General features: G+C 44.0%; 56 protein-coding genes (1 of these 56 running past the window's edge). 30 read left to right on the forward strand and 26 right to left on the reverse strand.

Going from position 1 to position 57,671, the window contains the following annotated elements:
• The 7 genes from NWE95_11910 to NWE95_11940 all read right to left on the reverse strand — a co-directional run.
• On the reverse strand, nucleotides 1-225 hold a 225-nt coding region (locus tag NWE95_11910), incomplete at its 3' end, for a hypothetical protein (protein MCW4004604.1).
• Between the two features lie 79 nt (nucleotides 226-304).
• Nucleotides 305-535 carry a hypothetical protein gene (locus NWE95_11915; protein MCW4004605.1) on the reverse strand — a complete coding sequence of 77 codons (231 nt, stop codon included), beginning with the start codon at nucleotides 533-535 and terminating at the stop codon, nucleotides 305-307.
• Entirely contained in the window at nucleotides 535-1,746 is a 1,212-nt protein-coding gene (locus NWE95_11920) for a hypothetical protein (GenBank protein MCW4004606.1), read from the reverse strand. Before NWE95_11920 ends, NWE95_11915 begins: the two co-directional genes overlap by 1 nt.
• Complete coding sequence (locus NWE95_11925; GenBank protein ID MCW4004607.1) at nucleotides 1,743-1,985, reverse strand: hypothetical protein; 243 nt, start codon at nucleotides 1,983-1,985, stop codon at nucleotides 1,743-1,745. The genes NWE95_11920 and NWE95_11925 overlap by 4 nt, the downstream gene beginning before the upstream one ends.
• A gap of 71 nt (nucleotides 1,986-2,056) precedes the next feature.
• Nucleotides 2,057-3,013, reverse strand: a complete 957-nt coding sequence (locus NWE95_11930; GenBank protein MCW4004608.1) for a phage major capsid protein — start codon at nucleotides 3,011-3,013, stop codon at nucleotides 2,057-2,059.
• Nucleotides 3,014-3,019: 6 nt separating this feature from the next.
• Entirely contained in the window at nucleotides 3,020-3,451 is a 432-nt protein-coding gene (locus NWE95_11935) for a DUF2190 family protein (protein MCW4004609.1), read from the reverse strand.
• A 46-nt stretch (nucleotides 3,452-3,497) separates the two neighbouring features.
• Nucleotides 3,498-4,667, reverse strand: a complete 1,170-nt coding sequence (locus NWE95_11940; protein ID MCW4004610.1) for a DUF2213 domain-containing protein — start codon at nucleotides 4,665-4,667, stop codon at nucleotides 3,498-3,500.
• A 128-nt stretch (nucleotides 4,668-4,795) separates the two neighbouring features.
• Between NWE95_11940 and NWE95_11945 the strand changes: the two genes are divergently transcribed.
• Nucleotides 4,796-4,999 (forward strand): ribbon-helix-helix protein, CopG family, encoded by a 204-nt coding sequence (locus NWE95_11945; GenBank protein MCW4004611.1) that lies wholly within the window; start codon nucleotides 4,796-4,798, stop codon nucleotides 4,997-4,999.
• Between the two features lie 41 nt (nucleotides 5,000-5,040).
• Here the strand turns inward: NWE95_11945 and NWE95_11950 are convergent, their stop codons facing one another.
• On the reverse strand, nucleotides 5,041-5,697 hold the full coding sequence (locus NWE95_11950) for a hypothetical protein (GenBank protein MCW4004612.1): 657 nt from the start codon (nucleotides 5,695-5,697) through the stop codon (nucleotides 5,041-5,043).
• A 324-nt stretch (nucleotides 5,698-6,021) separates the two neighbouring features.
• Here NWE95_11950 and NWE95_11955 point away from each other — a divergent pair, with 324 nt between their 5' ends.
• The 3 genes from NWE95_11955 (at nucleotide 6,022) to NWE95_11965 (ending at nucleotide 9,034) form a co-directional block, all read left to right on the forward strand.
• The gene (locus tag NWE95_11955) at nucleotides 6,022-6,165 is read left to right on the forward strand and encodes a DNA-directed RNA polymerase (protein ID MCW4004613.1); all 144 of its coding nucleotides are present in this window, start codon (nucleotides 6,022-6,024) and stop codon (nucleotides 6,163-6,165) included.
• Between the two features lie 489 nt (nucleotides 6,166-6,654).
• Nucleotides 6,655-8,361 carry a methionine--tRNA ligase gene (metG, locus tag NWE95_11960; GenBank protein ID MCW4004614.1) on the forward strand — a complete coding sequence of 569 codons (1,707 nt, stop codon included), beginning with the start codon at nucleotides 6,655-6,657 and terminating at the stop codon, nucleotides 8,359-8,361.
• Nucleotides 8,362-8,371: 10 nt separating this feature from the next.
• Nucleotides 8,372-9,034 carry a CehA/McbA family metallohydrolase gene (locus NWE95_11965; protein ID MCW4004615.1) on the forward strand — a complete coding sequence of 221 codons (663 nt, stop codon included), beginning with the start codon at nucleotides 8,372-8,374 and terminating at the stop codon, nucleotides 9,032-9,034.
• 20 nt (nucleotides 9,035-9,054) lie between these two features.
• Here NWE95_11965 and NWE95_11970 read toward each other — a convergent pair whose 3' ends face one another.
• Nucleotides 9,055-9,780 (reverse strand): glycosyltransferase family 2 protein, encoded by a 726-nt coding sequence (locus NWE95_11970; protein ID MCW4004616.1) that lies wholly within the window; start codon nucleotides 9,778-9,780, stop codon nucleotides 9,055-9,057.
• Between the two features lie 47 nt (nucleotides 9,781-9,827).
• On the opposite strand from NWE95_11970, the gene NWE95_11975 reads away from it, so the two are divergent.
• On the forward strand, nucleotides 9,828-11,591 hold the full coding sequence (locus tag NWE95_11975) for a glycosyltransferase family 39 protein (protein MCW4004617.1): 1,764 nt from the start codon (nucleotides 9,828-9,830) through the stop codon (nucleotides 11,589-11,591).
• Here the strand turns inward: NWE95_11975 and NWE95_11980 are convergent.
• Nucleotides 11,588-12,031 carry a DNA-binding protein gene (locus NWE95_11980; GenBank protein MCW4004618.1) on the reverse strand — a complete coding sequence of 148 codons (444 nt, stop codon included), beginning with the start codon at nucleotides 12,029-12,031 and terminating at the stop codon, nucleotides 11,588-11,590. The genes NWE95_11975 and NWE95_11980 overlap by 4 nt on opposite strands.
• Nucleotides 12,032-12,297: 266 nt before the next feature.
• Here NWE95_11980 and NWE95_11985 point away from each other — a divergent pair, with 266 nt between their 5' ends.
• Nucleotides 12,298-13,281: a radical SAM protein gene (locus NWE95_11985; GenBank protein ID MCW4004619.1), complete on the forward strand. Its 984-nt coding sequence runs from the start codon at nucleotides 12,298-12,300 to the stop codon at nucleotides 13,279-13,281.
• 242 nt (nucleotides 13,282-13,523) lie between these two features.
• On the opposite strand, the gene NWE95_11990 is transcribed toward NWE95_11985, so the two are convergent.
• From NWE95_11990 to NWE95_12005, 4 genes are all read right to left on the reverse strand, one after another.
• Nucleotides 13,524-14,153: a DUF998 domain-containing protein gene (locus tag NWE95_11990; GenBank protein ID MCW4004620.1), complete on the reverse strand. Its 630-nt coding sequence runs from the start codon at nucleotides 14,151-14,153 to the stop codon at nucleotides 13,524-13,526.
• A 32-nt stretch (nucleotides 14,154-14,185) separates the two neighbouring features.
• A complete protein-coding gene (locus NWE95_11995) occupies nucleotides 14,186-15,319 on the reverse strand; it encodes a DUF763 domain-containing protein (GenBank protein MCW4004621.1) in 1,134 nt (377 codons plus the stop codon).
• Nucleotides 15,320-15,415: 96 nt separating this feature from the next.
• A complete protein-coding gene (locus NWE95_12000; GenBank protein ID MCW4004622.1) occupies nucleotides 15,416-16,111 on the reverse strand; it encodes an acetate--CoA ligase family protein in 696 nt (231 codons plus the stop codon).
• Nucleotides 16,112-16,276: 165 nt separating this feature from the next.
• On the reverse strand, nucleotides 16,277-16,519 hold the full coding sequence (locus NWE95_12005) for a hypothetical protein (protein ID MCW4004623.1): 243 nt from the start codon (nucleotides 16,517-16,519) through the stop codon (nucleotides 16,277-16,279).
• A gap of 7 nt (nucleotides 16,520-16,526) precedes the next feature.
• Between NWE95_12005 and NWE95_12010 the strand changes: the two genes are divergently transcribed.
• The 8 genes from NWE95_12010 to NWE95_12045 all read left to right on the forward strand — a co-directional run bounded on the left by NWE95_12010 (nucleotide 16,527) and on the right by NWE95_12045 (nucleotide 28,258).
• Nucleotides 16,527-18,038, forward strand: coding sequence for a type II/IV secretion system ATPase subunit (locus tag NWE95_12010; protein MCW4004624.1), 1,512 nt, complete (start codon nucleotides 16,527-16,529; stop codon nucleotides 18,036-18,038).
• On the forward strand, nucleotides 18,022-19,746 hold the full coding sequence (locus NWE95_12015) for a type II secretion system F family protein (GenBank protein MCW4004625.1): 1,725 nt from the start codon (nucleotides 18,022-18,024) through the stop codon (nucleotides 19,744-19,746). Before NWE95_12010 ends, NWE95_12015 begins: the two co-directional genes overlap by 17 nt.
• 25 nt (nucleotides 19,747-19,771) lie before the next feature.
• Nucleotides 19,772-20,596: a hypothetical protein gene (locus NWE95_12020; GenBank protein MCW4004626.1), complete on the forward strand. Its 825-nt coding sequence runs from the start codon at nucleotides 19,772-19,774 to the stop codon at nucleotides 20,594-20,596.
• A gap of 3 nt (nucleotides 20,597-20,599) precedes the next feature.
• Nucleotides 20,600-21,106 (forward strand): hypothetical protein, encoded by a 507-nt coding sequence (locus NWE95_12025; protein MCW4004627.1) that lies wholly within the window; start codon nucleotides 20,600-20,602, stop codon nucleotides 21,104-21,106.
• A 2-nt stretch (nucleotides 21,107-21,108) separates the two neighbouring features.
• Nucleotides 21,109-22,317 (forward strand): hypothetical protein, encoded by a 1,209-nt coding sequence (locus tag NWE95_12030; protein ID MCW4004628.1) that lies wholly within the window; start codon nucleotides 21,109-21,111, stop codon nucleotides 22,315-22,317.
• On the forward strand, nucleotides 22,317-23,660 hold the full coding sequence (locus NWE95_12035; GenBank protein MCW4004629.1) for a hypothetical protein: 1,344 nt from the start codon (nucleotides 22,317-22,319) through the stop codon (nucleotides 23,658-23,660). The genes NWE95_12030 and NWE95_12035 overlap by 1 nt, the downstream gene beginning before the upstream one ends.
• Before the next feature lie 2 nt (nucleotides 23,661-23,662).
• Nucleotides 23,663-27,130 (forward strand): hypothetical protein, encoded by a 3,468-nt coding sequence (locus tag NWE95_12040; protein MCW4004630.1) that lies wholly within the window; start codon nucleotides 23,663-23,665, stop codon nucleotides 27,128-27,130.
• 291 nt (nucleotides 27,131-27,421) lie between these two features.
• Nucleotides 27,422-28,258 carry a prepilin peptidase gene (locus tag NWE95_12045; protein MCW4004631.1) on the forward strand — a complete coding sequence of 279 codons (837 nt, stop codon included), beginning with the start codon at nucleotides 27,422-27,424 and terminating at the stop codon, nucleotides 28,256-28,258.
• Here NWE95_12045 and NWE95_12050 read toward each other — a convergent pair.
• Nucleotides 28,223-28,510, reverse strand: coding sequence for a hypothetical protein (locus NWE95_12050; GenBank protein MCW4004632.1), 288 nt, complete (start codon nucleotides 28,508-28,510; stop codon nucleotides 28,223-28,225). The two genes, NWE95_12045 and NWE95_12050, sit on opposite strands and share 36 nt — an antisense overlap.
• A 97-nt stretch (nucleotides 28,511-28,607) precedes the next feature.
• Between NWE95_12050 and NWE95_12055 the strand changes: the two genes are divergently transcribed.
• The 6 genes from NWE95_12055 to NWE95_12080 all read left to right on the forward strand — a co-directional run bounded on the left by NWE95_12055 (nucleotide 28,608) and on the right by NWE95_12080 (nucleotide 34,066).
• Nucleotides 28,608-29,693, forward strand: coding sequence for a carbohydrate kinase family protein (locus NWE95_12055; protein ID MCW4004633.1), 1,086 nt, complete (start codon nucleotides 28,608-28,610; stop codon nucleotides 29,691-29,693).
• A gap of 67 nt (nucleotides 29,694-29,760) precedes the next feature.
• Nucleotides 29,761-31,119 (forward strand): phosphoglucosamine mutase, encoded by a 1,359-nt coding sequence (gene glmM, locus NWE95_12060; protein ID MCW4004634.1) that lies wholly within the window; start codon nucleotides 29,761-29,763, stop codon nucleotides 31,117-31,119.
• A gap of 1 nt (nucleotide 31,120) precedes the next feature.
• Nucleotides 31,121-32,398, forward strand: coding sequence for a sugar phosphate nucleotidyltransferase (locus NWE95_12065; protein ID MCW4004635.1), 1,278 nt, complete (start codon nucleotides 31,121-31,123; stop codon nucleotides 32,396-32,398).
• A 31-nt stretch (nucleotides 32,399-32,429) separates the two neighbouring features.
• A complete protein-coding gene (locus NWE95_12070) occupies nucleotides 32,430-32,567 on the forward strand; it encodes a hypothetical protein (GenBank protein ID MCW4004636.1) in 138 nt (45 codons plus the stop codon).
• 87 nt (nucleotides 32,568-32,654) lie between these two features.
• A complete protein-coding gene (locus NWE95_12075) occupies nucleotides 32,655-33,335 on the forward strand; it encodes a PAS domain-containing protein (GenBank protein ID MCW4004637.1) in 681 nt (226 codons plus the stop codon).
• Nucleotides 33,336-33,643: 308 nt separating this feature from the next.
• Nucleotides 33,644-34,066, forward strand: a complete 423-nt coding sequence (locus NWE95_12080; protein ID MCW4004638.1) for an Lsm family RNA-binding protein — start codon at nucleotides 33,644-33,646, stop codon at nucleotides 34,064-34,066.
• On the opposite strand, the gene NWE95_12085 is transcribed toward NWE95_12080, so the two are convergent.
• Complete coding sequence (locus tag NWE95_12085) at nucleotides 34,063-34,815, reverse strand: PAC2 family protein (protein MCW4004639.1); 753 nt, start codon at nucleotides 34,813-34,815, stop codon at nucleotides 34,063-34,065. The two genes, NWE95_12080 and NWE95_12085, sit on opposite strands and share 4 nt — an antisense overlap.
• A gap of 155 nt (nucleotides 34,816-34,970) precedes the next feature.
• Between NWE95_12085 and NWE95_12090 the strand changes: the two genes are divergently transcribed.
• Together NWE95_12090 and tgtA are read left to right on the forward strand one after the other, a co-directional pair.
• Nucleotides 34,971-36,335, forward strand: coding sequence for a right-handed parallel beta-helix repeat-containing protein (locus NWE95_12090; GenBank protein ID MCW4004640.1), 1,365 nt, complete (start codon nucleotides 34,971-34,973; stop codon nucleotides 36,333-36,335).
• A gap of 47 nt (nucleotides 36,336-36,382) precedes the next feature.
• Nucleotides 36,383-38,002 (forward strand): tRNA guanosine(15) transglycosylase TgtA, encoded by a 1,620-nt coding sequence (tgtA, locus tag NWE95_12095; GenBank protein ID MCW4004641.1) that lies wholly within the window; start codon nucleotides 36,383-36,385, stop codon nucleotides 38,000-38,002.
• Nucleotides 38,003-38,399: 397 nt separating this feature from the next.
• On the opposite strand, the gene NWE95_12100 is transcribed toward tgtA, so the two are convergent.
• The 3 genes from NWE95_12100 to NWE95_12110 form a co-directional block, all read right to left on the reverse strand.
• The gene (locus NWE95_12100) at nucleotides 38,400-38,777 is read right to left on the reverse strand and encodes a PadR family transcriptional regulator (protein ID MCW4004642.1); all 378 of its coding nucleotides are present in this window, start codon (nucleotides 38,775-38,777) and stop codon (nucleotides 38,400-38,402) included.
• Nucleotides 38,778-39,117: 340 nt separating this feature from the next.
• Nucleotides 39,118-39,924: a hypothetical protein gene (locus tag NWE95_12105; GenBank protein ID MCW4004643.1), complete on the reverse strand. Its 807-nt coding sequence runs from the start codon at nucleotides 39,922-39,924 to the stop codon at nucleotides 39,118-39,120.
• Nucleotides 39,925-40,549: 625 nt separating this feature from the next.
• Complete coding sequence (locus NWE95_12110) at nucleotides 40,550-40,705, reverse strand: hypothetical protein (protein ID MCW4004644.1); 156 nt, start codon at nucleotides 40,703-40,705, stop codon at nucleotides 40,550-40,552.
• A gap of 14 nt (nucleotides 40,706-40,719) precedes the next feature.
• Between NWE95_12110 and NWE95_12115 the strand changes: the two genes are divergently transcribed.
• The 6 genes from NWE95_12115 (at nucleotide 40,720) to NWE95_12140 (ending at nucleotide 45,535) form a co-directional block, all read left to right on the forward strand.
• Complete coding sequence (locus NWE95_12115) at nucleotides 40,720-41,364, forward strand: CehA/McbA family metallohydrolase (GenBank protein ID MCW4004645.1); 645 nt, start codon at nucleotides 40,720-40,722, stop codon at nucleotides 41,362-41,364.
• A gap of 46 nt (nucleotides 41,365-41,410) precedes the next feature.
• Nucleotides 41,411-42,667 carry an MBL fold metallo-hydrolase gene (locus tag NWE95_12120; protein MCW4004646.1) on the forward strand — a complete coding sequence of 419 codons (1,257 nt, stop codon included), beginning with the start codon at nucleotides 41,411-41,413 and terminating at the stop codon, nucleotides 42,665-42,667.
• Between the two features lie 9 nt (nucleotides 42,668-42,676).
• Nucleotides 42,677-43,228 (forward strand): archaemetzincin family Zn-dependent metalloprotease, encoded by a 552-nt coding sequence (locus NWE95_12125; GenBank protein MCW4004647.1) that lies wholly within the window; start codon nucleotides 42,677-42,679, stop codon nucleotides 43,226-43,228.
• Nucleotides 43,229-43,233: 5 nt separating this feature from the next.
• The gene (locus tag NWE95_12130; protein MCW4004648.1) at nucleotides 43,234-44,106 is read left to right on the forward strand and encodes a presenilin; all 873 of its coding nucleotides are present in this window, start codon (nucleotides 43,234-43,236) and stop codon (nucleotides 44,104-44,106) included.
• Between the two features lie 48 nt (nucleotides 44,107-44,154).
• Complete coding sequence (locus tag NWE95_12135) at nucleotides 44,155-44,988, forward strand: DUF362 domain-containing protein (protein ID MCW4004649.1); 834 nt, start codon at nucleotides 44,155-44,157, stop codon at nucleotides 44,986-44,988.
• 385 nt (nucleotides 44,989-45,373) lie between these two features.
• The gene (locus NWE95_12140) at nucleotides 45,374-45,535 is read left to right on the forward strand and encodes a 30S ribosomal protein S30e (protein ID MCW4004650.1); all 162 of its coding nucleotides are present in this window, start codon (nucleotides 45,374-45,376) and stop codon (nucleotides 45,533-45,535) included.
• A gap of 104 nt (nucleotides 45,536-45,639) precedes the next feature.
• Here NWE95_12140 and NWE95_12145 read toward each other — a convergent pair whose 3' ends face one another.
• The 6 genes from NWE95_12145 to NWE95_12170 all read right to left on the reverse strand — a co-directional run bounded on the left by NWE95_12145 (nucleotide 45,640) and on the right by NWE95_12170 (nucleotide 52,179).
• The gene (locus NWE95_12145) at nucleotides 45,640-46,170 is read right to left on the reverse strand and encodes a hypothetical protein (GenBank protein MCW4004651.1); all 531 of its coding nucleotides are present in this window, start codon (nucleotides 46,168-46,170) and stop codon (nucleotides 45,640-45,642) included.
• Between the two features lie 178 nt (nucleotides 46,171-46,348).
• Nucleotides 46,349-46,909 carry a hypothetical protein gene (locus tag NWE95_12150; protein MCW4004652.1) on the reverse strand — a complete coding sequence of 187 codons (561 nt, stop codon included), beginning with the start codon at nucleotides 46,907-46,909 and terminating at the stop codon, nucleotides 46,349-46,351.
• 393 nt (nucleotides 46,910-47,302) lie between these two features.
• On the reverse strand, nucleotides 47,303-48,343 hold the full coding sequence (locus NWE95_12155; GenBank protein ID MCW4004653.1) for a site-2 protease family protein: 1,041 nt from the start codon (nucleotides 48,341-48,343) through the stop codon (nucleotides 47,303-47,305).
• A 305-nt stretch (nucleotides 48,344-48,648) separates the two neighbouring features.
• A complete protein-coding gene (gene afpA / locus NWE95_12160; GenBank protein ID MCW4004654.1) occupies nucleotides 48,649-49,233 on the reverse strand; it encodes an archaeoflavoprotein AfpA in 585 nt (194 codons plus the stop codon).
• A 14-nt stretch (nucleotides 49,234-49,247) separates the two neighbouring features.
• The gene (locus tag NWE95_12165; GenBank protein MCW4004655.1) at nucleotides 49,248-49,835 is read right to left on the reverse strand and encodes a flavodoxin family protein; all 588 of its coding nucleotides are present in this window, start codon (nucleotides 49,833-49,835) and stop codon (nucleotides 49,248-49,250) included.
• Nucleotides 49,836-49,962: 127 nt separating this feature from the next.
• Nucleotides 49,963-52,179 carry an elongation factor EF-2 gene (locus tag NWE95_12170; GenBank protein ID MCW4004656.1) on the reverse strand — a complete coding sequence of 739 codons (2,217 nt, stop codon included), beginning with the start codon at nucleotides 52,177-52,179 and terminating at the stop codon, nucleotides 49,963-49,965.
• Nucleotides 52,180-52,777: 598 nt separating this feature from the next.
• Between NWE95_12170 and NWE95_12175 the strand changes: the two genes are divergently transcribed.
• Nucleotides 52,778-55,549, forward strand: a complete 2,772-nt coding sequence (locus NWE95_12175; protein MCW4004657.1) for a cation-transporting P-type ATPase — start codon at nucleotides 52,778-52,780, stop codon at nucleotides 55,547-55,549.
• Between the two features lie 461 nt (nucleotides 55,550-56,010).
• Here NWE95_12175 and NWE95_12180 read toward each other — a convergent pair whose 3' ends face one another.
• A complete protein-coding gene (locus tag NWE95_12180; GenBank protein ID MCW4004658.1) occupies nucleotides 56,011-56,367 on the reverse strand; it encodes a DUF3795 domain-containing protein in 357 nt (118 codons plus the stop codon).
• A gap of 431 nt (nucleotides 56,368-56,798) precedes the next feature.
• Between NWE95_12180 and NWE95_12185 the strand changes: the two genes are divergently transcribed.
• Nucleotides 56,799-57,671: the 5' portion of a radical SAM protein gene (locus NWE95_12185; GenBank protein ID MCW4004659.1), read on the forward strand. The gene runs 15 nt beyond the window's last position; only the first 873 of its 888 coding nucleotides appear in the window; the start codon lies at nucleotides 56,799-56,801; its stop codon lies off the right edge, out of view.

The raw sequence follows: 57,671 nt of genomic DNA on the forward strand, positions 1-57,671 counted from the left end.
AATCCGCTGACCATTAGTGCAGTGAAAAGCGTACTTTGCGTAAACGCCTGCGCCTGCATCAGTATCAAAGATCAGACTGTTTGTGCCATCGTAGACCTCTATGGTCACGTCGTATTCGTGGTAGATGTTGTGGATTACCCATTCCGCGGTACCTGAAGGCTGAATGTCAAGGTAAGCGCCTGCCGCAATACTCTGCAAGCCCTTAGCTACGTCACCAACCGCCATAAGCATCACCTAACTGTTCTGTAAATTTTTTCACCTGTGTTCCTCCGTTTTTTGGTTTCTCGCCAGCCGCACAAGTCAGCTATGTTCGAGCCACCTCGCTTAGTGTACCTTCACCAGTCCAAGTGAACGAGAGCGTAAAGAGTAGGTCTGTGCCGTCATAAGCCTTCAGCGCCATCAGTGTTCCGTCAGGGTTCCATGTGAAGCCGATTTTTGTGATTTTGCGTCCAGGTGGAGGGCAAGTTATGTCCATTAGAGCGCTGTGAATTGCCCTGTAGGCTTCTTCATATCTGCCGTATGGAATTTCAGTCATCAATCATTCCTCTCTGGTTGAGGGTTGGCTTCCCAGAGTTGCCACCCGAATTTGGCAACGTTCTTGCGGAACTCATCTTGGCGGATTAGGCCTTGTTCCGCGGCTTTAAGCAAATCGGCAACTGTGGGTTGCTGGGTTTTGTAGGGACTCCAGTGTAGGCGTACCTTCGCTTTTGTGGGGTTTAGTCCTGCCTGAAGAAGAACCGTGTCGAAGAGTTCGCGTTCTACATGTCGTTTGATGTAGCGTTGAATAGGTTGTATAAGCATGTTTTGCAGTTCCAGTGCTGCGTTGGCTGATGCCTCAGTGAAGCCTGGCGTGCTGAAAAGCCGCGGCAGAGGCGTTTCGCATCCAAGGTAGAACTGGTTGATTAAGTGGTCAACGTAGTACTCAAAACGTGCTCTTGGGTCGATGGTTACGGGTCTTATGTCGCCTTTGCCGTTGTAAAAGAGCCAAGCGCCTTCTTCGCCACGGTTTTTTATGGCTTGCTCAAACTTTTCAATCGTGCCTTCATCTGCATGTTCCAGCAGGGCTAATACGTCTGGTCCAGCGTATTTCTCAAAGATGCTGGGCATAATCTTCTCTATTTTGGCTTTCATGGCAGCATATGCAGGTCTTTTCTCAGATTGGAACGCCAGTGAATGTAACAAAACCTGCAAAACACCCGTGCCATAACCTGAATAGTCAAGGCAGTTTATGCGCCAGTGAATTACTGCTTCTGCGGCAAGGTTTTCTCCGCCGAAAGTTTGGCGTAGTTTGTAGCTTTCGGTTTTATAGGGGATTTTAAGATTTTTTTCTTCAATAAAGCTTTGATGAATGCGCTCTACCGCGTCAACAGGCAACCTGTGAAGTGCTTTCGTGTTTTGCGGTGTTAATTTAAGCCAAAAATCGTTTCCGCACGCAATAAGCATCCTTGCCATGCCGTATAGCATCTCGTCTAAATTCACGTTTTCGTTAAAATTGTCCACTATGCTTTTTGCCTCAGTTGCTTTTTCATAATCGTCGTTTGTGGTAGTGTAGAAGCCAGAGCCAACTGCTGAAGCAGCCAGCAAGTCCACGCTTGCCTTGCATGTGGGGTCGCGCTCATAGAGTTTTATTACATCTGAGAGGGGAATCGTTGGTGTTTCATACACTAATCTTCCTTGAGGAGCGGCGTATCCGCTCTTTGCTTTGTAGGTGAAAGCTTCTAATAAGCGGCGAAGAGTTCTGCTCATTCGATAGCCTCCAAAAGTTTAGCGCCCTTCTCGGTTATCTCGTAGTTGGCTCGGTGTTTCTGCTCGATTTTTCGAACGTAACCATCCTGAACCAAGTAACGGAAGATGCTCTCGAAAGTGGCGTGTGTTCCTGCTTTTCTAACGGTTCGCTGTTCAATTTCAGTTCGGCAAAGCGGTTGCCTACTGAGTTCTCTTAGCACAGTCTTTGCTAGGTTCATTCTTTCAGTTAAACGTCTCATCTACAAACAACCTCCTGTTTTTCTGCAAAAAATATGGGAGATAATGGAGAGCAACCATGCGTTTTCACCATTTAGGTTAGTGTTGTTGCTATGTTGGTCATTTTGGCGATGGCATTGCTGCGAAGGACACCGATGCCAAAGCGGGTTGTTGCTCTGACGCCGTATTTGCCGTTTTTGATGTCTTCCCAGTCTTCTACAACTATGTCTCGGCGTAGAAGCATCACTGAAGCCACACGGGTGTCAATGGCGTATGCGGTGCCGTTGGGTACCAATGTGCTTGCTTGAACTCTCATGCCTAAAACGCTTGTAATCGTTCCGTCTTCAAGGTCGGTTTGTCCTGATGGCAAGTATTGGGCGTGTATGAATTTGTCGTCGCTTAGTAGTTGGTGCAGTTGGACTTCGTTAACAGCTAAAACAGTAGGTTTCCAATTTTCGGCTCGCAGTGCATTATGAAGTTTAACAAGTCCAGCCCAGTTCAAGGCGGCATTTGATTGGTTTATTGGTTGGCCACCTGCTAAATCTGCGTCTGCAACTGAACCGTAGAGTGCGATTATGCGGTTTGTTTCTTCCTCGCCAAGTGCTCGTCCGACTCTGTCAACCATCGTATTCATTACGTTCCATGTTGCGTCTTCGAGAAATTCGCGTGTCCATTCTTCTGATGATTCGGCAAGTATGTTTGTGTAGACGTCTGCTGTGCCGTTTTTGCGTCCGCTTAGGCGTGTCGCTGAGCCTTCTGCATACCTGTAAGCTACTGCCTTTTCATCGAGGGGGAAGCGTTCCATGGGTTCCGTGGTTGGCATCACAGTTATGATGTCGCGTCCAATCATTTCTGGATAAGCTGCCTGCACTAGCGTATCATGTAGGCGTCCAAGTGCAGCGGTGGAATCGCTGAATAGTCCTTCGCGTATGCCGAGTTCGCAGTAGCGTTTTAGGAATGGGTGTGCGTTGATTTTGTGTTTTTGGTTTTCTATGTGTTCTTTGAACTCGTTATTCTGCTGAATTAAAGATTCAAAAAGTCGGGGTTTCATGTTTTTTCACCTTTGCACTTGTATAAAGAGCAAATCTCCTGCTGTGGTCGTAGTCTGCAATGCAGTGCCGAATTTGCGGTTATAATAAATCGTATATGTTCCTGAACCGCTTTCGTTTACGGCTTGGTCGGTTAATTCTAAAACACGTTTTTGTGCGTCTGCTCCGTAAACGGCTTTGCCTCGTGTTATTGCTCCGCCAGCTTTGACTTTGACTCTGCCACGAATCAAAACGGGACATTGCGCCGTGGCTATAGCACTTTTGACGGCGATGCCTATGCAGTCTTGAGCTTCGGTAGCTGGGGAAACCTTGTGGTTTGAGCTCAAGTACACTGGGTCGCCTTTGGTTACTTCGGCTTCGGCTTCGAAGGTTTCGATGATTGCGTTGGGGTCGTCGGTTTCGCCTATGTCCATCCAGCTTTTGTCAGTTAAATCGGTCATTTCAATCATTTCTCCATTTATTCGTTTTCTCCGAGTTCATCCTCAGTTACTTGCGGTCAATTGAGTGACTGTCCTGTATTTTGTGGAGCTTTAGAAGAACACGGTTTAATTCTTGGCACATTCGTTGAGGACCAAGGCTCCAACTGCGCTGTACCAGATAGCTGGGCATTACTTCCTGAATGAGCCGTATGGCTTGGCTTACTGGAATGGTGGGTTCAGAGGTTTTTTTGATTAAACTTTCAGCGAGTTCACTGTTGCTTGGAGTTGCGGAACTTGAGATGGGAGTTAGGTAGTTTGGATGAAGTGAGAGCCAATCTTTGATTTTGGCTTGATCCCACAGCTTCTGATTTGAAAAGAATATAGCTTGGGTTCGCTGGAGCTCAGGCTGGTCTTTGGTTTTCCCCATTATTGCCAAGATGCCGTTTTCTCGGTCAAGCCACATGGTGCTGAAGTGTTGAGGCATAAAAGCCGAAGTTTCTTGGTAGAAGCCTAGCGTGTATTCACCAGTTAGGATGGGCTCGAACTCTTGCTCTTTAAGTTGGAGCTTTTCTAAGATTTTGATGTTGGTTTCCGCTATGCCTGGAACTGCGACCAAGCTCATCTCTGCATTGTTTAATCCGTGGGGTACTTTGCCGCTGACTATGTCAATTGTTTCGTAATCTGCTCCAACACTCACATGCCTGATTAAGCCCTTACGGATTTTTGCCGCTGTTTCCTCATCGTAGATTTCTGCTTCATAGAGAAGGTTTTGGCCGTCCCAATGGGTTTTTGTGACTTTGCCTACTGCATCTTGGGCTGTTATGTGTTCCATGTAAACAGGAGCATTAACAAGTTTGTTGGCAAAAGATGCCAGTTCTTGAGGGGTATAGATGTTAAAGTTTCTGCTCATCCCTATTGTCATGGCTAAACCTTGTATCTTAAGCGGCTTGTCAACGATTCTTTCTGCTACACTGAAAGGCAGAACAGCGCAAACATGTTCTTTGGTTTGGGTTTGGTGTTTACTAGCCCAGTCTTTTGCGCGCTCAAGCGTCCAGCCTTTGTCTTTTGAGAAAAGATAGCTTTGAATTTCCATGGTATGCTTGCCTTTCGGCTTGCCTATTATGGCTTGGATTCCTTCTTTCTCGTTTAGCGTAACGGTTTTTAGGGTTTCTTGCTGAAACTCTGCGGGGTCACGATGCCAACTTCGAATGTATTTTTCTGTTTCTTCCCATGGCATTTTATTTTTCCTCACACAACTGATAACAAGCTAATATACTCTCAAAGTGAAAAGGCGAATTGTACACTCAGTTGGTCTCCGTGGGCGGTAATCCGAGACCATCCTGATGGGTAATTGAGGCGGAAAATATGGTTAGGAAATGTGTGGTTAAGGTTGTGTTAAGCAAAGAACAAAGAGAAATACTAACTGAGTTGTGTAGCCGACTGGGAACAAGTGAAAGTGAAACAATGCGGATGGCTTTGATGGATTATGTTAAGGAGTTAAGTCTGATGAAAGAGACGATTCACCGCCATAAACGTCCATTTATGAGCGGGCAATCTCAAGAGGACTAGCGCCTAAGATGCAGCATGGAGATACTTGGTAAAGTGTGTTATTATCTGATGGGCGGTGTTGCTACATGTTGTTTGATGCCTTCAGATGAGCCGCGAAGCTTGGTGAGAACACCGTTTTTCCCAAGACGGAGCTGTCTTTCGCCTCTAAAAACGCAAACTTGAGCATTCTTCAGTTCAATTTTGTCGCCTACAGCGATGGTGCCGATTTGTCCTTCCCAGAGGCACAATTTGACTTTTCCAGTCTCGTCTTCTACTAAAGCGTTAACGACCGTGACTGTATTGCCAAATTGTGTATGAACTTGAGCGGGCTTAGGAAGGTCTATAACCTTAGCCTTTACATTAATGCGCTTCATGCCTGCGCGCAAATCAGTTATGGGTGTGTAAATTGACTCCGTGTTTTGTTTGGCGATTTTCCTTCGTATTTTGTCGGTGCTCATCCAGCTTTCAAACGGGTTATCCTTCCTTAAAAGAAAACTATCGTCTACGCGGAATTGTGCGACTACATTGTCGTCTTTTGTTATTAGAAAAATTGTTTCCTTTTTAACTTTACCTCGGTATTCAACCGTCAAGTTGCCGCACACTGCTTTTTCATTGTTTTTTGCTGAAATTAAAGCTTGAAAAACTTCCGTGGGGTAAATATTGTATTTTACGGAAAGAAGAGCAATATGTTCCCCTAATGTTGATTTTTTCTGTCGCAAATTCCTTCTCTCAATTTGTTTGGTCAGAGAAAAAGCAATGCCCTTGGTTGCTGTTTGGCCTTTTTCTCAATTATTCTGTGCCGTATCAATATAGCGGTAATCCTATATTAGGTTGACTATGAACGGCTTTTTTCTTGCTTATTTTTTGGTGCCAAGACCTGTTTTGCTTTTCGCTATGGGAAATTCGCTTTAGGAACTGCCTTTATGATTACCTGATGTGTCAGTTGGAGGCATCTACTTTATAAGCATGGAATGCACGTTAAGGTGGTAATGTGTGAAAAAGAGATTTTTTGCACAGCAATTAGTAGGAGTTGAAAATAGAGAATGTCATACGGTAACAGAGAGATGCACAAGGCAACCTGCGCTGACTGCGGAAAAGAATGCGAAGTTCCTTTCAAGCCAGACGGCACAAGGCCAGTTTACTGCCGAGAGTGCTACTCAAAACGCAGACCACCACGAAGATACTAAGCGCGAGCTTGAGCATCTTTCTATAATCTAGATTTTTCTTTTTTTATTTTTTGTTGCTTCTTTTCGAGTATTGTGTTCTACTATTAGAAATGGAATTTAGGTCTTTTTGGGCTATTTACGACGTTTTGGGACTAACATGTGTTTTTTTATCGTCGTTGTTCAATTGGACTTTGTTTTAGCTATGCATAATCGTGTAATTGTGCTCTTGCGGTTTTTTCTATAGCCCCCCTCATTTATACTATGAATAAGCGCAAGTTTGTTGCTCTGCCAGCTACCCCTATCCCCCTATTTAAAGCACTGATTTCAACATGATTTTGGCGCTGGAAAAGCGTCAATGGCACCTACCCCTATAGGTTTGTGCATAGAACTGCTATTTGCATCCAAATACGCTGGATTAAGTTAAAACGGTTGAGAAAGCTTTTTTAAGTTCGCGAATTGCCTCTCTTTGCCCTAGCAATTTTTAATAAGGGAAACACTAAACGATTGTTGATGATTACTTTGCCTGAAAAAGTTCTAGTAACATCCGCTTGGCCCTACATCAACGTCACGCCACACCTTGGCAACCTCGTCGGTTCAGTCTTGTCTGCTGACGTTGCAGCCCGATACTATAGACTAAAGGGTGACGACGTGTTGATGGTGAGCGGTTCAGATGAGCATGGCACGCCAATTGAAGTGGAAGCCATAAAACAAGGTATCACGCCTAAAGAGTTGACTGACCGTAACCACGCCAAAGTTGCTGAACTCTTCCGCCGCTGGGATGCTTCTTTTGACAATTACACAAGTACCGAGAGCCCAGTGCACAAAGAGTTTGTCCAGAAAACTCTCCTTGAGATTCAAAAGAACGGCTACATCTTTGAGCAGGAAACACAGATGCTCTATTGTGAGCATGACCAGCGGTTCTTGCCAGACCGTTTTGTAGAGGGCAAGTGTCCGTACTGTGGTTGTGAGAAAGCCCGTGGCGACCAATGCGACCTATGTGGCAGGCTTTTGGAGCCGACTTCGCTGGTTGATCCTTACTGTGCCATCTGCAAAAACAAGCCCACGATAAAAACGACTCTGCACTGGTATATTGACCTCTCCAAACTCGCCGACCCTCTTACTGAGTACTTGAAGAGTAATCAGCAGTTACCAACTAACGTTAAGAACTTTAGCTTAAACTGGATAAAAGAAGGCTTAAAACCGCGCGCAGTCACCCGTGACATAGAATGGGGTATTCCCGCGCCTTTCAAAGGTGCAGAGGGCAAAACCATCTACGTTTGGGTAGACGCCGTCTTAGGCTACGTTTCTGCAACAATCGAACAGTGCCAACGAATGGGGCAACCTGAGAAGTGGCGCGAGTTCTGGTTTGGCAATCAAGCTAAAACTCTCTATTTTGTCGGTAAAGACAACATACCCTTCCACACGATAATTCTGCCAGCGTTGCTTTTGGCTTCGGGTCAGGGCTATAATCTGCCTTGGCATGTCTCTGCTACTGAGTTTCTGCAGTTTCGCGGTCAAAAAGCCTCTAAGAGCCAGCGCGTAGGCATCTGGATAGATGAAGCTTTAGAAATGTTCCCAGTGGACTATTGGCGTTTTTTCCTCATCACAACGCGCCCCGAAAGCAAAGATACCAACTTCACGTGGGCGGCATTCATCGACAAGATTAACGCTGACCTAAACGATACCTTCGGTAATTTTATCCATCGCACACTCTCATTCATCAACAGCAAATTCAACGCTCAAATCCCAGCGCCGACCAAGCTTGATAGCGATGACGAAGCAGTGCTGCAAGCCGTAAAGGAAAAAGTGCAACAAGCCGCCAAAGAAATCGAGGATTCATGGCTACAATCTGCCGCCAACACGCTAATCAGCATTAGTCGCATCGGCAACCAATACTTGAATACCAAAGAGCCATGGAATCTTATGAAAACTGACAGGGAAAAAGCTGGAACAATTTTTTACGTGGCAGCGCAAGTGGTTAAGGCAATTACAGTAGTTTGTGAGCCCTTCATACCGCAAACGGCTGAACAGCTTTGGCAAATACTTCAGCTTGAGGGAAGCGTACACAAAAGCAACTGGAAAGAAGCCCTAAAGCCTCTTGAGGCTGGACAAAAAATCGCTAAGCCCAAACCACTATTCCACAAAATCGAAGGTGACGAAGAAAAACTCGATGGAATGCTCGCGCAAATAAGAGCCACACAGGGGAGCCAAAAATAGAGGCTATCAAATGCAAATAAAAGCTGACCTGCATGTTCATACCACTTTTTCTAAGGATTCACTGATAACCCCAAAAGACCTCGTCTACTACGCAAAAAAACGCGGGTTGAACGCTGTCGCTGTCACCGACCACGACCAGCTTGAAGGCGCTTATAAAATCGCCAAAGAAACCGACTTTCTAATCATTCCTGGCATGGAAGTTTCAAGCAGTGACGGGCATATCGTTGCCTTAAACGTGCAAGAACTCATCCCTAAAGGTTTTAGTGCTGTAGAGACCGTGGAGCGAATTCATCAAGCAGGCGGAGTCGCAATTGCATGTCATCCTTATGTTTATTTTAAGGGTTGCTTACGAGAGAAGGTTTGTGCAAGTTTTGACGCTATAGAAGTCATAAACGCCAGGGCTTTCCCATTCAAAAATAGTGTGAAAAAAGCGCAGATATCGGCGGAACGATTTGGGCTTTCGCGAGTTGCAGGAACCGATGCACATTATGGTCCACAAATTGGTTATGCTTACACGGAGATTGAGGCGGCTGAACCAAGCGTTGAAGCCATAGTGGCGGCTATAGTTAAAGGTGATTGCCAACCGTTTGGTAGACCCGTGCCAGCTATCGTGGACTTGCAACAACAGGTTCAAAGGTTTAAGCGAATGATCAAAAAACTGGGCAATGCTTGAGCCACTTTTCGGTTTACTGTTTATTTTTCTTTTGAAAACCTGAAGGCTAACATGTCTAAACCAATTTTTTTGGCGTCTTGAACAGGGTTGACTTTTGAGCGCCCATTATGCCTCTCTCTCCAGGTCACGGCTACTTCCGCTACTGGATAACCAAGTTTTTTGCAGCGGATAATCATTTCTGTATCGAAGAAATAGCCGTCTGCCTTGCAACTGCTCAAAACTGCCTCTGCGACATCGCGACTCATTATTTTGAAGCCGCATTGATGATCACGAATCCCATCGAGAAACAGCAACCTAACGAACAGGTTGTATGTTAAGCTAAACACGGTTCTGGAGAGTTTGCGTTCAACACGTGCACCACGTACATGCCTCGACCCTATTGCCATTCCACCATTTTGTTTAACTATGCTTAGAAGTTTGGGTAAACATGCCAAGTCGGTGGCTAAATCCACATCCATGAATGTTACGTATTTGCCTTTGGAATTGGACAGCGCTTTTCTGATTGCTTTCCCTTTTCCCAGCCTATTGGGCGAGTGTAGCAATAGAAGGTTTGGGTTGGACTCTGCCATTTTTGCTACGATAACGTCTGTGCCATCGGTACTTCCGTCCTCCGACACGATTATTTCATAGGATTCTGTGAATGAGCGGACAGCTGCCTCAACATTCTGCACGCATTTTCCAATCTGCGACGCTTCGTTGTATGCTGGAAGCAGGATTGAAATTTCTTTTTGTGGCTGTCTACTCAAGTGTTTCGACCTTGTAGGCTTAAAAGAAAAATGATTCTTAGCCATAAATGACTTTTGTATTCAACCAAAAAATCAGTGCGGTTGAGGACTATCGCAAACTCTTTTTAGAAGCAACCCTAATTCTCATTCTAAAAAAGGGGTCGCTAAACATTAAACCAGCAACCTACAGTAGCGGTCAGCCTTCATACGTGCAAACAAGGTTAGGTGAGCGGCTCAAGAAAAAGCTTGTTGAGCAAAAGTTTAGGCTTGCATTGTTGTTTTTCTTGATTGTGTTTGCTTGTGCTGCCACGTACCAGTTGGATTACATGTCAGTGCAATGGGATGAAATGCCTCACCTCTACGGCGGAGTGCTTCTATCGCGCGGCCAAATTTGGGAGTACATGACAACTTACGCATATTACCCGCCTATCTTTGACCTTGTTACAACAGGGTTTTTCCAGATTTTTGGGGCAAACGAGTTTGCAGGTCGCATGGTAGCGGTCACCTTCTCTTTACTTGCTATTTGGCTCGTATTCGAATTATCCAAGAAAACGTATGGACAAAAACATGCATTTTTGGCAAGTGTTCTGTTGGGTACGATGCCGGGAGTTTTTTGGCTTTCACGAGTAACTATGCTAGAAACCATGCTTATCTTCTTTTTCACACTAGTTATGTTTGCGTTCTACTCGTGGCTGAGCAACTCTAGCAGTTACCGTGCGCTGGTGTTTAGCGGTTTAGCATTAGGCATCGGCGTTTTGGCGAAGTACCAGATTGTTGTTGCAACACTCGCCATGCTACTTTGCATTTTGTTTCTTGCCAGAAAAAAACTGAAGCTTAACTCAGCCAAGTTTGCTCTAATCATCGTGGTCGCAGTACTGGTTGTGGCGCCGTGGTTTGTTGCAATTTATCACTACAACGGCATGACAAAGTTCGAAACCATCCAGTACGTTATGAGCGAGGGGGGGCAGGACCGACCTGCGTATAGCAACCGTTTCCAACCTGTTCCCGTATTTTATCTTGTTGAAATGACTTGGCCTTTCAATGATATTGCTGTGCACCCGATTTCGTTGCCGATTTTCATTTTGGGTTTATGTGGACTTGGCTTGTTTGCGTATCGTCGAAGTAAGCAGGACATTTTCTTTTTGACTTGGTTTGTGGTGGTTTACGTTTTTTTCACGGTGATTCCTAATAGGCAGTGGCGTTATGTGACTCCTCTTTTTCCAATTATCGCCATTGCAGCGGCGTGTTTTATCATGTTTCTCTATGGTAAAGTGCAAGGGTGGAAGCCCCAGCAGGTCGGCATCAAAGCTGAGCGGTTAAAGAAGTTGGCGGCAGCAGCTTTTATCGCAATTATCGCTTGTACAGTGTTTTATAGCGGGTATAACGCATACGAAATGACGGTTCGAGACCAGATTCACATTCCAGTCAAAGAAGCCACAGCCTACCTCGCAAGCCACTTAGACCAGAATCAGTCGGCGGTGCTTGTTTGCGCCTTTAACCTGCTAAATCAAGACATGTTCCGCTTTTACTTGCCCCAAAACATGAAAAGCGAGCAGATATGGCAGTATCCAGCTTTAGCCGTTGACGCTTTTACACCGAACTTTAACATCACAGAGTTTGTTGACCTGTGTGTCGAGCGGAATGTGAAGTACATTATACTTTTTGACTATGGAATCCACGCGCAATTCTTTAACACTACGCTGACTTACACTGATATTGAAACTATGCTATTTAACACTGGAAGGTTCGGCGACCCGCTAGACCAACCATTTTGGGGAGAGTTCTACGGTAATTATGGCTACAGAATTTTTCTTGTGCGCTTCTTAGGCTAACATTCAAGGAACTCAAAGCCTGTTTGTTTGTTTTTGGCGCGTTTCGCTGTACCGCCTGCCAACTCAAGAATCACGACTTCACCTATTTGCCAAACATCTACACCCATGCGCACGCAACCCGTGACGGTGTTGTCGTTTCTGCCAAAACTAGCATGCATGTGCAGTTTAGGTTTTCCCGCCTCATCAGTGAAGATTGTGCCTACTCCGCAGCCTTCGTGTACGCCTTGTAGGAGTGTTATCATGGGCTCTGGAGGCATGGCTTTGCCGTCTTTTGGTCCAACCACGACTTTGCTTTTGTCTTCTGCGCCGCCTAAAAAAAAGCACAGGGCGCTTTTGATTTGTTTTTTGGCTGCAAAGTTTTCAATGACTTCGTGTAGTCGTTCGTTTTGGTGGAGCCTCAAAATGAAGGCTCTTGCGGGTTTTGCTTCCGTGTAGTCCAAGGCTAAATCGTCTCTTTGTTAGAAACGGATGAGGGACTGGTATAAAAGAGTTCAAGAGATAAACGGTGGTTTGTGACGAGTCCCTGCTTGGTTTTACGTCTTTGAGCACGAGAAAGCGTCAATAGCACCTACCCCCTGTAGGTTTCAACATAGAATCACTAATAGGCGGCAAATATGATAAGACGCTGTTGAACCTGAATCAAAAAATGTATGCGTTATCCTATTAAGCTAGGCAATGAATTTCTAAGAACTGAACCACGTTGACTATGCTCTCGCCTAAAGCTGTTTGGAGTGCAAACGATAGAGAACTCTTACGCCTGCTCGAATCAGGCACCCTCAAGTCAAGAAGCAAAACTATCCGCTTCTACGCGCCCAGCTTCACCTACTACAAAATAAAACATTACTGCTCCTCAACCAAAGCCTTCCCAACAATATCCGTCACAGGCAACTCGTGCGCTTTGAATTGCAAGCATTGTGGAGGAAAAGTTCTTCAGACAATGCACTCTGCTGCCTCACCTATTGAACTTTTTGAATTGTGCAAAAAACTCAAAGGCGATGGCGCAAAAGGTTGCCTTGTCAGCGGCGGATGCTTGCCCGATGGCTCAGTGCCTTTGGATGGCTTTTTATCTGCGCTTAAGAGGGTAAAGCGTGAGCTTAGTTTAACAGTTTTTGTGCACACAGGCATTATAACATCTCAGACAGCTCGCGCGCTCAAAGAAGCCGGTGTTGATGCGGCGTTAATCGATGTTATTGGTTCTGCTCAAACGGTGCAAAGAGTCTACAACCTTAAAGTTTCAATTCAGGATTACGCAGATTCGCTCAAATCCCTCAACGAAGCGAAACTCAATCTTGTACCGCATGTTATCGTTGGATTAAACGAGGGCAAACTTGACGGCGAATTAAAAGCGCTTCAGATGATTCGGCAAGTTCACCCCTCTGCGTTGGTGATAATTGCGTTTATGCCTATACCAAACACGGCAATGGCAAAGGTGCCGCCGCCAAAGCCAGTAGACATAGCAAAAGTCACAGCAACTGCAAGGTTGATGTTTCCAGATACACCGTTAATTTTAGGTTGCATGCGCCCCAAAGGTGCGACCCGCCGTGAAACAGATGTTTTAGCGCTGAAGGCAGGTGCAGACGGGATTGCTTTTCCAAGTGAAGAGGCAGTGGAATACGCTAAAAACAAGGGGTACACGACTGCTTTCTCATCGTATTGTTGCGCCCAGATGTATCTGGATTTCGGCTTGTAAACGGTTGAACCAGAGCTTTTTAAATTTTCAAAAAACAAACAGTGCTTGTTGACAAAACTGAGAAAAACAACCACTCTATAGCCGTTTTCATTTGCATGTCAACGTTATTTCTCACGGTTAATGCAGAAACTACCCGTACTCCAAGCGCGAGCCAACAAGTTCAAATTTAATTGGCGAAATAATCGGCGTAGTTGCTATAATCATAATTTTTTCAGTGATAGCCTATGCTGGCTATAAAGTAATTAAGAAATGGAGCTCTCGGTCAGACTAGCTGTTTTTGCTTTTAGCATTTTTTGTGCAAGCACAATCGTCCACACTGAAACTGCCAGCGCCGACACTGCTTCAGGAATGGCAACGTTAGGCACGTAGTTGATTGCGAACTGTAGAATCCATGGTAGTGCTGCGGCAATCCCTATTGCAACAGTGAACACTGCCATCCTATGGTTACGGTTGAGGTAAAAGGCGCATGTTAGAATGAATAATGCTATGGGTACCAAAGTGAAGAACGCTACTGATACCCAGTAATGTGTCGGCGTAAAGCTTTCGTTAAAAAAGCCAATCGCCATCAACGCCAAAGTTGCCGCCGCAAAAGCTCCTGTGCCAATTTTGCCAATTATGCTTTTTCCAAAATAGGTGAACAAGCCAAATATGGCAAAGCCAAATCCGAGCAATCCGCTGGTGTACAGCCCAAAGTTAAAGGTTGTTTCTGTGATGCCTGATACTACGCCTAAGTCGCTTAGGGCGTTGTTTGTCCAACTGAAGGCTGGGTAAAATGCGATAGCTATTAGGATGCTGGTGAATGCAACAATGGGCGAGATTAGACCTGCGGCTGCGCCTATCCGCTGATATATGACGCGTTTTTCTTGGAACATACTTATCGCTTGAATACTTTGTTGTTCTTGCTTTAAGAATTTGCGTTCGCAGGAACAAACTGCCGAAGTCTCTGCAGGGAACGCAGTTTATCTTTCTCTCCAATCTTTGCGGCTTCAACTGATTTTTTGAGAATTTCGATTGATTCATCCATTGCTCTGCGCTCTACTGGAAAAGGCACACCATCTTTGCCGCCGTACGCGAAACTGAATTTAACTGGGTCTTCCCAGCTTGGCTCTTCACCGTAAACGAGCTCTGCAACAAGGGCTAATCCGCGCACGGTTGCTGGCCCGACTCCTTTGATGCTTAGGAGTTCTTCGTAGTTGCTGGGTTGGAAATCGTAGACTCTGCTTAGCGTGTCCCAGCTGATGTTGCGCGGCATATCCAGCGTGTTTAGGGTTTGCTGCCAGGGGTCAGAAGTTTTGGGTAGCCACTTCTGCAGTGATGTCTGATTTTGCGGTTTTGTTGTCGATTGGATTAAGTTCATGAGTTTGCGGGGTGGCTCTTTTGCTAAATCCACTGACGCTTTTCTTGAGCCTTCACTGGCTTTTGCCACCATGTTTAGGGCTTTCTCGCGTTTGGTGTTGCCGACTATTGCGTTGTGTGGTTCAATTACAAAGTTTTTTGTGTTGTCGGAGAGCCAGTGGTAGCGTCGTGCTGTGCGGTCTTCTTCACTCATGCCCTGCTGAATTACAGCCCACTTTTCATCTTTAGTTACTAGAAATGCGTGGTGGTAGAGTTGATACCCAGCTTGAATCGCAGTGTTGTCAACTTTAGCCGCCATCTTACTGGTGTAAGCCAGCGACTTAATCGTTTGCTCAGAGAAACCAAATTTTTCACCAACAGTTGCAATATCGCTTGGTGTTTTGCGTGAGGTTTTGCCTTTTCCGCCGCAAACTGCAACACCGTGCTCTTGAGGTGACAGCGCACTTTTGAGGACTCCTGTGACCACTGTGGTTACGCCGCTACTGTGCCAATCGTAAGCTAAGACGCATCCGAACGCTTGAAACCAGTAAGGGTCAGATAGGCGCGCGATAAATTTGGCGGTGCCGTACTCTTCGATGATTATGCTGGCGATTTCGCGGGCTAGTCCCCGCATGCGCCCAGTTAACCATGAAGGCGCTTTGCCGCCGTGAAGAGGCAAGTTTGCAGTGCCAGTGCGAAACATTTTTTTCTCAATGGGTGATGCGGTTTGTTTGGATATAATGTTTATTGCAATGAAAATGTATTCTTCCAAATTGGAAAAAAATGAAAGCTCTAAAAATCATTCTAGTATTATTCTTGCGTCTACTGTTTTTGCGCCCTTCTCATACGCCATAATTGGGTTTAAGTCTAACTCTTTAATTTCAGGATTTTCCAAAACCAGCCGCGACGTGTTGCACAAAATTTTTGTGAGCGCATCGATGTCTGCGGGCGGCGTGTTGCGGTAACCGCACAGAAGCGGATAAGCTTTAAGCCGTGTTATCATTTCTTTGGCATCCTCATCGGTTAGGGGCGCAACTCGGAAACTTACATCTTTTAGAAGTTCAACAAAAATTCCGCCTAACCCAAACATAACCGTTTGCCCAAACTGCGGGTCCTTGATTGCGCCAACAATTACTTCAGTTGACTGAGGAGCCATCTCCTGAACCAAAACACCCGCAACCTTTGCGTCAGCTTTGTAATTTTTCGCGTTCGCAATAATTTTCGCATAACCGCTAGCGACCTCACTTTTGTTTTTCAAATTAACCAGTACACCACCCGCTTCTGTCTTGTGCACAATGTCTGGTGAAACAATTTTCAAAACCACAGGAAAGCCTATCTGCTCAGCTTGAGCCGCTGCTTCCTGCTCACTGCTTACAAGGCTAAACTTGGTTACTGGGATGCCGTACTCGGTGCAGATAGTTTTGGCTTCGGTTTCAAGAAGTGTTTTTCTGCCTTCGCTTTTTGCTTTGTTGATGATTTTTTTGGTTTGGTTCAAAGATTTTTTTCTCCACTATCGCGTTTGATTATGTGATGGCTTGTTGGGTTTAAAATTGTTTTGTTGGGTCTGTCGTTTTTTGCGTGTTTTGTAGTTCTGTTGAACACAAATAAATATGCTATAGTGAGACATAATATTTAATAACTTTCCTCACGCGGAATTCATTTACAGATCCACAATGCCAGAAGAACGCAAAAGCATCAAACAATCCATCAAAGATGCCTTTTCAAGAGCAAATTCCAAGCTACGCTCAGCTGGAAACTCTATCAAAACACGTTTAGCCGCGATAAAAACACGTGTAAAAAATTCAACTGCATCGTTCTCGGCAAAAGTAAAAAGCATAAAATTACCGCAAATAAAAACAAGCTTTAAGAAAAAGCGTCCTGAACCTCCATTAGTTCGTTCCACAAAACCCTTGCCAAAGGGAGTAAAAGTAGTCGAAAAGTATCCTCTATACGAGCCGTTCTCACAAGTAGTAATTGTTCAGGACCCAAAAACAGGCGAGCACAAATACATTCTAGACGAGTTACAACTCGACCCAATGGAACGCGCAATATACAACCGAATTCTAGAAATTTTGCTCGCAGAAATTGAATCACCTAAAGAGGAAATAGAAGACCCAAGAAAGTTTTTTGCCGAAGAAGCAAAAAAAATTGTCGACAAGTACCGAATTACTTTAGGATGGCTTCCAGACGTTTCTTGGTACAAAATTCTCTACCACGCAGAACGCGACTTAGTCGGCTTTGGCAAAATCGACCCGCTGATGCGTGACCCAAACATCGAAGACATTTCCTGCGACGGAGTCAACAAACCAGTCTACATTTGGCACCGCACATTCGAAAGCATAGAAACCAACTTACAGTTTGAAACTGACGAAGACCTCGACAACTTGGTAGTAAAACTAGTCCACATGGCAGGCAAGCACGTCAGCAGTGCCTTCCCAATTGTCGACGCTTCACTCCCAGGAAAACACAGACTCGCCGTTGCGTACCGACGAGAAATCACACCCTTTGGAACTGCATTCACAATTCGAAAGTTCCGCGAAGACCCCTACTCAATAATCGACCTAATCAACATCGGCACCTTCACTGAGGAAATGGCAGCGTACCTCTGGATATGTCTAGAAAACCGCGCTTCAGTAATGGTTCTCGGCGGAACAGCTGCAGGAAAAACCACAGCACTAAACGCCCTAGCTTGCCTAGTTAAACCCGGTAGCAAAATAATGACAATCGAAGAAACCGCAGAGTTAAACCTCTCACACGAAAACTGGGTTTCACTTATCGCACGACAAAGCTACGGCTTAGGCGGCAGCAGCGTCGGCGAAGTTGCACTCTTCGACCTAGTGAAAACTTGCATGCGGCACCGACCAGACCTGATGATTGTCGGAGAAGTCAGAGGCCAAGAAGCATACGTTCTATTCCAAGCTCTAGCAACAGGCCACGGTGGCATGTGTACAATGCACGCTGAAAATGTTCAGTCAGCCGTCCGCCGTCTAACACAAAAACCAATGGACATTTCACCCGCCTATATCCCGCTGATGAATATCGTTATGTCAGTGCAGCGTGTGCACTTGGTCAAGAATGGTGAAAAGAAAGCCTACCGCCGTGTCCTATCAGTTAACGAAATAGTTGACCATGACAAATTCCAAAACCCCTTCAAGTGGGACCCAGTCAAAGATGAACAGATAATTGATTTAGATTCAAGTTTCCTTCTCACTAACATCGCTGAGCGCCTTGGAAAATCACGCAGACAAATACTTTTAGAAATGAAGCGTAGAAGCGAAGTTTTGCGTTGGATGCGACAACAGAAAATTAGAAGCTACAAAGAAGTTGCAGCCATAATCGCAGAGTACTACGCAAGACCAAAAGAAATCTACAAGAAAGTTCATGCAAGTGAGGAGGTAAAACCAGTTGCCGCTACTAGATAAATTCGAAGCCTGGTCATTTCGCCTCTTCGGACGCGTGGCACCATATTTACTCAAAAAAGTTTTTCCATCAACAAAAACTGCCCTAGAAAAAGGACGCGTCAAGATTTATCCAGAAACGTACATTTCACTAATGCTATTTGTTTCAATATTAACCATACCAATCGCAATTATCGCTGGCTACTTAGCCATATCCCTTGGAATTTTGCCGCTTCTAATCTTGGTATTTCTTCCATTATTCGTGGTTGCAGGTTTCATAGTACTTCCAAGAAACAACGCAAGTGACAGAGCAATTGGCTTAGAGCGCGAGATGCCTTTTGCAGCCGCATACATCAGCGTCATGTCCTCCGGAGGCATAGCACCCTACAGTAGCTTCAAACGATTAAGCGATGTTAACCTGATGCCCGCAATGAAAAAAGAAGCAAAAGACATAGTCAAAGACGTAGAAATCTTTGGCACAGACCCACTTACAGCACTAGAAGTAGCGGCAAAGAAAACACCGCTAGACCTCTTCAAAGATTTCTTAGGAGGCTACGCATCAACCGTCATCATAGGCGGCGACATCGGTCACTTCCTTGAACGCAAAGCAGAAGACATCTTTAAAGCACGAGCACTCCGCGTTAAAGCAGCCGCAGAACGCCTAGGCATGCTCCTTGAAACTTTCATCATAGTAGAAGTCATGATGTCACTGTGCTTCTACATACTATTTGCAGTAAATAACCTTCAAACAACAGGAGGTTCAGCCGCAACTTCTGACCTCTCATCATATTCAGGCATGTTGCTCTACACGTTCATCTTTACTCCGATGCTCTCTATGATGTTTATCTACCTTGCCCATAGCATGCAGACCAAGACACCGCAGACGGAAATGCGTCCCTACAAGGTGTTAGCTGTTTCCTCTGTCATGGCCATAGTTGTCTTCTTGTTACTCACAAACTTTATGGGCGCAACTCAACTGCCATTCTTCACTCAGTTACAAGCTATTGGTGTAGACTTGCCCGTCGCCGTAGCCCTTTCACTGTTCATCTGCGCCGCACCGCCTGCAATTATCCATATGAAATTGTCAGCAACAAGAACCAGCATGGAACAAGGCGTAGCAAGCTTCCTCCGAGACCTAACAGAAGTCCGAAAAACTGGCTTATCGCCTGAAAAATGCATCGAAAGCCTCTCTAAACGTGATTACGGCAAATTTACCAAGGAACTGCGAAAAATAAGCTCAGATATTTCTTGGGGTATCCCAATCAAAAAGGTCATGACTGACTTTCTGCACAGGACCAAGAGCTGGATGGTTCAAATCGTCATGTTCCTGTTGGTCGAAACCATCGATGTGGGCGGAGGCACGATAGCGATGATTGATTCATTGGCGCGGTTTAACAACATGACTCAAGAAGTGGAAAAAGAGAAGAAGATGAGCGTTCGCCCCTATGTTATGATGCCGTATTTGGCTTCAATTTTGCTTGTTGCGACCACGGTGATGATGATGGGTTTAACCACAGGCATCGTTGTACCTGGCACAGAAGCACCGCCACCTGACACGTTAATGCAGACCATATTTATCACATCAGTAATTTTCCACAGTTTCCTAATCGGTATTGTTGCAGGAAAAATCAGTGACGATTCTATCGCTTCAGGACTCAAGCACGCAGCTGTCCTTGTGATAATCGCTGTTATAGCTGCCAAGCTTATTCCGCAGTTCATAAAGTTGGTGTAGGAGGGGCGCAAAAACGAAGTTTAAGATGAGTTTGCGTAAGGACCAAAGAGCAGCTAGCCCCGCTTTTTCAACCATGATTCTGACCGCTGCCGCGATAATCATGATTTTGGTTACCGTGACGTTTAGTAATAATCTTTTAAACACGCGCATGGCTGAAAACGAATTTAGCACTAACAAGCAATTCATGCGCACCATTGGATTGCAAATTGATGATGTGGCGTGGACTATTGGCAGAACACAGACTGTTAGCTACACGTGCAGGTTTGGGTACATAAACTTCCAAGAAGCAGCCTTAAGCTACAGGGTTGAAGTCTATTACGATTCAGCATGGCATACTCTGGATTTACCCAGCGAAACCGGTATAATAATGTACAACGTGCCTGTAAGCTCTTATTCTGCGGGTGAAAATTATTTCGAGCCCATCCTCTACACTGGCTATTTTGTTCAGAACGGTTCATTGGCACCCGTGAGCCAAGTGTACGGTATAGAAAAATTATCAATGACTAATGGCACCTGCGCTAGAGTTGTCGTAGTCCCAACGATAAGAATGCTAAATTCCACCATAGTTGGCTATGGAGACCTGAAGTACAAGTTTTACTTGCCCATACTTGAAACTGGGCAAAATCGTTATGGTTCAAACTCGATATCATTAACTGGAAGCGGCATTTACAAGCAAACTCAAAGTGGCGTGGATTCTGTTAGAGTAACTGTTGATTTCCTCAAAGAGGCTTGGGGTTTTGATTCTTCGTTTTTCAAGTTTGATAGTGAAACCATAACCATAGACCTTAACAATGCTGAAGTTGAATTTTATGCTGGTAAGGTAGCGGTTGGAGTTGCTTATGGAGGGTAGATTTTGGCGCATGTAACTATTGAATACATGATTATGGTGCCTGTGCTGATTTTGCAGATTTTCCTTTTCCCATACGTAGCAAATGTTATCATGGGTGCTTGGGAGAATGACCGTGTAGACCTTCAGCTTGAGGAAATTGCGGCTAATTTGGGGAGTTCAGTGCAGCAATTATATTACACGATGAATCGCGAGTTGATTTCTAGTGGTTCTCTTACTATCCAGCTTTACACGCCGTCTAGGATACTTTGTTCTTGGGGGGAATATAGAGGGGACTATAGTTATACGATAACTATACGTAACGTGACTGTTGATGCTGATTTTCCGCGTGCTCAGATTATGAATATTACTGTGTCCTTGTTTGTGGGAGAGAAACAGAGAACAGCGTTCACACTTGTTACTTTGGGCGAAATTGCTGATTGGGATGATGCTTCCTATATTAGTGATTATGTTTCGGTAGTTAAGGCTGCTAGAACGCCAGATTCGATTTGGTTGTCTTTTGAGGAGGGCTAAACGTGGCGGGCGCGGCGATTGACCACATGTTTTCTCTTATAGTTTTCATGGTTGCCATAGTGCTTTTCATCGGCATTTTTAACCAAAGCATGGGTGCCGCTGTTGCTTACCAACAGCACAAAGCGTGCGCGACAAAAACTAGCGACATTTTGGATGCCATTTTGCTGAATCCGGGGTTTCCTTCTAATTGGGGCCAAAGCAATGGGGAAATTACTTCGTTTGGGTTGCATAATCCAGAGTCTCCGCAGTATAAGCTTAGTCCATTTTCTTTGTTGCGATTAACCTCCAATGTGAATTCTCCTGTTTATTGTGATAAAAATGGAGTATACTACAATGATTTGTCCAGCGGTTTTGGCAGTCGCTTGCTAACCCCCATCGATTATGGCGACGTTAAAAGTGTTAATTATTCACGGGCAGCTGAACTGCTGGGCATAAACGGCACTTACGGCTTCCAGCTTACATTAACGCCTACAGTAAAAGTTTCAATAAATCCAACGTTCAGCTCGCCGCTTGAGTTTCTTGTCCGTGTTGATGGTTCAGGCGCTCCGCTTGCCTACGCCAACGTCAGTTATAGCCTGCTGTTGGTGAATCAAGAGGGCGAGTATCCATCGTTCAATGTGGCAAGCGGTAAAAGTAACACTGATTCGACGGGTTCAGTGTCGCTGCCTTTTGCTGAAGTTGATGGTGAAAGCGAGTCTTATGCGCTTCTTGTTTATGTTCATCTTTATGGTCTAAAGGGCATGGGCTACTACGTCCATGTTCCCGTAGGCTTTTCTGATAGTGTGGTTCCCTTAGTCGAGAGTTTTGCGGGTGGAACTGTAAATATTGCACACAGCGGTGCCGTTGGTGGTCCAGCGTCATCTTACTCTTTAAGCTATAATGCTTCGTATGTGATTTTAACTAAAGATTACACTTTGCGGCCAGTGGCGTTGAATGATGCTGTTGGGGTGGTTGATTCACAGTCTGACTTTCCTTCTGTAACCTTGCCCGTTGATGAAGGCATATTGGTTTTAACTTACAAAAATGAATTTGGCAATTGCGGAATCGCTTTGGCGCCTTGGGGTTTGAGCGCGCTTGCTTATCCAGTAACGTTTGGAGGCAACCCTGCAGGTTACGATTGGGTTACGACTGATTTTCGCCAAGTAACCATCGGTGAAATTTCGTATATGGCTAAACTGGCTTTGTGGCGGCTTGGGGGGGTGGCGCGCTGATGATGCGCACAATCGAAGTGCTGCTAGTAATCATAATTATCGCTGGCGCATACGTCTCTGTTTCTTACCTTACCAAATTGCCTGATCCACGGGAAGTTGCACCAGTGAATCTTAGGCGTTTGTCTTTGGCGACTTTGCAGATGCTTGACTCTGATTATGATTTAGGCACGGCAGTTTTTGATAATGACCCTGCGGTTTGGGGGAGACTGCAGGTTGCGCTTTCGGCTTCGCTGCCGCCTAACGTTGTTTACAACTTAACAGTGTATAATGTAAATAGTGATGGAGAACTTTATAGTTATGTTAATTCAATATCGAATGCTGAAAGCTTGGGCACAAACCCAGATGTTTCGGTGTACATGGTAGCCTCATCCAACGTAACATACAATGTGGTTGCTGAGAAAATCGGTGAGGGCAACGGTGGCACACTCTATATTCTGAACTGTAGTGACGCGAACGGCTGGTGGATTACAGGATACACGGCACAAAACTTAGCTCAAGATCTGTACGACTTGTTGTCACCGTATTTTAATAATACAGTATTAGTTCAAAGTACGACTCAACTTGGACAAATTCTAAATGGAACAGCAATTGGAGGAGAGTCTCTTGAAAAGGCAGTTGTTATCAACACTTTTGGGGAAGCAGTGCCCATCCCATCCGGTTATTATGCTAGTTCAGGGGTTGGATATGACCCTGGCAGTAGGTCTTACGCTAGGTATGCTCACACTTTAGGTCAACGTGTTTTACAGTATAATTGGACCTGGGTAAGTATAGTAGGATATCCCCTCTATTACGTCTCTAATACTGAGATGTTCTCTACAAGCCAAAATGGACGGGGTATATACGGCATGAGAGAGATAGGTACGGATGGGGCAACAAATACTGGTCCTGCAGGGCTTACTTCTTTTCTGCGAGGGTTAGATAATCAGACTTTTTCTTACAATGCAAGTAGTATTACGGGCAGTCCCGGTGTTGTATATCTATCAAGTCAAGCTTTGGTCAAGAGTAATTATTATGGTATTTACCCGTCAACTTATCAAACGTCTACAAGAGCGTTGCCCGCTTCAATTACTAGTACCTATAACTTGAATGTAACAACCTATGTCTTCAATACTGTAAGCACTTGGAACCCGGCTGCTGTATACAGACACATTATCTCTTCTGGTGGAACAAGTCAATATAAAGGCGCATTTTACGCCATTGGTTTAACAAGAACGCCTGATATAAGAATCACTGCACTAGGGATTTTAACCGAATACAAACCAAGATTATTCCCTTTAAAGTACACAGCTTCGGATGCTTCTCGGATGGTAGTTTTGCAACTTGGTTTAATAGGAGGCTCCTAAAAATGAATAGTAAGGGTCAGTTTTCTATTATTGCTGCTCTGCTGGTAGCTTTGGTGTTGGTTGGTGCTGTTGTTTCTACTTATTCTGCAATACGTTACAGTGTCGTCCAAGAGCAACCTCAAATTTTAAGCGTGTCTGACGAAACGAATCTGGCTGTTAAAGAAATGTTGGGTTTCACTGTTGGCTATTATGGTTCAGTGTTAAAAGTCACTGGAAACCAGACGTACGCTCAAGAATTAGCCACCGACTACCTTAAGAGCGGGCTAATAAACATGGACGCAGTCAATCCAGAATGGGGCTTAACAATTAATGTTACCGATTTGGCACTGGCGGCAAACTGGTTTACAAACCGAAGTTACAGCCAGGGCAACGCAACCGTTACCTATGACTTGAAGGGATTAGGCATGACGGGCGTTAGTTACTCGGCTTCAATACGGTTAGACGTTCAGATATTAGAGGAAGAATCTAACGATAAGGCGCGGTTAACTATTCTCACGGATGATGGTAAACCGCTAATTAACCTTGGGAAGAGCAATTTTAACTTTTACCGTTATGATAATGAAACTTCGACTTGGGGTTTAGTTCAGCCAGATAGAGTATTGTCTTACGCTGATGGAACATACTTGATTGATCTCCCCGATGGGGTGCGTGGAAGCAGCTATGACGTTGAGATTAAGGATAACCGTGGACTAATGGTCATTGCCTCATCCTACAACAAAATTACTTCTACAGTAACATGGAACGCCACAGGGTTTAGCCAAGAACACAACTACGTAGATAGTGCTAGCGACGGTATAGGCACTCATAGTGATTTTACTGCTCAACAAGCAGACCCAAACAACATTTATGACCGTTTAACCGAAGCCTATACTGGAACAGTAACAGTTGATAATTATCCGAGTGGTTGGAACCCTCTAGGCTCAACAACTAATGTCTCGGGCTCCCTTGCAGATTTACAGAGTGATAATGGTGTTTACATGCAACTGAGAAGCCACCCTGCCGCATACAATACAATAAATTTTGACAGCCAAAACAGTGAAGTTTCAACGAGTGGCAATTCAATTTCATGGACTCATACGACGAGCGCAGGTAGCGATAGAATTTTGCTGGTGGCAATAGATATATTTCGAGCTTCTGGCGGAAGCCCTACAACGATTACCAGTATCACTTATGGCGGGACAGCTTTAACTCCGTTAGCAACCGCTGTGTATGATAGTAATCCACGGGTTCGCAGCTATGTTTACTACCTGTTGAATCCAGCTTCAGGAACAAGGACAATTAGTGTTAACTTTGCAAGCTCAACTTATGCAGTTGGCGGCTCCATAACGTATACAAATGTTGATCAGACGACACCTTTTCTTACAAGCAATACTAACACTGGGTCAGGAACAAGCCAATCAGTTACCGTAACAGCTGTAGGCGAACACACCAAGGTTCTTTTTGGCCACTTAGCCTCTTATAGAACATCAAGTCCAAGCGCATATACTGTTACTGATGGACAACCACCCACTCGTTGGTCAGAAACTGATCAACTATACAAGGGGTTTGGAAGTGACAAAACAGTAACAAGCGGTTTAGTATCTACAACATGGAGCACCAGCAGAGAGGCAAGTTGGGTTGCTATAGCGGTGCTTCTACAACCAACCGCATTGGCTGGGGCTTCTTATATTTGCGATGCAGAATTTACTGGTTCATCAAACACAGAAACTTGGAACAATCTGGTTTGGACTATAGATGCGGCAGCAACAACAAGTGATGCAAGTGCAACTTATCAATTATACAATTACAGAACAGGACAATACGTGACAGTTGGAGATGGCTACTTAACAGACACTTTAGGAACAGAGGATACTACTAAAACTCAAACCATAACCTCAAGCTTAACCGATTTTAGAGATGCTTCGGGAAATTGGAAACTAAAAGTTTCTACAAACGCAACAACTCAATTTGACTTAAAACTTGACTTGATGAAATACAGCATCAACCAAGATAATTACCAACTAAACCTTGAAGAGCACTGGGTAAATATCAATGCAACGAATCTTCGCCAAGATTTATGCATAAAAACAGGCGCAATGGGTTCAGAGCCCCTGATAGTACAAGTGTGGGGTGGGGGGTCTTGGCATAATCTGATGACTCTTATTCCTAATCACTTCAACAATGTTTCTCTTGTACCGTACATTGAATCATCGAGTCTTACCATCCGTTTTGTAGGAGGCAATGATGAAGCCGACTCCACATCTGACAACTGGGACATTGATTCTGTTTTTATTAAGGATCAACCTGATGTCAATTTTCTTATTAACCTGCAAGAATCAACTTTTACACTTGAGGTTCTCCAGAACGGCACCATGCGCTGGCTAGGGCAAAACATGGAATCAACAACTGAAACAGTGCCTATTCCTCCTGTTCCAGTCAAAGCAATCCACGTTAACCAGACCTTCGTGAACGGCACAAACAAGGAAGTGCCTTTTCAAGTGGAAGATTGGGCTTCACAATATCAAATCCCGCTGGGCTTAACCAGTAACACCACGGTTTTCAGCAACAGGCAAATGATTGTTTTCCTCTTAGACTATACAGTTACAAGCTTTACGATTTGGTGGGACGGCAGCGACTCAGCTGTACAAACTCCACTAGCTTACACTAACAATTATTTCACCTATAATGAGAATTCAAAGACCTTAAATAATGGTAGACTCAGTCTCGTGTTTTCGTCAACTGGTTTTGTCTTAAACTCAACAGTTGGCAGTGTGACAAGTACTTCAACATTAATGCGAATAAATACCAAATTAGACACCACAGACCCTGAATTGTCTTTTCCGATAGCATATGGTATAGTTAGGGACATCGTGCTTGGAGAAGCTGAATACTCAGGCGGCATAACCAATTGCCCAAACACTTATACCAACATTGTTATCACGTTGCCAGCCCGCGTTACCTATTACACCTATCAGTTGCGGGTTATGTTCCTAAGCGCATCGTCAAGAACCATCTCAGATTTATGCCCAGTTAAACTAACAACAAACCTAAGCCCCGTCCAAACACAAACTGAGAACGGTACTCTTGCTGACTTTCCAATCGTTCAAAATGGTACTGGCTTATTCTCTGACTATGCGAGTGGGGGACATACTGCTCATCATTGGAGCCAATTCATCACAGACACAGGTCAAGGCACAGGCATTATGTTTACAAATAAATATAGAGAGAAACTCTACGCATTCGATACTATAGCTGGAAGCCCTACAGGTGCACTGAACGTAAATTCTGGTAGTCGTCTAATTGAATTGCTCCCTGTAAGCAGTTTAAAGCCCGCTTCTTTTACGTACGCATACGATATTACTTGGCATGGTGCTGTGGCAACTTTTGATGGCACAACACCCATCTGCAGCATGTACGATGGAACCACGCCGACTGGTCTTTGGCTATTAGTCGAGTATCCGCCTACGTTGACAGTTACCGCCGCAAAGTAGACTCATAAAGTAAATCAAAAAAAGAGTTGTTTTGTTTGTTCTGCTTGCAGTTTGCTCTACAACCAGCCTCCAACGTATCCCAGACGCAGCATCAAAAAATCAACGCACAGCAAAGCCTGATAGAAGATGATGAATAAGGGCACTACTTTCTTCTTCTAACACTAAAAAACAAAGCCGCCCGCTCAAAAATTTGATCTACTGCATAGTGCTTAAGCGTTTGTATTATCTAATAGTTACCGACAAATTCTTATTAGCCCAAACCGCAAAGCTTTCTTAGCGCAGAGTAGAAACGTGGAGGCACAAAAAATCGAAGCAACACAAACAGTCCTGATTGCAGCAAGCATCGCAGTTTCCTTAGGCGTACTGTGCTACGCTTCATGGAGAGACTACAAAAGCCGCGAAGTCAGCAACAAAGTCTGGATAATCTACGCACCCATAGCACTCGCGCTGTCCTTGGCACAAATGGTTTTTGACCCTTCACAGTTACCCTACTTTGCCCTAAGCTTCGGCGTAACCTCAGGCTTAGCGCTATTGCTGTTTTACGCGGGCGGCTTCGGCGGCGCCGACTCAAAAGCACTCATGTGCATCGCCCTTGCTTTGCCCTTTGCCCCCATAGCGTTGGTCACACCCATTTTTGCCTTCGGCGTCTCACCGATTTCCCAAATCATCTACCCCATCACAATCTTCGGCAACGCTGTGCTGTTCGCAGCGGCAAGCGGCATATACATGATAGCACGCAATATAGTGTGGCACAGAAAGCACGGCGTAAAAATGTTCGCAGGCACCCTCGCGTCTGAGTCAATCGGAAAAAAACTGCTTATACTAATCACGGGATATAAAACCACGGTTACAAAGCTAAAGGAAACATGGCACATTTTCCCCATGGAAGACATCCAAGAAGACGGCAACACCAACGAATTAAAACGCAAACTATTGGTTGTCCCGCATGACGAAGGGCGCGAAAAAATCGTTGAACGACTATCCAACGCCATTGAATCTGGAAAAATTGACGCATACGTGTGGGCAACACCAGGGTTACCCATGCTTATCTTTGTAACCTTAGGCCTAATCGTTGCACTGCTTTTCGGAGATTTAGTTTGGCTTTTCGTCCGCTTTATTTTTAGCTAAAACAAAAAGATTTTCAAAGCCATTTTCGCTACGTTTTGAATACGAGATTGCAGCAGTAGTCATGAAAACTGCACCAAAAGCCACTGAGGCAAGACCGTAACCACGGTACGGGTAAGAGGCTGCATCTAAACTGGCAACCACTTGGCTCTCTGCCGCCACTAAATCTTGAGTGGCATATGAATAGAAGAACGCACTTACAACAAACAAACAAATCGCAACTAGCAAAGTACAGACTTCTGCTTTATATTTCAAACCCTTCTTGCCCCTCTCTTCAGACTGCCTGTTAGCTTACATTTAAAATCAAAAGGTTATTTTAGCTTTTTGGAAATAACAGTTACCGGAGCCCCTCATGTCCATGCGCCCATGCAAAAAAGAGCTTGAAAACTTTCTAGAGAACAGAAAACCTAAAGAATGCAGAGTCGTGGTTATGCCTGACTTTTTTTTGGACAGGTTCATCAGCTTACCGTGGGGCACCGCCGAATTCACAACATTAATAAATCAAGTAGTTAAGCGCAAGGGCGGCAGCATCGACGGCATTTCCCAAGTCGACATGCAGGGAGGAAACTCCATCAATGTCGCCTCAGCCATCGCCAACTTAGGCGCGAAGGTTATACCGATAATTTGTACAAGCGAATACGGTTCACAGCAAATAAAACACCACCTAAAAACCGCCCAAGTTGATACATCGCACATAAAAATCTTCGATAAGGCGTCAGTGACGACTGCGCTTGAGTTCCAAACGCAAGACATGAAGACGAACGTTATGTTGCGGGATGTGGGGTCGCTGGCAGATTTTGGTCCAGCAAACCTTGACCATGACGATTATAAGCTGATTGAAGAGGCAGATTATGTTTGTCTCTTTAACTGGGCTGGAACATTAAAATTTGGTACAGCGCTGGCACAGGCGGTTTTTGGCAGGGTAAAACAGCGCGGCAGAGGCAAGACTTACTATGCTACGGCAGACCCTACGCCTAACGCTGATGGTATTAGTGGTTTGATGGAGAATGTTCTAAAGACTGATATCGTAGACATTTTGAGTGTCAACGAGAATGAAGCTGTTACCTACGCAGCTCTGCTTGATGAAGGCTTGAACGAGAAAAAGCGACATGTAGGTTTTGCGGAGTTAGCGCTGGAGGCAGCTCGCGTTTTGGCTAAGCGTTTGTCTGCGCGAATCGATTTGCACACTACCGCTTTCTCTGCCACGCTCCATGGGGAAAAGGAGGCGGTGGTGCCAACGTTCAAGGTTGAACCTTTGCGTGCGACAGGTGCTGGTGATGCTTGGGATGCTGGAAACATCACAGGCGATTGGAATGCTCTTTCGGACGAGTGCCGTTTGATGTTGGCGAATGCTGTTTCTGCCTGTTACCTCTTAGATTCAGAAGGCAAGCATCCGAACAAAAACAAACTTTTGAGTTTCCTTAGGAGTACCGCTTGAGGTTTATGCAAATTATTTTAAGTCGCTAACACTCTACCATGCAAATAATACAGTAAAGGCGGTGTGGATGGCTAAACTGTTTGGAAGTTCAGGCGTTAGAGGCCTAGCAAACGTTGATTTAACTCCTAATCTCGCTTACAGGGTTGCTTCAGCCGTAGCAACGCATGCCAAAGCAAAAAGAGCGGTGGTTGCCCGAGACACGCGGGTTTCAGGATGCATGATTGAGGGTGCGCTAGTTTCAGGTTTGCTTTCTTGCGGCGTGGATGTTTTGCTTGCGGGTATGGTACCAACGCCTGTTTTAGCTTACACGACTAAAGCAGTGTCGGCTGATGTGGGTTTTATGCTTACGGCGTCTCATAATCCGCCTCAGTACAACGGCATTAAAGTGTTTAAGAGCGACAGTCTATCTTACACTGACGAAGACCAAGATGCCGTGGAAAAAATTGTAGCTGAAGGGCGCTTTGCGTTGGCTGATTGGCGGTGTCTCGGTAAAACCGTGCCTGTAGATGCTGCACAAATTTATTTGGATATGGCAAAGAGAGCGGTTGCCCTAAAGCGTCAGTGGAACGTGGTTGTTGACGCGGGGTGTGGTGCCACTTTTAGTGTTGCTCCAAAACTGCTCAAAGCCTTAGGGTGCAAAGTAACTGCTCTTAACTCTCAACCAGACGGGCACTTTCCAGCCAGAAAATCCGAACCGACAGCTGAATCGCTCAAGGACTTGGCGAATGTCGTTAAAACGCTTGGTGCTGACATAGGCGTTGCCTTTGACGGTGATGGCGACCGCGTTGCCTTCGTTGATGAATGCGGGGTTTTTGTTGATTTTGACCGCTCGCTTGCTGCTTACGTCGCTTTTGCTCTTAAGCGGGCTGGTGGCGGGATGATTGTGACTAATGTTGAGGCGTCAATGTGTGTGGAAACGATGGCACAAAAATACGGCGGAAAAGTTGTGAGGACACGGGTCGGCGACATCTACATCTCAGAGGCCATAAAGCGTGATGGAGCGATGTTTGGTGGCGAGCCTTGTGGCGCTTGGGTGCATCCGAAGCTTCACTTTTGTCCTGATGGACCGCTTTCTGCAGCGCTGTTTTTGGCGGCTTTGGAAGATGAGGATAAGAATGTTTCTGAGTTTGTGGGTGAAGTCCCAGAGTACAGTACGTTGCGAAAAAACATTGCTTGTAGGAATGACCGTAAATATAGGGTGGTAGATGAACTCGGCGGGGTTCTCAAGGCTGAATTTCCCGATTACACCGATTTCTCCACTGTTGATGGTGCGCGTTTAGCTCTCAAAAATGGTTGGTTACTTCTTAGGGCTTCAGGCACCGAACCACTTATTCGTTTGACGGTTGAGGGTGAATCTTTGAGTGCGGCAAAGGATATAACTCAAAAGGCAACAGCACTAATACAAAGACAAGTCGAGGCACAATAAAATGAAGGCTGTATTATTAGCGGCTGGCGCGGGTGAAAGGCTGATGCCGATAACGGCAACTCGCCCCAAGCACCTCATTAAGGTCGGGGGAAAACCGATCTTGCAGTTTTGCCTTGAAGCAGTAAAGAAGGCAGGAATAGACGAGGCTATAATCGTTACTCACTACATGGGTGAGGCTATCCGCAAATATTTTGGTGACGGCAAAGCGCTTGGTTTGCGCTTGAGTTATGTGGAGCAGAAAGCTATTTTGGGTACGGGTAACGCCGCAAGCGTGGCTGAACCGCATATTGAGGGAGATTTTGTTCTGGTTTATGGTGATTTGCTTTTCGGTCAAGACGCCGTTAAGGATGTGCTCTCAAAGTTCAAGGGCGGAAAAACCGTTGCCGTGATGGGCGTAGTACTAGTTGATAAGCCAGAAAACTACGGCATAATCGAGCTGGATACAGATAAGAAGGTTAAGTGCATTGTAGAGAAGCCACCTGCTGGAAAAGAGCCGTCGAATTTGGCTAACGCAGGAGTCTATGTTTTCTCGAAAGAAATTTTTGATGTGTTAAGGAAGACTAAAGCTTCAGTTCGTGGAGAATGGGAACTCACTGATGCCATAACTATGCTTGCAAGCGAAGGCAAAACGGTTCTTGCAACGCAACTCTCCAAGGATGACTGGTTTGATGTAGGTAGACCGTGGGACTTGCTGGACGCTAACGTTTGGGCACTAAAACGCATGGAGCACCGCGTGTTGGGCACTGTGGAGCAGGGTGCGCATTTGATTGGTCCTGTTTCAGTGGCGGAGTCTGCGCGGATTCGTTCAGGCGCTTACATCGAAGGTCCAGCATTCATAGATGAAGAAGCTGATGTTGGACCAAACTGCTACATCCGACCGTGTACAAGTTTAGGCAGAAAAGTTCGTGTTGGCAACGCTTGCGAAGTGAAGAATAGCATCATAATGGACGGCACCCATGTCGGGCATCTCTCTTATGTCGGCGACAGTATCCTTGGCGAAAAATGCAACCTTGGTGCAGGAACCATAACAGCGAATTTGCGTTTGGATGATGGCCACGTTAAAATGATAATCAAGGACAAACTTGTTGACACTGGAAGGCGCAAATTAGGTGCAATTTTTGGCGATAATGTTAAAACAGGCATCAAATCGCTTTTTATGCCAGGCGTAAAGGTGGGCGAGAACAGTTTGGTTGGAGCCAACTTTATGGTTGAGAGAGATTTGCCAGCAAACTCGAGGGCGTTTCTAAAACAGAGCGGCGAAATAAAGCAAAAGAAATAATCAAGATAGCCCTCACAGTGGGTGAGTTCTAATGTCTGAAAAAACGCCTGAAGAATTATTGCGTGAATTTGTTAAGAAATACTATGCCTTCTTTCAGGGCATGTATACTGACGAAAATAAAATGCTTGATTATGGTTTCAAATTCATTGATGCATACAATTCCTTTTAAAGGGCATTTGACGATTTTGTCAGCATCTCAGAATATTACAGACTCCTTAAACGACTAACGCCAGAATCTAATACTACGCCTAATGTCTTGGAAGACTTGTTTAAGCCCAAACCCAACTTCGATTGCATCAAGTTAGTAATGATAATATCGCTCATTGAGAAACTCAGTTCAGGTAAAGATTACATTGATTTCTCAACATGGGTTAAGAACAATCATCTCACTGACAAGAAGATACTGAAAGCTTGGGCTGACTACAACAAAGAATATGGATGTAGTCAAAAGTTCAGAAACTTTTTCTTGAACGAAACTTATATTACTAAAGCTGAGCAGATATCACTCCTAAAATCAGTGACTTATTTTATAATGGATGATAACGGAACTCTCTGCAATGTGGCGCTCTTTTGCTATGACAAAGAGCGGTGTAAGGCAGAGCGCTTCGGATGCACTTTTACTTCGTCTGAGGACTGCGAAGCTTATAAAGATGACAACATCCGAAAGAAAGGCATGAAAGAATTCGCAACCTTTCTTTATTCGATGCGTAATGGGTTTGTCCACGATGCTAATCTTATCCGCCTATCCGAAGAATCAATGGGTACAACAGCTCTCCTTTGGGATTTTGTTCCATACAAGTTTCACTACATCAGCAGAAACGACTACAAGGGACATGTACTTATGACATTGAGCGTCACAAGTCTTGAGAAGATAATGGATCGAAATTTAAAGAAACTTCTAGATAATTATCTCCTCATGAGGAAAAGCTCGCGTTAAATCCTTGCTCTGAATTAATGGTTTTTCTCTTTTTATAGAGCTCTAATTTTTCATTTAAAAGTAGTGATTTTAATGGCTTCTAAGTCGTTGTAAATATAAATAAGGGGCTGTAGACTGCGCAAGGTAGATTACTATCGGTATTCAGTGCGTAAAAAATCCAAAAAGGGCTAGAATAAACCAAAAAAGACCTAAATTGCATTTCCAATAGAAGCGAAACCTTCTCTGCGCTATCTTTTTTGCATTCTATTTATATTAAAGATAAATAGTTGTAGTGCAATCTCATAAAACAATTAAGGAGAAAAAGAAAATTGTCTGTAGCGCAAAGAAAATACTTCACTGAAGTAGCAGCATTGGCAGAAAAAACTGTAGCTGTAACCACAACAACAGGAAAAACCTTCAACGGCACCCTCGTAGGCATAAACCCTGACAATTTAAGCCTCACACTAGCTGACGTTAAAGACGAAACAGGAAAACTCCTCAACCGACTAGTCCTAAACGGCTCCATCGTCATGTCTATTTCCAGCGCAGAAAAACCCTTCGACCTCAAAGCCCTCGCACAACGACTAGAAAAAGTCTTCCCAACAATGGTTAAACTCTACGAAGACAAGGGCTTCATCTGGGTCATGGATAAAGTCAAACTTACAGAAAAAGGCGTCACGGAAGGCTCAGGACCTGCCGCTGACCGCGTACAAAGAGTTTACGAGCAATTCATGAGCGAAGTCAAAGCCTAAATAAACCAGCGCAGTTGCTGCTCCTCTTTCTTCTTTTCTTCTGTGATACTTCGAATAATACCAAACGACTCAAGCATCAATTTAATCTCGTTACCCGTAGCTTCTAACTCAGACAAATCAACATCCAACTTCAGGTATTTGCCAACTAAATCTAGTGCGTACTTCGCAGCGTTCACATCAGGGTCCATCCCAGGAGTATCCACCAAAAGCGAGAAACCCTTCATATCCCTAATTTTAGCCAGCCCAACCGATAAACCAGCAATACCAAACACATGACCAACCATAACCTTCGTGCCCAAATCCAATGCTTCCTGCATAGTCTCCAAATCCGTCGCCGTACTGTAAACACCTGGCACAGCCTGCGCCTCATCCTTCTTGAAGCCACCAATAGAAATTACAAAGCGGCAACCTAACTCCTGCGCAATGTCGAGCACTTTACCCACTAACTCGTACTGACCAACCGTCGTCAACGCCTGCGTGTTACCATACCAAATGATCAAATCACGCTTGCCTTCGCCTCGTTTAGCATAATAGAGTTCGTTTATAGGTGAACGTGCACTGCCATCTCCAGTAGTAACAGCGAAATCTTGAAATGCAGATGAAAATAATTGTGCAAACTTTTTCGCTTTTAGTTGTTTAATTAAGTGTAAAGCTGCAATGTTAGCCACAAACCCGATGCCAGGCAACCCTTCAATGAGAATTGGGTCGTTTAGTTCTGGTTTTTCACTTATGTCAATTGAGCAGACCACGGTTATGCCTCTCTTGCGTATTTAGATATTGCATAATGATATAAGGATGCCTAATCCGAAGGAAACTGGGACAAAATAAGAGGCTCACCCAAACTTCGGGCTTAATTTTGGCAAAATTATAAATCCACCAAGAAAGCCACAAGTTAGCGGTGTAAATGGTGCGAAAGCTAGCATATACAATTCTCATGATTATTCTTGTCGGGTCGTTCCTGTTTTTAGGCTTTGGACGCGCAAGTACTCCTATCAGCGGAGTAGTTACCTCAAACACGGTTTGGACATGGGAAAGCAGTCCTTATGTGCTTACAGGCGACCTAACTGTTAACAGCGGGGTAACTTTAACCATAGAACCAGGGGTCATTGTCGATTTTAGCTCATACAAGCTACAGGTAAACGGAGCCTTAAACGCGCAAGGAACCAGTGCTAACAAGGTACTTTTCTCAAGCAACGGCTATTCAAATCAAAAAATTGAGTTGAGAGGCTCTGGCAGCATAATCGATAACGTAATCATATCATCAGTACCACTGATAATTAGCGATTCTTCACCTATAATAAGCAACAGTTACATCACAAGCAACTCCGCAGAACCCATCACAGTGAACGGTGGCGCTCCAACAATAAGCAACAATGTGATAAAATTCAGCGCCACAGCTGACGGAATCCACGTGAATTCAGGCTCACCAACAATCATCGACAATATAATTGCTGGTCAGGGGCACTACTGCGGAATCTACACCCAAGGCACGGCATACATCTCAAACAACAAAATCACCAATTGCTGGACAGGTATTCATGCAGTAGGACAAACAAACATACAGCAAAACATCATCATGAATAATGTGAATGATGGAATAAAAAGCGAGAACTCAGCCTCATTCATTGAAAGAAACGCCCTTGCCAACAACAAGTGCGGCATAGGCGGGACAGGAACCATCCAATACAACACCATAACAGGCAACGAAGTGGGAATTTGGGGGCCACTCTCTACAGCCGTAATCACTAACAACAACATCTACAGCAATTTCAACGCAACATCAGGTATAACCCAGAACGTTCACCTCACAGAAACATACGACATCACAGTTACAAACAACTGGTGGGGGACGACAGTCGCATCAGCGATTAGTCAAACACTTTGGGATTACAAAAACGACTCAATCAATTTGGGCAACGCAATTTACCAACCATACCTAACCCAACCCAACCCCCAAGCACCTTCAGTTCCAACAGGAATCGCTGTGCCAACATCTCCACCGACGCCACCGCCATACTCGCCAACATCATCACCCAGCGAAACACCTACATACACACCAACAGAAGAACCAACACAGACACCTTACCAATACACTCCAAACCCTGAACAAACACCCATGATAGTAGGGACCCCAGACCCAATTATCGGTCAACCGGACACTGATTTGCTGGGCGTAATCGTTATTCTCTCAGCCGTAATAGCTTCGGTTACCATTATCCTGCTGATTAATAGAAAATTCACAAGAAGCAAAAAAGCTACGGTAAACTAAGCCTAAATTTTTTATAAGCGAGCAATGCTTCTTGTGTAGGTTTCACCTTGAGCTTTGAAATAAAAGAAAAAGACCTCCTAGGCAGAATCGGCAAACTAAAAACCAAAAGCGGAACAGTGGAAACGCCCCTGCTTTTTCCAGTAATCAACCCCAGCATACAGCCGATTCCGCCTAAAAGACTCAAGGAAACATTCGGTTTCCAAGCAATCATAACGAACGCTTACATCCTAAAAAAACGCTACCAAAACAAGCCCATAGATGTAGGCTTGCATAAATTCCTTGACTTTGACGGGGCAGTGATGACTGATTCAGGAGCCTACCAAATCCTCGTTTACGGCGAAGTAGAAGTTACCCAGAAAGAAATAGTGGCTTACCAAGAAGGCATCGGCAGCGACATCGCCACTATTCTTGACATCCCAACAGGCTGGAAAGTAACCAAGGAACAGGCAAAAGTTACGGTGGCAGAAACCCTGAGACGAGCCAAAGCGTTCTTTAAAACTAAAAGTCGAGATGACATTCTTTGGGTTGGACCAGTGCAAGGTGGACGGCATTTGGATTTGGTGGCGAATTCAGCGGTAGAAATGGGAAAGCTACCTTTTCAAATTCACGCTTTAGGCAGCCCAACTGAAGTCATGGAAAGCTATCGCTATGACGTGTTAGCGGATATGATTTTAACTGCCAAGAAAGGCATACCCATAGAGCGACCGCTGCACTTGTTTGGTGCTGGTCACCCCTCAATGTTCGCTTTAGCTGTGGCGTTGGGCTGTGACCTCTTTGACTCAGCCGCTTATGCATTATACGCTCGAGAAAACCGTTACATGACGGAAAACGGCACATGGCGAGTGGAAGAACTTGACTATTTTCCCTGCAGTTGCCCCCAATGCTCCACAGAAACGCCAAGAGGCTTAGAGCACAAAACACCCAAGGAAAGGCAAGTCTTCTTAGCCGAACACAACCTTCACGTATGCGTAGCTGAATTAAAGCGTATCAAACAAGCTATCCGAGAAGGCAGACTCTGGGAACACACAGAAATGCGAGTTCACGCTCACCCCGCATTGCTCTCAGCCCTAAAACGTCTACGCAACCACGAAGACTTCCTTGAAAAAATCAGCCCCACCGTGAAGGGAAGCGGATTCTTCTACTTTGACTCGGTTGGACTTGCAAGACCAGAAATCACCCGTTATCGCAAACGCTTAAGCGAACGCTACACGCCTCCTGAAGGCGCAAAAGTGCTTCTGCTTGTGCCGCAGACCAGAAATAAGCCCTTCCATAAAGCTCCAGAATTCAAAAAAATCAGGCAACTCTTTAGGAACTTGGGCGAACTTGCCACAAAGGTTCACGTTTGCGTTTATGCTGCACCATTTGGCGTTGTACCATTGGAGCTGGATGAGGTTTATCCGCTTTCTCAGCATGATACCGCGTTGCCTCTCGACTTGGAAACTATCGGTTATGTGGCAGACCAAACTGTGGAGTACATCAAGCGCAGTAGCTATCGAAGAGTCGTGTTGCTAAACGATAGAAAACTCTGGGGCGACAGCGTTAAGGAGGCGTGCAGTTCAGCGTGCAAGACGAAGCTGTTGATGTTTGATAGTGTCGAGGAAAATGTTGAATCGCCCAAAGAACTCTTGACTAATCTGGAGCGTAGCTTGCGTAAGCAACTACCATAGATTTGCCGCTTAGATCTAAAGTTATCGAAAGGAAAAAGAAAAGAATAAATGAGGTTATTAGTGGGGTAAGTTAAAGCCCAGATACTCCTACAGCTTTGGATTGAATTTGCAATTTATTGGCAGTCATCGCTATTTAGCATTAAAACTTGAGGATCCTAACTAAGAAACAAAAAAAAGGGACTCAAACCGCCTTTATAGCAGGCAAACAGTCGCCTTTAAAAAGAGGTAGCAAGTAGCCGGCATGACCCTATGGAAAAACGTTCGACTACCCAACATATGTGCAAACTGCTGAGAACTAAGAACAGTGAACTGATTAAAATCCTCCCGATACTATCCAAAACAAAAGTCTATCTCGTTTAGAAAACAATTAACGCTGAACTCTTCAAGTTATTAAAAATTAACTAATCAATTCGCACAGATATGATTTTAATTCATCAGAATTTATTCTAATATTCTCGAGTGTTTTTTTCCCTTTTACAGTTATTGCGAACATCCGCGTGGCTCTATTTGGTAACTTCTCAATATAACCTATTTTTTCTAGTCTTTCAAAAACTGGGTAGATAGTTCCAGCACTGATATAAACCAAGTGTTTTTTAACCAAAACCTCGGTAATAAATGGCACGCTCGCTACACGTATACTATCAATCTCTTTTAATACGGCAAACTCTAGAAAAGCTTTCAGCAATTTCGATTTTGCAACCTGTAATGGAATAATCTTATTTTTAGTTAGGGATTGTGAAGAATCCGAGTTAGAATCTATGACTTTCATGTTCATGCCAGACCACTGGATTACTTTCCCGCTATCTGTTTGAAGCACGGTCTATTAAGTCATTTATCATAAATAGCGACAAATTAGATTTATAGTTTACTATAATTACGCTTTCACATATATACGCCTTAAAAATAATGAGTATTTTTAAGAAAAATGTTAACTCAAGTTTCCATTGAGAGGAATTTAGACTTTATCCACAACTTTGAAATCATCCGTTGGCACTGATCGGTTATGCGCTCTACAATAGCATTACTTAGGTAGTCCTGCACAACAGATTATCGCTAATTAATAGCGCTTCTATGTAATGCAGACGTTTTTTAATAATAAAGGAAAAAGGAAAAGCTCAATCGAACCGGCCGGCATTCCGTTCGAGTTGAGTGTTGCAGCCTGTACAATATCCTCTGTATTGGAATGTGTATCTATAATTCATAATACAATAAGTATAGTCCCAAAGATGGTCAGAGCAGTCAAATAGGTGCGACGCTTCGTGCTGGAAAAGATTTTCTACCGGATAGTAAAATGGCCAACTGCCGATGGTTACATCCATCACGAAATGGCGTCCCATCTGATTTGCAAGCCCGAGGATTTGACTATTACCACTAGAACCTCCATATTGACCTGACATTAGCACCATTACGTCACAGCCGACGCCGGTCGGGTCAACTCCATCTATTAGATCCAACAACCCATAATAATCCATATAATCCGGTGAATCCCAATAACAAATGTAATTCCATTCTGTTTGAAAATCAATTCCATATGGCACCTCCAAATAATCGTCACCGCCCTCTAGGATATTATCTGCCCAAATGCAACAGTGGAGCCACGTAACATGCCAAGGATCAAAGCTTACATAGTAAGCTACTGCTTCTTCATCAAGGATTATTATTGTTTTTACGGGCTGTGGGTCTGAATCCAATTGCATTTGTTCGCTATTCTTGGATACGACTTGAACTGAAATCTGATTAGGAGTAAAGTATCCAGGGAAACTCGACAATCTAAGTATATCTTCTCTAGTCATCTGTTCCTTGTTCGCAGCAGGCATTTCCCAAGCATCAGCTATCTGAACGAATGCGTCATTCTCGTCACTAGCACTCTCGAGTGTTGATGCTATTGGAAATAACTCCTCGAATTTCGGCGCATTGGACACGATTGTTTCTGTTATTTTTTCGATGTTCGGAGTTAGGGTTGATGCTTGGACAAGTGGAAAGATTGCCAGCGTAACAAAAAAAAAGAGTTATAAGGGCAAGAAATTTTTTGAATTTTAATTTTATTCCCAAAGTTTTCACCTTTTTTACACTTTTTTATGCTTCTGATATATAAAATATTGAGATGAATTCGAAATCCGACTCCTCTCTTGAATCGGTTGTAATCTGTGCGCTTAAATACTCTCTCGACTTAGCGACCAATTTTCCACCGGTTTTCAAGCAAACCCATGTTTTGTACATGTACTCAAAATTATGGCTAAAAGTATACAAGGGCTAAAGTTGATAATATGCCTAAACATGCTAACCGCTTAGGCAACCATTAATCATTAACAATTATTTTGGATATATTAAATAGTAAATTATTTATAGCTAAAATCTCAAATATTGATTTATGCTCAAGGAAGCAAGTGTAATCATATTTGTAATTTGTTGTGTGTTCTCAATTATTCCACTGACTTGGATATCGTATCCTAGTCCTATTGGTCTCCTCTTGTCTATTGCTCTACTTTTCACTGTTTTGTTTTATGCTGTATATGACGTTAAGAAACTGTATTACAATAAGGAATATCACTTAGCTAAGAATTTTATTCTTTTTCTGATTCTTTCAATCACGCTTTCTTTTATCATACTAATAATGGTATGGCGATACTTTATACCTCCAACCGTACAATTTATTTTTATATCAATAGGGTTTTGAGAAACTATTTCTACTTCAATCACCATAACTGTGACATAACTTGCACCAAACTCATGGTTATGGAGATGGAAAAATCGAACCATTAGGCGCCGACTTACATATACATACAGTCTACTCTGCCGATTCACTTATCCAACCAAAAATGCTCGTTGACATGCTGGTTGCCCACAACTTCATCAAAGTTGCAGCCGTAACAGACCACGACAGTGTACGCGGTTGCCGACCTACAATGCAGTTAGCATCAGCTTATCCTGACATCTTGGTGATTCCAGGCGTTGAAATCAGCACATTGTACGGTGATGTTGTGGTTTTGGGTACCGAAGAGTTGCCGCCTAAGCCATGGACACCTGAAGCTGTGGTTGATTTCGCCAAGTCAGTCGGCGGGGTTTCAATTGTTGCTCATCCTTACCGAGAGTATGGCATGGGTGATAGAGCCAGAAACTACAAAGTTGACGCCATTGAGGTTCTTAACGGTGGCTCCACCCAAGCGGCGAATCATCAGGCTAAAGAACTTGCCAAAAGCATGGGCTTGCCCGGCACAGCTGGCAGCGATGCGCATCAAGTTTCCGAGTTGTTTAGTGTCTGCTCAAAAATTGAGGCATCCCTTAATGTTGATGATATTTTAAAGGCAATTCGGAAAGGTTCAGTTTCAGCGCAGCCGTCAAAAGGGTCAATACATTTTTAAAAGGGCATAGTTAATTTTAAACTGTTAAATGTAAGGATTGGTTTAATTGCAAGTTTCGTTTTTAGGCGGAGCAAGAGAAGTTGGCAGAATTGGCATAGCTGTAAAGTCAGCGAAGACCCAAGTGGTGCTTGACTACGGCGTAATGCTTGATAATGAACCTGGGTTTCCTATGCATGTGCCGCCTAAAGATGTTGACGCGTTGATTCTGACTCATAGTCACCTTGACCATTCAGGCGCCATCCCCATCTTCTACATCAACGACAAAAAACCACTCTACACTAACAAGCTCAATCTGGAACTGTCTCAACTTCTTATTCAAGACTTTATTCACCTGTCAAGTTACTATTTGCCATTCGAATATCTGGAACTAAAAACAATGATGCGCAGCAACAAGCACCTTGACTTTGGCGTCGCAGAAACCCTTGGCGATATGAAGTTTAAGCTCATGAATGCTGGGCACACTCCAGGAAGCGCTTCAGTCCTCATTGAAGCTGACGGCAAAAAAATCCTCTACACAGGCGACTTCAATATGGAGGAAAGTAAACTTTTGGCTGGTGCAACCATGGATTATGGCGATTTGGATGCAGTCATCATCGAGAGCACATATGCTGATTCTGACCACACAGAGCGGTTGGAGCTTGAGCGACAGTTTGTGGAAGCATGCACTGACGTAGTTGAGATGGGTGGAACGGTTTTGGTACCCTCGTTTGGCGTTGGGCGCTCGCAAGAGATGGCATGCATTTTAGCAGCACATCACTTTGAATATCCAGTTATTCTAGACGGCATGACGCGTGAAGCAAGTCGCATAATAATGAATTACAAGGAATTTTTGAAAGACCCGCGGTTATTCATGAATGCTATGCACTCACTGGATTGGGTTGAAGGCTGGCGCGACCGACGCAAAGCAGCTAAAAATCCGGGCGTGATTATTTCAACTGCTGGTATGTTAAAGGGTGGTCCCGCAGCCTTTTATCTCTCAAAACTGGGTAAAAAAGCAACTAACGCGGTCTTTTTGGTTAGTTATCAGATTCCGGGTACACCTGGACGTGAATTAATGGAGAAGGGCGTCTGCACAATTGATGGAAAAGTGCGGAAGATTAAGGCGCAGTATCGGCACTTTGATTTCAGTTCCCATTGTGGTGCCAGTATGTTAAAGGAGGCGTTGCGACGTTTGGGCGGTAAGCCTAAAGTATTTGCTGTTCATGGTGCCGAGGGCAACTGTGAATTGCTTGCGAACTGGGCTCATAACGAGTTGGGTTTGGACGCTGTTGCACCCCGAACAGGTGAAACCTACCAAATTTAGGCAAACGCTATGAAAATTGGTATTTTGCGTTTTGGGCAGGTCGTGCCCGAGGTTTTAAGTGGTGTAGCACAAGGTTTAGTTAGAACTTTTCCTGACACCTCTTGCGAAATTGTTGGGAAAGTTTTGCCTGTACCTCAACAAGCGTTTGATACAAAGCGTAATCAATACCGTTCAGGCATGCTTCTCGAATTGACAAGGGCTTTTGCGGCTGGCCAAGCTCAGTTTGACTGTGTTTTAGGTGTAGTTAATGCAGATATTTTTGTCGCTGGACTGAACTATGTTTTTGGTGAAGCATACACTCCTGGACACGCAGCAGTGATTTCTCTCTGGCGGTTGCGCCCTGAATTTTATGGCGAACAACCTAATCCGGCGCTATATGTTTTGCGCGCACTTAAGGAGGCAGTACATGAAGTTGGGCATACGTTGGGTTTACAGCACTGCACCCGTTCCTTGTGTGTTATGCATTTTTCTAATTCTATTTTTGACACGGATAAAAAGCAAAGCTTCTTTTGTGACCGATGCTATTTGCATGCATCAATAGCGATAAATAATGTCGGGTAATCGGTGTGACTGAGCAAGTTAAACCTGAGCAGACAGCTAAAGAGCACGATAAATTCAAGTTTGAAATAATCTATCTCATGCCCATACTGGCAAGCATGCTCTTTGGATTAGTGTGTGCTTATATTTTGTTGCCTCAGCAGTCATCAGCTATTCCTGTGACGCCGATTCCTGAGGATACGCCTGGTGCACCTTTAGGTAACGCTATTTACTTCGTTATTCTCATTGCCATTAGTGCGACTGTGTTTTACATTTTGCTTCAGCGTCGTAGTAAACGCATTATTAAGGGGTTAATTGTGATGGCAATGTCAGCCGCCTCTTTGCTGCTGTCACTAGTTTACTTATCAGCAATTTTCGCTCACTTCCCAAAAATTGGTATAAGTTGGGACTACGTGATAATTCCTCTTTCAATCGTAGTTATGGTTCTCTTTAATGTTGCTATCTTCCGCTTTGGCAGCGTGGCACGTAACGTAGCAGTAGTTGGTTTAGGTGGGGCTCTGGGGGTTTTCTTTGGCTTTTCAGTTCCATTATGGAGTGCCATTTTAATTTTGGCTTTCTTAGCAGTTTACGATGTGTTTGCGGTCTATAGGGGTCCAGTAGGCAAGATTGCAGAGCATGGGCTTGACCAGCTTCAGGGTTTAAGCTTCGCGTTTAAAGATATTCAGATGGGATTAGGCGACTTAGTGTTCTACTCGATGCTACTTGGTGCAGTATTTTTCAATTTTTCAGGAATCCTGCCAACCATTTTGGCAATAGTCGGTATACTAATAGGGTCAATTCTAACCTTTTTCATGCTTGAGAAGAAGGGGATTTTCCCAGGGTTGCCTTTTCCAATTATGCTGGGGTTAGCTTTGGGTTTAATCACTGGCTTCTTGCTGTAAGTTGAAAGTCCTTAATCTACTGTTCAAAATAATAGGAGAGTGATGTCTTTGCTGGAAAAATCGACTGTGGCTATCGTTCAGGGCAAGAGGGGGCATGAACCCGTTTTCAAAGCGCTGGATCTAATTGATTACGAGACGGCACTGAAGGGTTACAGTAGGGTTCTCATAAAAGTTAACTTTATCACGACCAAGACATGGGACACGGGTGCAACAACTGACCCCATTGTTGTTGAAGCCATAATTCAAAAACTCAAGCACTTGCCCGTAGAGGTTATCGTTGTTGAATCTGATGCCACCATTACTGACGCTAACAAGGCTTTCGAAGCTACAGGAATGGCTATGATGTGCAAAACTAACGGCGTTGAATTCCTCAACTTGCGATACGTTAAGGATAAAGTAAAAATCGCCGTACTCAACGGCGAATGCCTAAAAGACATCACGGTACCCCGAATCGTCAAAGAATCCGCCATAATCAGCGCTGCCAAACTAAAAACCCACAACTCCACAAAGGTGACCTTGGGAATGAAAAACATGTTCGGCTTGCTTCCAGAAAAGTTCAAAGCCAAATATCATGCTAAAGGCATAAGCAAAGTTGTAGCAGACATAAACACAGTCTTAAAACCCACCCTAACTGTTATCGACGGTTTCGTCGGCATGGAAGGCGACGGACCAGTCAACGGCACCCCCGTCAAGATGAACCTAATTATCGCAGGCAAAGACCCAGTCGCCACCGATGCCACAGCAGCAAGAGTTATGGGGTTTGACCCACATGAAATCCGCCACATAAGAACAGCCCATCAAAAAGCGCTCGGTAATATTGACAATATAGAAGTCGTCGGTGCAAAACTGGAAGACATCACACGATTGTTCAAGAGAAAATAAAAGAAAAAATGTTGACGCTATAGAACAGCAAAATACACGTTTTAATTGTGCTTTATCAGTAGATCAAGATTTTTGTTTGGTTTTGTTTTTTTGGTAGTAGAAGAAGAAACGCTTGCCCTTATTCTTCATCTTCTCTGGGGCTTGGCGGTGTAGCGTGTTCTTGTTTTAGCGTTTGTTTCGGGTTGCAGGCTGGTTGTGGCAAATTGTACAAAAGCAGAGCAACTGTTTTTTGATCTACTATATATAGGAGGATAGGGGGTAGGTGCAGAGCAGCAAAAGGTCAGCAACATCTCATTACTCACAGTTACTCAAAACAAAGCATCTAAAAAGCCCTAAAGGTTTAAGTGCAACATCCATACTTATTCTGCCAAGGTGAAATAAAGAAATGCCAACTCACGGTTCATTATCGAAAGCTGGAAAAGTCCGTTCGCAAACACCAAAAATCCAAGCTCAAGAGCGAACAGCCCCAAATCCTAAGGCCCGAAGCAGACGCAACTATGAAAAACGCGTAATTCTGCAACGAAAACCAGGACAAAACTGGATGTAAACCAACACAAATAAGCTTCTTAACCCTAACTTAAAATTTTACAGCACAACCCACTCGCTGAAGAACTAGCAACAAAAACCAAAAATAAATAAAAAAATGTTTATTTAAGTACTCTCAGCAGGCTTCTCGGCAGTTTTTTCCTCAGATGGTTGAGTTGGAGTAGCGGCTGGTTCGTTGGAAGATGCAGAAGCAGCGGGAGTAGCCTCAGTGGGGGTATTAGTTTGCGTAGGCGCATTTGCGGTTGGCGGTGGCGCTTCAGGTTTTTGCTCTGCTGGTGGCTGGTTTTCAGGCGTGCTCGATAAAATCTGGATTTTTTCTGCCATCGGATGTAAAAGGTCGGGTGGAGGGTATGGTGTGTTTAGGTTTGAGGATAGTATGTAGATTGAGTTGAAAACATGCTGGTAGATGGTGAAGAGTATTTGCGGAATCTTCGTGTTTGGGTTAACTTCGAGCTTTTTCCGTATATCATCAGGTTTACCACCGAGCGTCACCGAACCAGTGATTGAATATTTAACAACGTTTGGTTTTGTAGAGATTGAAAGAGCAAAGTTTAGCATTACTTGGTTGGTCTCTTTTTTCTGCTCTTCTATTTTTGCGTTAACATCAAAAAACAGTTCTTCTTTCGTGGAGTACACACCTGTGCGTTCGCCCTGTAGACTATTTAGGGTTATGGAAACGGTAACTCCCGAGACAGAATACTGTGGGTTAACGGCGGATTCCTCTCTTCACATCATTTCTGTTATTTTAATATTTAACTTTTGTATAAAGCTAACACGTTAACCTACCATGAAAATGGTCGATTTCGTGTGGATGTCAGCTGCCACTGTAATATGCTGGTATGGAAAGCTCTGTCATAAATTTGAATGCTTCATCTCCTTTAGTATTGGCTTTTTGTTTGAGCACTATTTTCTTGGGAATATTCTCTTCGAGATAAACAATGTAATCAACTGTTGTTCCTAAACCCAGACGAGCCAGTTGCTGAATGGTGACTTTGAACTTATCGTACTCCTGAATCTTTGCTTTTATTTTTTCGATTGCCTCAAAAAGTATCTCTGTTTGCCCCTGCTCGGTAAATGATATCGCTACGTCTCCTGCTTGCACCCAATGTGAAGGCTCTTCTTGTCCCTTGGCGCCTTTGCCGCCTTTCTTTTTTTCAGGTTCTGGCGGCTTCTTTGATTGGGAGCGGAGAGTTTTTTGCAGGGCCATTGATTTTTGGTACCATTCTTCGTTTTTGTGGGCACTCTCGCAATCTCTCAGTACTGTTCCTAGCCATTGGCTGTAATCGTCAAACAGTGATTTGTACTGATTTGTTTGGTTTATGATAAACTCTGTTATGTCTTTTAGTGAACTAAATGTGTGGATTTCGGTTCCCAAGCGTTTCAACTCTCAATGAATACGGTTAGCTTTAGTTGTTAGATAAAGGTCAGTTTTGGGCATAATAGGGTTTGTCCATTGCAGAAATTACATACTGTTTTATTCAAAGGCACTGCAAAAGTACCGTTCTATATTATGCAACGATTTTGGAAGAGACCCACAACGGCTGAGGCGTATCAATTGCACCAATTTGAGTTACCCCCTCGCGCCTTTTCATGAATCGATTGGTGATTTCTCAAGCGATTCAACGTACTTGCTCAATTGTTGCTTGCCACGACTGTGCCTGTGGGTCTCTTCCAAGTTTGGAGTTGTGTATGACTATTCCCTAATCATCATGCAACATATTAAAGTATTGTGTAGCAATACATCAGATTCTAAATATTGGCGCAGTTTTTAACGGTTCCTCGCTTTTTCATAAGCGGCGGCTATAGCTTCGCTTGTCAAAACCCCAATCACTCTTGTCGGCGCCTCTCTATCAACAACTGGGATTAAGCGGATTTTTTCTTTTGCCATTATTTTGTTTGCTTCAAGGATTGATTCATCCTCAAAAATTGATACTTTTCTGAGTGGCATTTGCTCAATTCTAAGGGTGGTTCGTTGCTGGGGCTCAACTTTCATCAACTCGTCCCATGAGATAACGCCTTCTAGCATGCCGTCTTTAATCACCAAGACATCATTGTATCGATTTTTAAACATTATTTCTAAGGATTCAGAGAGGCTTTGTTCGGGGTTAACTGAACCTACCTCAGGTTGCATAACATCTTTGACTCTGACGCTTGCCAGAGTCGTGGAAATTATAGTTTGTTCTGTTTCTTCGCTGGCTCCTATATAAACAAAAATTCCAACTAAAATAAGTAAGAAGTAGTTTGGAAAAAGAAAACCCGCAATAACCATGCCTATGCCAAATACTTTGCCTATAGTAGCAGCATATCTTGTAGCGTCAGAATAATTCATTCTTTCAGCTAGTACTGCTCTGAAAACTCTGCCGCCGTCCATGGGAAAAGCTGGAATCAAATTGAAAAAGCCTAATAACAAATTTAATACACCAAGGTCGAAAAGGAAGTTTTGTGCAAAAGCCAACGATGTTATGGATTGAATGAAAGCTTGCGGTGAAATCAACAAGTTAACCCCGAGAAGTGTGGCACCTAAAAGAAGACTGATTACAGGACCAGCAATCGCCATACGCCATTCTTGGGACGGCCTCTCTGGCAACTCCTCAATTTCTGAAACCCCACCAATCGGATACAAAATTATTTTTCGAACTCTAATCCCATAATGTCTTGCTACAACAGAATGCGCAAGTTCATGGAAAACTACAAAAACAAAAAGGGATAGCACCATAAAAAACGGATAAAACCGTGGATAAGACAACACAAAAACTGCCGCTATCAAGAGAACAAAAGTTATGTGCAGTTCAATGGGAATCCCCCACACGGAAGCTATCTTAAAAGAATACTTCATACATAAAGGATGAGAGGTTTACTTTTTTAAATTTTCGATACCCCAAATAGCATTGCATATAAACCTAGATATAACAGTTGTTTAGCCCAAAACTGGATATGATTCCAGAGTTCCATGTTTAAACTATAGGGGGTCTATCGTATTGGCGATAAACCGCACCAAAGGATTTGAATCGGTGCTTTATGTAAGGGGACGTGGTAGTTCAGAGCAACAAAACTGCGCCTATTTGTAGTATAAATAAGGGGCTATAGAAAATCACAGGTTATAGTTTTCAGTGCTCAGGTTTTTATTGTTTTTAGCCATTCTTCAAAGATTTCGCGCAGTTTTTGTGGGCTTTCCAATACATGCATGTCTTCCATACGTTCTAGCTTTCGCACGAGGTCTGCTTCTTCTTTGCGTATTCTTAACTTCATTTCTTTTCCGTTCGGAAGTTTCGTGTAAACAGTGCTTTCTTTATAGTCTGTCGGCAAGATGTAAACAGGTACGAAAGCCTTCAAACTCATAATAGCCGCATTCGTAAGTAACGTGTCGCTTATGCTGTTGGCGATTTTTGCAACGGTGTTGGATGTTGCAGGAGCAATCAATAGAAACTCGTACTTGCGCATCTGCATCCATGCGGCAAGAAAAGGCGAATTAGAATTCACCTCAACCATAACTTTTGGGAAACCCTGTTTTAGTTTTTCCTCAAGCCTGTAGAACTTTAGCACTGTATCCGCAGCTTTGGAAACAAAAACTTCTATTTCAACAAGGTTCTCTGACTGGCGTTTCAAATCAAGCATAACGTTAAGAATTTCTTCAATCTTGTCGCCTGCACCAGTTATGCCCCAAGCAACCTTTCGTTTTTTTATTTTATTTTCAGTCATGTTTACCCACTGGATTATTTTTCGCCGTACCGTTCAAGGAAATCAGCAAATCGTTTGACGGTCTTCCGTAAGCTTCTAAATCCTTCCTCGTCCAATTTTACTGCTTCCAGCGTATCTTTAGACCAGAAGGTTGCACCCAAATTTGCGCCGAAGAATCCGCCGCCTACCGGTATCACCCCGTTAATGATAAAAAACGCGTGGATTTGCATAAGTGCAAATTCCTGTCCACCTGCCCTGTCTCCGCCAACAGCAATGCCCATGCCGATTTTGCCCCTAAAAAAATTCTTATCAGAAGCAACCGCTGCACGCATTCTATCCATCACAGCTTTAATTTGTGCACTTACACCACCGTTATAAACAGGCGTAGCCAAGATTATGCCCTTTGCCTCGCCCAGCATGGCATAAAGCTCCTGCAAATCATCTTGGATAACGCATTCTTTGTTTGTAAGGCAAAAATCGCAATGTGTACACGGCTCTACCCAATTACCCCGAATAGTCCAAAATCTTGTTTCTAACCCCCTATCATTGAGCATTTTTAGGGCTTCTTTTAGAACATACTCGGTTGCTTGTTCGCGAGGGCTTCCGCAAATTCCTACAATCATAAACTTCAACTAAAGGTAACTATTGATTGACATTAAAGCCTTACCCCGAAAAGTTGTGCACAGAAGAGTCTAAGGAACTAGAGAATTTCTTTATAAACAAAGATAGAGGGAAAAGCGGTTGTTCCGCTTACTCGTTCTCGAAGTATTCTTCTGGCTTCGGTGGAACTGGAGGTAATCCTCTTCGTTCACGAATCTTCTTTATGGTTTCAGCCTGCATCTGTTCTGGAACTGGTGCCCAACGGCTAAATTGTGTAGCCCAGAAAGCTCTGCCTTGAGTGCTGCTACGAAGTTCATCGGCGATGCCGAAGCTCTCTGAAACTGGCATTTCAGCTTTAACAGTAATCATGTCTTCTTCAGAGGGCATGTCTAAGATTTTGCCGCGACGCTTATTTAGCAGTGTAATTACGGAGCTAACGAATTCGCTTGGCACTTTGCATTCAAAACTCAAAAGCGGCTCAAGCAGTTTCGGGTTGCTAAGCAGTATGGCACAGTAAATTGGTCGCCAAGTCATCGGGATAGCTTGTGCTGGGCCTCTGTGCACTGGGTCTTCGTGAAGCGTGATATCTTCGAGGTTGACTTTCAAGCCGTAAGCGGGTTCTTTTGCCAGCGGTGAAGTGTGGACAGCTTCGCGGAACCCAGTCTTTATGTGGTCAATGATTTCGTCTACGTATTGTCTTCCTTTAATGCGGTTAACCAAGATGTTGCTTTCTTCAACGGCTACTGCACCTTTGGCGTCGTCTGGTGCCCAACCTAAACTTCTTAAGATTTTGGTTCGCTCATCTTTACTTTGCATGTCAGTGATTTTTTCAGATTTTATTGCTTCAATTACCTCATCTGATAATTTCTCAATGGTTATCCAGAGTTTGTTGTGTTTGTTGGGGCTTTTACCCATGATTGCTGGACCACGGTAATCGTGGCTTATGGTTTCTCTGTAAATTACGATTGGCTTGCTGAGTTTCACCTTTAAGCCTGCTTCTTGCATGCGGTAGGCGGTAATTTCAAGGTGAAGTTCACCCATGCCTGAGAGGAGGAATTCTCCGCTTTCCTTGTTCATTACAAAGTGCAGGTTAGGGTCTTCGGTGGTGAGTTTGTGCATGACTTTGTCAAACAATGGCAAATCTTTCACGTCTTCAGGTTCGACGGCAACTGTGACGACTGGGTCAGAAACGTATCTTAGGCCTTCAAATGAGTGTACTTCGATTCCGTCTTCGGCTATGGTTTCACCGACATGCAGAGACGGTAAACCTGAGATTGCGCCGATGTTGCCTGCTGGAACACGGTCGATGATAACTCGGTCAGTAGCCATACTCATAAACACCTGCTGAATTGTGCCTTTCTGTTTACTGCTGACCAACTGCACAGTTTTCCCTTTGCTGATTGCACCGCTGAAAATTCTGCCAATAGCGACTGTTCCGCTATGGGGGTCAACTTCAATTGTTGAAATGCACATGAGCAATGGGGCGTTAGGGTCAACTTTTGCCATGCCAACACCCACTGGTGTGGTTGGGTCACCGGGCCAAATCTGCGGTTGCCTGTAGGGTTGAGCCTGCACAGGATTTGGTAGGTGTTCACAGAACATGTCTAGAATTGGTTCTGGTAAGGGTGCTTTTTTGCTCAGTTCATCAACTTTTCTACCGACATCTGCTGGGTCACCAGTGTATGCGTCGATGATGTCTTGGAAGGTGACTTTTTTCATCTTCATGTGTTTGAGGTTTAAGCCCCATTTGTGAAGGGCTGAACCGAATGCTACACGGCTGTCTTCAATTTTTACTTGCCAATCTTGTTTGTGTTCAGCAGGTGCATATTTCTCGATTAGGCTGTTGACTCGCAACAAAATCTTTGCGAATTTCTTTTGTATTTCTTGTGGCGTTAACTTGATTTCTTTGATTAAGCGGTCAACCTTATTGATGAACAATATGGGCTTTACACGTTCTCGCAGAGCCTGCATGAGAACGGTTTCTGTCTGAGTCATGGGTCCCTCAACGGCATCCACGACTACGAGTGCGCCGTCTACTGCTCTAAGACTTCTTGTAACTGCACCTGAAAAGTCTATGTGTCCTGGTGTGTCGATGAGGTTGATTAAGTAATCTTGGTTCTCGTAGGTGTGGACTAGACTGACGTTTGATGCGAAAACAGTCATTTGACGTTTCTGCTCTAGGTCCCATGAGTCAAGGAACAGTTTTTGACCCGCGGTTTGGGTGCTGATGATGCCTGCAGCGGCTAGAAGACTGTCGGATAATGTGGTTTTTCCGTGGTCTACATGCGCAATGATGCTTGTGTTGCGTATGATTTGCGGGTTGTTCATCAGTTTAACGATTTCTTCTGTTTGTCTATAACGTGCCATGATTATGCATTCTCCAACTTGGTTAATTTTACAGCTTGAAAGATTTGTTTTTTAAATGTTGGAACCATTACTTTTAATCTCACTAAACTGGTAAGCTACAGGGAAATTGAGTTTGTGACCTATTAACTTTATGGATTAAACCATCAAAACAATTGGGGCTAAGATAGCCTAATTGCTGAAAGGCTGGATTGCCTTTTTATCAGTTAAATTCTCCACTGCCGACTAAGCGGTGGCTACTACGCTTTGCAAGTTAGGTAAAATATGGTTTGCAAAAAAGAATAAAAGTACTCATTTTGTTTAGGCGGCAACGGAGGGCACCCAATGAGAAGCGTAGCAAATTCATGTAAAACAGGCGTAGCTGGTGGTTTTTTAAGGCTAAAAATTGCTTCGTTTCCGATTACTTTAAATTCAGCCAGCAATATTAAGCAAAAAATAACTCAAATAAAGAGTATACTAAACCATGAGGATGCAATGGTGTTTCAATCCATTTCCGCCCGTTCACGGCATTCTTTGAACGATTACTTAAAAATACTCTTGTTCTTCTATCGTTGTGGGCGATCATAAACACGTTCTACAGTTAATCATGGCAGGGTAAAGTTTGGAGAAAGCTGCTTCTAGGCCGATTAATGAGGTTTTCGCTGACCTAAAAACATCTGAAGAAGGTTTAACAAGCCAAGAAGCTAAACTTCGCCTAAAAAAATACGGCTACAACAGGCTTTCTGAGAAGAGACAAATTCCCTTTGTTAAGAAGTTTTTTAGGCATCTTAGAGATTTATTTGGTATTCTGCTACTCGTAGCGGCTGTATTATCTTTTATAAGTACACCCGATAATCCGTCACTTGGCATAATTATTCTCGGAGTAGTTTTCGTTAACATTTTCGTCAGTATGTTTCAGGAGTCACGTGCAGAAAAAGCCATGGCAACCCTGAAAAGCTGGATGCCTGAATACGCCAAAGTCATGCGTGACGGGGAACTAAAGAGGATTTCTGTTCGAGAAATTGTTCCCGGAGACATAATCCTTTTGGAGGAAGGTGATCGGGTTCCAGCCGATGCGCGGTTAATTGAAGCTTTTGATTTGTGGACTAATAATGTTCCTTTGACTGGCGAGTCTGAGCCTCAGCCAAGATTTGCTGACACGGTGGAAACAGTTGAAAAAGCGTACCTGTATTCGCCTAACTTGGTTTTCATGAGCACCAGTGTGGCGAAAGGTAAGGGTAAAGTTGTTGCTTACGCTACTGGCATGGATACCCAGTTTGGAAGAATTGCTAGCTTAACTCAAACAATCCAAGAAGAGGAAAGCCCTCTGCAAAAGGAAATCGGGTTGATGGCAAAGTTCGACTTTTTTATCGCCCTTGTCGTTGGGGTAGTCTTTTTCATTGCTAGTTTTCTTTTCTTGCACATTCCTCTAGGAACAAGCATATTTTTCATGATCGGTGTTATGGTGTGCTGTGTCCCAGAGGGCTTACAGGTTACAGTTTCAAGCGCTCTAGCCATTAATGTGCTCAAAATGGTCAAGCAAAACGTTTTGGTCAAACGGTTGTCAGCTGTGCAGACTTTGGGCAGTGTAACTGTGATTTGCACGGACAAAACAGGTACCATAACTAAGGGTGAGATGACTGTTAACAAATTATGGGTCAAAGACCGTGTAATCGAAGTCTCAGGATTGGGTTATAATCCTGAAGGCGATTTTACCCTACAAGGTAAATCGTTGCGTGCAGCAGAAACAGCTTCGCTTGAGCAACTTTTGGAGATTGCTGCGCTCTGTAACGGTGCAAAGATTGATCCACCTTCCGATAGAAACAAGCATTGGAGTGTTATTGGTGATCCTACTGATGGTGCTTTACTGGTTGCTGCTTTAAAGTATGGTTTAAACATCGAGAATGAATTGGCTAGGAAACCCATTGTGGATATTTTGCCGTTTAGTTTTGAGCGAAAGCGTATGACTACTGTTCATAAAGTGAATGGCGACTTTTATGTTTACACTAAAGGCGCTCCGCGAAATACTCTCGACGTTTGCAACAGAGTGCTTGTGGATGGCAAAATCGAAACATTAGATGAGGCAAATATGGCCTCGATTGAGTCGAAAATCCGCGATTTTGCTGACGAAGGTTTGCGTGTTATTGCCGTAGCTTTCAAGAAAATGCCCAAAGGCAAGTACAAGAAAGGTGTAGAAGTAGAGAAAGATCTGATTTTTGTGGGTTTAGCAGCGATGCGTGATCCCCCAAGAGAAGAGGTAAAGAGTGCAGTTGCTAAGGCAAAGCAAGCTGGAATCAAAACGGTCATCATTACAGGCGATTACGGACCAACAGCGCAAGTTATTGCTCAGGAAGTAGGTATTGTTGAAGGTTCATGTTGCCAAGTTGTTCGCGGTGTTGATTTAGAAGAGTTAAGTGATCAAGGAATCATTGATCAAGTTAAGAAAGGTAACGTAATTTTTGCACGTGTTTCTCCTGAGCAAAAGCTCCGTATCGTCAAGGTTCTAAAGGCAAGCGGTGAAGTGGTTGCGGTTACAGGTGATGGCGCAAATGATGCTCCTTCGCTTAAGGAAGCGGACATTGGCGTTGCCATGGGTGCTTCTGGAACCGACGTTGCCCGTGAAGCGGCAGATATAGTTTTGCTCAACGATAGCTTTGCGTCCATTGTTAAAGCAGTTGAGTCTGGCAGAGCAATCTACGAGAATATCCGCAAATTCATTGTTTACGTGTTTTCGCATAACTGGGCAGAATTGATTCCATACGTGCTATATGCTGTGTTGGGCATCCCATTGCCGTTGCTGGTGGTGCAGATTTTAGCCATTGACCTTGCCATTGACGTTATCCCAAGTTTAGCTCTCAGCCGTGAGCCGCCTGAAGCGGGAATCATGCAGGAACCGCCGAGAAGTCTCAAAGAACGGTTGTTCACGGGTAAGGTTTTCTTGCGTTCTCTCTTCATCGGTGTAATCATAGCTGTGGGTGCAATGTATGGATGCTTGAGTGCTTGGATGGCGGGTGGTTGGCATTGGGGTATGAATTTAGCGCCAAATGACCCTGTGTACATTAAGGGGGTTACGTTGACGTTTGCTGGAATTGTGGTTGCTCAAGCAGGAAATGTTTTAGCCAGCAGAACCAGCAAGCAGTCGATTTTCAAGACAAGCCTTGCAAAGAATAAGTGGATTATCTTTGGCATTATAGCTCAGCTTTCAATTTTGGCTTTCTTAATTTATGTTCCCCTAATGCAGGAGTTCTTTGGAACAACCGCACTTAATCTTTCAGACTGGGCATTCTTGCTTTCACTTGCCTTAATAGTGATTTTTGCTGAGGAGATTCGCAAGTTTTTCAGTCGAAGATTTAGCAAAACTGTTGAAGACTTGAGTAGGCATGACCACACTTAGAGCGTTAATGCTGAGCTTCGGGTTTTTTCTAGGAAAGAATTAATAATGATGAATGCAAATGTTGGGGGTATATGATGTATGAGACTTTTAAGTGCCCAATCTGCAAGGCTGAATTTACAACCCCTGAGAAGCTACGAGAGCACCGTATGAGTGCCCATAAAGGGTCAAGATTGTTTTAGAATATGCATTTGTTGTTTCACTAGTGTTACCACATTATTTTATATTTTCTGAACGGTTAGCTGTTGGTAGGAATGCAAGGGATAGCCAACACCGTTGAGCAGGTCAAGCTGCTGAATACCAAAAAAGGCGTCGCCCACCTAACTTTTCTAACGCCTTAACTATTCAGCACACGGCTTGACCTCTCAGCTGTCATTTTTTAAACAATTAACAAAAACAAGTTTGCTTGTTCTGATGGCTCTTCCATCTATTAAAGGCAGAAGCATCTTGTGGTTCAATATTGCTTAAAGTTTTCCGCGTGCCCCTTTCCATTTGTCTGCTCTTTTTAGGTATTCTTCGTAGCCGTTTTGCCTGATGAATTCAAGCTGTTTTTTGTACTGCTTGTATTTTGTCCCGTCCTTGTTCCAGAAAGTTGTCAGAATTTTGCATGGGTAATCTGGGCAGTCGGCGCATGTTTGGAGTTTTTTGTCCCTAAAACAGCAGAGCTTGATTTGGCATTTTGCCTTGTTTAGGTCTCGTCCACCGGTATCGTAGCCTAACTTGCAACCATGGCAGTATCGCTCGTTTGGGTACCTGTCTTTTTGCCATTGTCTGCAGGTCTTGCAGTATGCACCACAGCACCCAATCTCTATAATTGTCACAATGCTTCTTTTGAGTTCTCAGAGTTATATTCTTTACAGTCAGGTGTTGGTTGGTTACAAGTGATGCGTTGTGCTTTCTGTGAAAGTTGGTGCCGCATTTTAAATGAAAGACCGCTCGTAGCATTCTTCGTGTCTAATTGCGGTGCTTTTTCTGGTTGCAACTCGTTGTCCTTCGAGAATGGGTTTGTGGCATATTAGGCATTTAGCCTGCCCTTTTTTTTGGACTCGCAGAAGGAGTCTGTGAGTTATTACATAATGGTTTGTTGCCATACTGCCCACTTTCTTCTGAAAAATCCTTCACTTTTTTGATGTAAAAGCGTTTTTGTCAAGGTTTCTTGACTAAGAGTTAGTAAAACTTTCTTGACTAAAAATTTTAGATGAAAGCGAATACTTTTTGTCTGTTTACACCGCATATTACAGTTTAGTGAAACATGGTGCCGTTGATTTCAAGCTTTGATCCATGGCGTTCAGGCCTCTGCACATGCCCACCCAAACTAACGTTTAACCCTTACACAGGATGCGACCATCAATGTGCCTACTGCTATGCATCCAGCTACATCCCAAACTTTAAGGATTGCAGACCCAAAAAAGACCTGTTAGTTTCACTAAAGAAGGAAGCCGCCAAGCTCAAGGGAGAGACCATCTCGATAGCCAACTCCTCTGATCCTTATCCGCGAACAGAAGCGTCTGCTGGTTTAACACGACGCTGCCTTGAAATCCTCACAGAGAGCAACTGCAAAATCCAAATCATAACCAAAAGCAACATTGTAACCCGAGACGACGACCTGCTCAGCAAGGTGCCCGTCACGGTTGCGTTAACCATAACTACAGATGACGATAGCTTAGCAAGGCAGATTGAGCCGTTTGCACCTCTGCCTTCTCAGCGCATAAGAGCTGCCCAAGACCTAATCAAAACAGGCATCCCAGTCTCAGTTCGAATAGACCCCATTATCCCCATGTTAAACGATGAACCACAAAAGCTCATTTCAGAACTAGCAAGCATAGGCGTCAAACACTTAACATGCTCAACTTACAAGGCTAAACCAGACAACTGGATGCGCCTAACCAAAACCCTGCCCCAAACAGTAGAGAAGCTCAAGCCGCTCTATTTTCAGCAAGGCGAGCGCGTTGGTGGAAGCACGTTACTGCCCAAAGAGTTTCGATACAAACTCCTCAAAAGCATACGGGATTTGGCTTTGGCGAACGGAATGCAGTTTGGCGTTTGCAGAGAAGGCTTAAATCAGCTAAACACGGCGGCATGCGACGGCTCATGGCTCATGCCAAACGATAAGGAGGCTAAACAA

This window comes from Candidatus Bathyarchaeota archaeon (assembly GCA_026014725.1).
Lineage (GTDB): Archaea > Thermoproteota > Bathyarchaeia > Bathyarchaeales > Bathycorpusculaceae > Bathycorpusculum.

Bases quoted from the DNA above. Each gene is read 5' to 3' on its own strand.
- NWE95_11930 (MCW4004608.1), bottom strand. From the start codon at position 3,013: ATGAAACCCCGACTTTTTGAATCTTTAATTCAGCAGAATAACGAGTTC.
- NWE95_11915 (MCW4004605.1), bottom strand. From the start codon at position 535: ATGACTGAAATTCCATACGGCAGATATGAAGAAGCCTACAGGGCAATT.
- NWE95_11940 (MCW4004610.1), bottom strand. From the start codon at position 4,667: ATGCCATGGGAAGAAACAGAAAAATACATTCGAAGTTGGCATCGTGAC.
- NWE95_11975 (MCW4004617.1), top strand. From the start codon at position 9,828: ATGACTTTTGTATTCAACCAAAAAATCAGTGCGGTTGAGGACTATCGC.
- NWE95_12170 (MCW4004656.1), bottom strand. From the start codon at position 52,179: ATGGCACGTTATAGACAAACAGAAGAAATCGTTAAACTGATGAACAAC.
- NWE95_12140 (MCW4004650.1), top strand. From the start codon at position 45,374: ATGCCAACTCACGGTTCATTATCGAAAGCTGGAAAAGTCCGTTCGCAA.
- NWE95_12040 (MCW4004630.1), top strand. From the start codon at position 23,663: ATGAATAGTAAGGGTCAGTTTTCTATTATTGCTGCTCTGCTGGTAGCT.
- NWE95_11965 (MCW4004615.1), top strand. From the start codon at position 8,372: ATGCAAATAAAAGCTGACCTGCATGTTCATACCACTTTTTCTAAGGAT.
- NWE95_12090 (MCW4004640.1), top strand. From the start codon at position 34,971: ATGGTGCGAAAGCTAGCATATACAATTCTCATGATTATTCTTGTCGGG.
- NWE95_12020 (MCW4004626.1), top strand. From the start codon at position 19,772: ATGAGTTTGCGTAAGGACCAAAGAGCAGCTAGCCCCGCTTTTTCAACC.
- NWE95_12165 (MCW4004655.1), bottom strand. From the start codon at position 49,835: ATGATTGTAGGAATTTGCGGAAGCCCTCGCGAACAAGCAACCGAGTAT.
- NWE95_12100 (MCW4004642.1), bottom strand. From the start codon at position 38,777: ATGAACATGAAAGTCATAGATTCTAACTCGGATTCTTCACAATCCCTA.
- NWE95_11990 (MCW4004620.1), bottom strand. From the start codon at position 14,153: ATGTTCCAAGAAAAACGCGTCATATATCAGCGGATAGGCGCAGCCGCA.
- metG (MCW4004614.1), top strand. From the start codon at position 6,655: ATGATTACTTTGCCTGAAAAAGTTCTAGTAACATCCGCTTGGCCCTAC.
- NWE95_11955 (MCW4004613.1), top strand. From the start codon at position 6,022: ATGTCATACGGTAACAGAGAGATGCACAAGGCAACCTGCGCTGACTGC.
- NWE95_11925 (MCW4004607.1), bottom strand. From the start codon at position 1,985: ATGAGACGTTTAACTGAAAGAATGAACCTAGCAAAGACTGTGCTAAGA.
- afpA (MCW4004654.1), bottom strand. From the start codon at position 49,233: ATGACTGAAAATAAAATAAAAAAACGAAAGGTTGCTTGGGGCATAACT.
- NWE95_11995 (MCW4004621.1), bottom strand. From the start codon at position 15,319: ATGTTTCGCACTGGCACTGCAAACTTGCCTCTTCACGGCGGCAAAGCG.
- NWE95_11945 (MCW4004611.1), top strand. From the start codon at position 4,796: ATGGTTAGGAAATGTGTGGTTAAGGTTGTGTTAAGCAAAGAACAAAGA.
- NWE95_12070 (MCW4004636.1), top strand. From the start codon at position 32,430: ATGTCTGAAAAAACGCCTGAAGAATTATTGCGTGAATTTGTTAAGAAA.
- NWE95_12125 (MCW4004647.1), top strand. From the start codon at position 42,677: ATGAAAATTGGTATTTTGCGTTTTGGGCAGGTCGTGCCCGAGGTTTTA.
- NWE95_12055 (MCW4004633.1), top strand. From the start codon at position 28,608: ATGTCCATGCGCCCATGCAAAAAAGAGCTTGAAAACTTTCTAGAGAAC.
- NWE95_12110 (MCW4004644.1), bottom strand. From the start codon at position 40,705: ATGGTGATTGAAGTAGAAATAGTTTCTCAAAACCCTATTGATATAAAA.
- NWE95_11920 (MCW4004606.1), bottom strand. From the start codon at position 1,746: ATGAGCAGAACTCTTCGCCGCTTATTAGAAGCTTTCACCTACAAAGCA.
- NWE95_12035 (MCW4004629.1), top strand. From the start codon at position 22,317: ATGATGCGCACAATCGAAGTGCTGCTAGTAATCATAATTATCGCTGGC.
- NWE95_11935 (MCW4004609.1), bottom strand. From the start codon at position 3,451: ATGACCGATTTAACTGACAAAAGCTGGATGGACATAGGCGAAACCGAC.
- NWE95_11985 (MCW4004619.1), top strand. From the start codon at position 12,298: ATGCTCTCGCCTAAAGCTGTTTGGAGTGCAAACGATAGAGAACTCTTA.
- NWE95_12065 (MCW4004635.1), top strand. From the start codon at position 31,121: ATGAAGGCTGTATTATTAGCGGCTGGCGCGGGTGAAAGGCTGATGCCG.
- glmM (MCW4004634.1), top strand. From the start codon at position 29,761: ATGGCTAAACTGTTTGGAAGTTCAGGCGTTAGAGGCCTAGCAAACGTT.